At 61.1% G+C, this 52311-nt stretch carries 65 protein-coding genes, 1 tRNA gene and 1 other RNA gene (2 of these 67 cut by a window edge); 33 read left to right on the forward strand and 34 right to left on the reverse strand.

What is annotated here, in order from left to right:
- Positions 1–813, forward strand: the 3' portion of a protein-coding gene (locus tag SynTAK9802_RS05630) for a class I SAM-dependent methyltransferase (RefSeq protein WP_255487881.1). It extends 360 nt beyond the left edge of the window; 813 of the gene's 1173 nt are visible here — the last part of the coding sequence; the start codon falls outside the window, past its left edge; its stop codon occupies positions 811–813.
- On the opposite strand, the gene aroB is transcribed toward SynTAK9802_RS05630, so the two are convergent.
- A complete protein-coding gene (gene aroB, locus SynTAK9802_RS05635) occupies positions 785–1900 on the reverse strand; it encodes a 3-dehydroquinate synthase (RefSeq protein WP_186497724.1) in 1116 nt (371 codons plus the stop codon). The two genes, SynTAK9802_RS05630 and aroB, sit on opposite strands and share 29 nt — an antisense overlap.
- Positions 1901–1961: 61 nt before the next feature.
- Here aroB and SynTAK9802_RS05640 point away from each other — a divergent pair, with 61 nt between their 5' ends.
- From SynTAK9802_RS05640 to ssrS, 3 genes are all read left to right on the forward strand, one after another.
- Positions 1962–2834: a carbohydrate ABC transporter permease gene (locus SynTAK9802_RS05640; RefSeq protein WP_186498054.1), complete on the forward strand. Its 873-nt coding sequence runs from the start codon at positions 1962–1964 to the stop codon at positions 2832–2834.
- A 52-nt stretch (positions 2835–2886) separates the two neighbouring features.
- A complete protein-coding gene (locus SynTAK9802_RS05645; RefSeq protein WP_186497725.1) occupies positions 2887–4047 on the forward strand; it encodes a 5-(carboxyamino)imidazole ribonucleotide synthase in 1161 nt (386 codons plus the stop codon).
- 7 nt (positions 4048–4054) lie between these two features.
- A non-coding RNA gene (gene ssrS / locus SynTAK9802_RS05650) (6S RNA) lies at positions 4055–4238 on the forward strand.
- A 331-nt stretch (positions 4239–4569) separates the two neighbouring features.
- On the opposite strand, the gene SynTAK9802_RS05655 is transcribed toward ssrS, so the two are convergent.
- A complete protein-coding gene (locus SynTAK9802_RS05655; RefSeq protein WP_186497727.1) occupies positions 4570–4782 on the reverse strand; it encodes a hypothetical protein in 213 nt (70 codons plus the stop codon).
- 127 nt (positions 4783–4909) lie between these two features.
- Between SynTAK9802_RS05655 and SynTAK9802_RS05660 the strand changes: the two genes are divergently transcribed.
- Together SynTAK9802_RS05660 and SynTAK9802_RS05665 are read left to right on the forward strand one after the other, a co-directional pair.
- Complete coding sequence (locus SynTAK9802_RS05660) at positions 4910–5062, forward strand: hypothetical protein (RefSeq protein ID WP_186497729.1); 153 nt, start codon at positions 4910–4912, stop codon at positions 5060–5062.
- A 184-nt stretch (positions 5063–5246) separates the two neighbouring features.
- Entirely contained in the window at positions 5247–5471 is a 225-nt protein-coding gene (locus SynTAK9802_RS05665; RefSeq protein WP_186497731.1) for a hypothetical protein, read from the forward strand.
- Here the strand turns inward: SynTAK9802_RS05665 and SynTAK9802_RS05670 are convergent.
- Positions 5459–5734 carry a DUF2103 domain-containing protein gene (locus SynTAK9802_RS05670; RefSeq protein WP_006851066.1) on the reverse strand — a complete coding sequence of 92 codons (276 nt, stop codon included), beginning with the start codon at positions 5732–5734 and terminating at the stop codon, positions 5459–5461. The genes SynTAK9802_RS05665 and SynTAK9802_RS05670 overlap by 13 nt on opposite strands.
- 74 nt (positions 5735–5808) lie before the next feature.
- Between SynTAK9802_RS05670 and SynTAK9802_RS05675 the strand changes: the two genes are divergently transcribed.
- Positions 5809–6036, forward strand: coding sequence for a hypothetical protein (locus SynTAK9802_RS05675; RefSeq protein WP_186497732.1), 228 nt, complete (start codon positions 5809–5811; stop codon positions 6034–6036).
- Position 6037: 1 nt separating this feature from the next.
- Here SynTAK9802_RS05675 and clpS read toward each other — a convergent pair whose 3' ends face one another.
- The gene (clpS, locus tag SynTAK9802_RS05680; protein ID WP_115132689.1) at positions 6038–6334 is read right to left on the reverse strand and encodes an ATP-dependent Clp protease adapter ClpS; all 297 of its coding nucleotides are present in this window, start codon (positions 6332–6334) and stop codon (positions 6038–6040) included.
- 72 nt (positions 6335–6406) lie between these two features.
- On the opposite strand from clpS, the gene petN reads away from it, so the two are divergent.
- The 5 genes from petN to SynTAK9802_RS05705 all read left to right on the forward strand — a co-directional run bounded on the left by petN (position 6407) and on the right by SynTAK9802_RS05705 (position 7976).
- Entirely contained in the window at positions 6407–6508 is a 102-nt protein-coding gene (gene petN / locus SynTAK9802_RS05685) for a cytochrome b6-f complex subunit PetN (RefSeq protein WP_011364412.1), read from the forward strand.
- 8 nt (positions 6509–6516) lie between these two features.
- Positions 6517–6666, forward strand: a complete 150-nt coding sequence (locus tag SynTAK9802_RS05690; protein ID WP_186497733.1) for a hypothetical protein — start codon at positions 6517–6519, stop codon at positions 6664–6666.
- A 68-nt stretch (positions 6667–6734) separates the two neighbouring features.
- Positions 6735–6887 carry a hypothetical protein gene (locus SynTAK9802_RS05695; RefSeq protein WP_186497734.1) on the forward strand — a complete coding sequence of 51 codons (153 nt, stop codon included), beginning with the start codon at positions 6735–6737 and terminating at the stop codon, positions 6885–6887.
- A 354-nt stretch (positions 6888–7241) separates the two neighbouring features.
- A complete protein-coding gene (locus SynTAK9802_RS05700; protein ID WP_186497735.1) occupies positions 7242–7712 on the forward strand; it encodes a hypothetical protein in 471 nt (156 codons plus the stop codon).
- Between the two features lie 27 nt (positions 7713–7739).
- Positions 7740–7976 carry a hypothetical protein gene (locus SynTAK9802_RS05705; protein ID WP_186497736.1) on the forward strand — a complete coding sequence of 79 codons (237 nt, stop codon included), beginning with the start codon at positions 7740–7742 and terminating at the stop codon, positions 7974–7976.
- Here the strand turns inward: SynTAK9802_RS05705 and psb29 are convergent.
- The gene (gene psb29 / locus SynTAK9802_RS05710; protein WP_186497738.1) at positions 7958–8605 is read right to left on the reverse strand and encodes a photosystem II biogenesis protein Psp29; all 648 of its coding nucleotides are present in this window, start codon (positions 8603–8605) and stop codon (positions 7958–7960) included. The genes SynTAK9802_RS05705 and psb29 overlap by 19 nt on opposite strands.
- Before the next feature lie 81 nt (positions 8606–8686).
- Here psb29 and clpP point away from each other — a divergent pair, with 81 nt between their 5' ends.
- Complete coding sequence (clpP, locus tag SynTAK9802_RS05715; protein WP_114989260.1) at positions 8687–9280, forward strand: ATP-dependent Clp endopeptidase proteolytic subunit ClpP; 594 nt, start codon at positions 8687–8689, stop codon at positions 9278–9280.
- Positions 9277–9432: a DUF2256 domain-containing protein gene (locus tag SynTAK9802_RS05720; protein ID WP_114989259.1), complete on the forward strand. Its 156-nt coding sequence runs from the start codon at positions 9277–9279 to the stop codon at positions 9430–9432. Before clpP ends, SynTAK9802_RS05720 begins: the two co-directional genes overlap by 4 nt.
- 51 nt (positions 9433–9483) lie before the next feature.
- On the opposite strand, the gene ftsH is transcribed toward SynTAK9802_RS05720, so the two are convergent.
- Genes ftsH through pyk form a run of 3 tightly spaced genes read right to left on the reverse strand, consistent with a single transcriptional unit; the run spans position 9484 to position 14155 of the window.
- On the reverse strand, positions 9484–11403 hold the full coding sequence (ftsH, locus tag SynTAK9802_RS05725) for an ATP-dependent zinc metalloprotease FtsH (RefSeq protein WP_186497740.1): 1920 nt from the start codon (positions 11401–11403) through the stop codon (positions 9484–9486).
- Positions 11404–11460: 57 nt separating this feature from the next.
- Entirely contained in the window at positions 11461–12690 is a 1230-nt protein-coding gene (locus SynTAK9802_RS05730; RefSeq protein ID WP_186497742.1) for an ABC transporter permease, read from the reverse strand.
- A gap of 13 nt (positions 12691–12703) precedes the next feature.
- Positions 12704–14155, reverse strand: coding sequence for a pyruvate kinase (gene pyk / locus SynTAK9802_RS05735; RefSeq protein ID WP_115009116.1), 1452 nt, complete (start codon positions 14153–14155; stop codon positions 12704–12706).
- A 56-nt stretch (positions 14156–14211) separates the two neighbouring features.
- Between pyk and SynTAK9802_RS05740 the strand changes: the two genes are divergently transcribed.
- The gene (locus SynTAK9802_RS05740; RefSeq protein WP_006850816.1) at positions 14212–14541 is read left to right on the forward strand and encodes a nucleoside triphosphate pyrophosphohydrolase family protein; all 330 of its coding nucleotides are present in this window, start codon (positions 14212–14214) and stop codon (positions 14539–14541) included.
- Between the two features lie 7 nt (positions 14542–14548).
- Entirely contained in the window at positions 14549–15022 is a 474-nt protein-coding gene (locus SynTAK9802_RS05745; protein WP_186498056.1) for a hypothetical protein, read from the forward strand.
- Positions 15023–15036: 14 nt separating this feature from the next.
- Here SynTAK9802_RS05745 and SynTAK9802_RS05750 read toward each other — a convergent pair whose 3' ends face one another.
- Genes SynTAK9802_RS05750 through ilvA form a run of 3 tightly spaced genes read right to left on the reverse strand, consistent with a single transcriptional unit; the run spans position 15037 to position 17424 of the window.
- Positions 15037–15333, reverse strand: coding sequence for a YggT family protein (locus SynTAK9802_RS05750; protein ID WP_186497744.1), 297 nt, complete (start codon positions 15331–15333; stop codon positions 15037–15039).
- 24 nt (positions 15334–15357) lie between these two features.
- On the reverse strand, positions 15358–15855 hold the full coding sequence (scpB, locus tag SynTAK9802_RS05755) for an SMC-Scp complex subunit ScpB (RefSeq protein ID WP_186497746.1): 498 nt from the start codon (positions 15853–15855) through the stop codon (positions 15358–15360).
- Between the two features lie 39 nt (positions 15856–15894).
- Positions 15895–17424: a threonine ammonia-lyase, biosynthetic gene (ilvA, locus tag SynTAK9802_RS05760; RefSeq protein WP_186497747.1), complete on the reverse strand. Its 1530-nt coding sequence runs from the start codon at positions 17422–17424 to the stop codon at positions 15895–15897.
- Positions 17425–17504: 80 nt separating this feature from the next.
- Here ilvA and dxs point away from each other — a divergent pair, with 80 nt between their 5' ends.
- Both dxs and SynTAK9802_RS05770 read left to right on the forward strand, forming a co-directional pair.
- Complete coding sequence (gene dxs, locus SynTAK9802_RS05765) at positions 17505–19436, forward strand: 1-deoxy-D-xylulose-5-phosphate synthase (protein WP_186497748.1); 1932 nt, start codon at positions 17505–17507, stop codon at positions 19434–19436.
- 13 nt (positions 19437–19449) lie between these two features.
- Positions 19450–20637 carry an NAD(P)/FAD-dependent oxidoreductase gene (locus SynTAK9802_RS05770; RefSeq protein WP_186498057.1) on the forward strand — a complete coding sequence of 396 codons (1188 nt, stop codon included), beginning with the start codon at positions 19450–19452 and terminating at the stop codon, positions 20635–20637.
- A 51-nt stretch (positions 20638–20688) separates the two neighbouring features.
- Here SynTAK9802_RS05770 and psaK read toward each other — a convergent pair whose 3' ends face one another.
- From psaK to SynTAK9802_RS05785, 3 genes are all read right to left on the reverse strand, one after another.
- Positions 20689–20946: a photosystem I reaction center subunit PsaK gene (gene psaK / locus SynTAK9802_RS05775; RefSeq protein ID WP_041434789.1), complete on the reverse strand. Its 258-nt coding sequence runs from the start codon at positions 20944–20946 to the stop codon at positions 20689–20691.
- A gap of 68 nt (positions 20947–21014) precedes the next feature.
- Positions 21015–21302, reverse strand: coding sequence for a DUF3593 domain-containing protein (locus tag SynTAK9802_RS05780; RefSeq protein ID WP_115082329.1), 288 nt, complete (start codon positions 21300–21302; stop codon positions 21015–21017).
- On the reverse strand, positions 21299–21592 hold the full coding sequence (locus tag SynTAK9802_RS05785; RefSeq protein ID WP_114989249.1) for a DUF2499 domain-containing protein: 294 nt from the start codon (positions 21590–21592) through the stop codon (positions 21299–21301). The genes SynTAK9802_RS05780 and SynTAK9802_RS05785 overlap by 4 nt, the downstream gene beginning before the upstream one ends.
- A gap of 27 nt (positions 21593–21619) precedes the next feature.
- Between SynTAK9802_RS05785 and csaB the strand changes: the two genes are divergently transcribed.
- Complete coding sequence (csaB, locus tag SynTAK9802_RS05790) at positions 21620–22729, forward strand: polysaccharide pyruvyl transferase CsaB (RefSeq protein WP_255487883.1); 1110 nt, start codon at positions 21620–21622, stop codon at positions 22727–22729.
- Here the strand turns inward: csaB and SynTAK9802_RS05795 are convergent.
- From SynTAK9802_RS05795 to SynTAK9802_RS05850, 12 genes are all read right to left on the reverse strand, one after another.
- Positions 22686–23678: an ABC transporter ATP-binding protein gene (locus SynTAK9802_RS05795; protein ID WP_186497750.1), complete on the reverse strand. Its 993-nt coding sequence runs from the start codon at positions 23676–23678 to the stop codon at positions 22686–22688. The genes csaB and SynTAK9802_RS05795 overlap by 44 nt on opposite strands.
- A complete protein-coding gene (locus SynTAK9802_RS05800) occupies positions 23675–24490 on the reverse strand; it encodes a carbohydrate ABC transporter permease (RefSeq protein ID WP_186497752.1) in 816 nt (271 codons plus the stop codon). Before SynTAK9802_RS05800 ends, SynTAK9802_RS05795 begins: the two co-directional genes overlap by 4 nt.
- A gap of 26 nt (positions 24491–24516) precedes the next feature.
- On the reverse strand, positions 24517–25383 hold the full coding sequence (locus SynTAK9802_RS05805; RefSeq protein WP_114989247.1) for a carbohydrate ABC transporter permease: 867 nt from the start codon (positions 25381–25383) through the stop codon (positions 24517–24519).
- Positions 25380–26645, reverse strand: a complete 1266-nt coding sequence (locus SynTAK9802_RS05810) for an ABC transporter substrate-binding protein (protein ID WP_186497754.1) — start codon at positions 26643–26645, stop codon at positions 25380–25382. Before SynTAK9802_RS05810 ends, SynTAK9802_RS05805 begins: the two co-directional genes overlap by 4 nt.
- Positions 26642–28132 carry a glucosylglycerol-phosphate synthase gene (ggpS, locus tag SynTAK9802_RS05815; protein WP_186497756.1) on the reverse strand — a complete coding sequence of 497 codons (1491 nt, stop codon included), beginning with the start codon at positions 28130–28132 and terminating at the stop codon, positions 26642–26644. Before ggpS ends, SynTAK9802_RS05810 begins: the two co-directional genes overlap by 4 nt.
- Positions 28133–28184: 52 nt before the next feature.
- Entirely contained in the window at positions 28185–28745 is a 561-nt protein-coding gene (locus SynTAK9802_RS05820) for a peroxiredoxin (protein WP_186497758.1), read from the reverse strand.
- A gap of 12 nt (positions 28746–28757) precedes the next feature.
- Complete coding sequence (gene rpmB / locus SynTAK9802_RS05825; protein ID WP_186497760.1) at positions 28758–28994, reverse strand: 50S ribosomal protein L28; 237 nt, start codon at positions 28992–28994, stop codon at positions 28758–28760.
- Between the two features lie 79 nt (positions 28995–29073).
- Complete coding sequence (gene htpG / locus SynTAK9802_RS05830; protein WP_186497762.1) at positions 29074–30978, reverse strand: molecular chaperone HtpG; 1905 nt, start codon at positions 30976–30978, stop codon at positions 29074–29076.
- A gap of 104 nt (positions 30979–31082) precedes the next feature.
- On the reverse strand, positions 31083–31307 hold the full coding sequence (locus SynTAK9802_RS05835) for a ferredoxin family protein (protein ID WP_186497764.1): 225 nt from the start codon (positions 31305–31307) through the stop codon (positions 31083–31085).
- A 25-nt stretch (positions 31308–31332) separates the two neighbouring features.
- Positions 31333–32511 carry an ATP phosphoribosyltransferase regulatory subunit gene (locus SynTAK9802_RS05840; protein ID WP_186497766.1) on the reverse strand — a complete coding sequence of 393 codons (1179 nt, stop codon included), beginning with the start codon at positions 32509–32511 and terminating at the stop codon, positions 31333–31335.
- 22 nt (positions 32512–32533) lie between these two features.
- A complete protein-coding gene (locus SynTAK9802_RS05845; RefSeq protein ID WP_186497768.1) occupies positions 32534–33421 on the reverse strand; it encodes an inositol monophosphatase family protein in 888 nt (295 codons plus the stop codon).
- A 2-nt stretch (positions 33422–33423) separates the two neighbouring features.
- Positions 33424–33792: a 2Fe-2S iron-sulfur cluster-binding protein gene (locus tag SynTAK9802_RS05850; RefSeq protein WP_114989241.1), complete on the reverse strand. Its 369-nt coding sequence runs from the start codon at positions 33790–33792 to the stop codon at positions 33424–33426.
- A gap of 53 nt (positions 33793–33845) precedes the next feature.
- Here SynTAK9802_RS05850 and SynTAK9802_RS05855 point away from each other — a divergent pair.
- Positions 33846–33932 (forward strand) — tRNA-Ser (locus tag SynTAK9802_RS05855).
- 88 nt (positions 33933–34020) lie between these two features.
- Here SynTAK9802_RS05855 and pstB read toward each other — a convergent pair.
- From pstB to pstC, 3 genes are read right to left on the reverse strand one after another with little or no spacing between them, the layout of a single operon-like run.
- The gene (gene pstB, locus SynTAK9802_RS05860; RefSeq protein WP_186497770.1) at positions 34021–34842 is read right to left on the reverse strand and encodes a phosphate ABC transporter ATP-binding protein PstB; all 822 of its coding nucleotides are present in this window, start codon (positions 34840–34842) and stop codon (positions 34021–34023) included.
- A gap of 20 nt (positions 34843–34862) precedes the next feature.
- A complete protein-coding gene (gene pstA / locus SynTAK9802_RS05865; protein ID WP_186497772.1) occupies positions 34863–35780 on the reverse strand; it encodes a phosphate ABC transporter permease PstA in 918 nt (305 codons plus the stop codon).
- Position 35781: 1 nt separating this feature from the next.
- A complete protein-coding gene (gene pstC / locus SynTAK9802_RS05870; protein WP_186497774.1) occupies positions 35782–36729 on the reverse strand; it encodes a phosphate ABC transporter permease subunit PstC in 948 nt (315 codons plus the stop codon).
- Positions 36730–36853: 124 nt separating this feature from the next.
- On the opposite strand from pstC, the gene dnaK reads away from it, so the two are divergent.
- From dnaK to murQ, 4 genes are read left to right on the forward strand one after another with little or no spacing between them, the layout of a single operon-like run.
- Complete coding sequence (gene dnaK, locus SynTAK9802_RS05875) at positions 36854–38845, forward strand: molecular chaperone DnaK (RefSeq protein WP_186497776.1); 1992 nt, start codon at positions 36854–36856, stop codon at positions 38843–38845.
- Entirely contained in the window at positions 38829–39725 is an 897-nt protein-coding gene (locus SynTAK9802_RS05880; protein ID WP_186497778.1) for a DnaJ domain-containing protein, read from the forward strand. Before dnaK ends, SynTAK9802_RS05880 begins: the two co-directional genes overlap by 17 nt.
- 43 nt (positions 39726–39768) lie before the next feature.
- Positions 39769–40242, forward strand: a complete 474-nt coding sequence (locus tag SynTAK9802_RS05885) for a DUF3110 domain-containing protein (protein WP_186497780.1) — start codon at positions 39769–39771, stop codon at positions 40240–40242.
- 3 nt (positions 40243–40245) lie between these two features.
- A complete protein-coding gene (murQ, locus tag SynTAK9802_RS05890) occupies positions 40246–41196 on the forward strand; it encodes an N-acetylmuramic acid 6-phosphate etherase (protein ID WP_186497782.1) in 951 nt (316 codons plus the stop codon).
- Here the strand turns inward: murQ and mtnP are convergent.
- Complete coding sequence (mtnP, locus tag SynTAK9802_RS05895; protein ID WP_370586385.1) at positions 41178–42128, reverse strand: S-methyl-5'-thioadenosine phosphorylase; 951 nt, start codon at positions 42126–42128, stop codon at positions 41178–41180. The two genes, murQ and mtnP, sit on opposite strands and share 19 nt — an antisense overlap.
- Between mtnP and SynTAK9802_RS05900 the strand changes: the two genes are divergently transcribed.
- Positions 42127–42570, forward strand: coding sequence for a peptidylprolyl isomerase (locus SynTAK9802_RS05900; protein ID WP_186497785.1), 444 nt, complete (start codon positions 42127–42129; stop codon positions 42568–42570). The two genes, mtnP and SynTAK9802_RS05900, sit on opposite strands and share 2 nt — an antisense overlap.
- On the opposite strand, the gene ribBA is transcribed toward SynTAK9802_RS05900, so the two are convergent.
- Positions 42571–44166 carry a bifunctional 3,4-dihydroxy-2-butanone-4-phosphate synthase/GTP cyclohydrolase II gene (gene ribBA, locus SynTAK9802_RS05905; RefSeq protein WP_186498059.1) on the reverse strand — a complete coding sequence of 532 codons (1596 nt, stop codon included), beginning with the start codon at positions 44164–44166 and terminating at the stop codon, positions 42571–42573. It abuts the gene before it with no gap.
- A gap of 137 nt (positions 44167–44303) precedes the next feature.
- Between ribBA and argC the strand changes: the two genes are divergently transcribed.
- Positions 44304–45377: an N-acetyl-gamma-glutamyl-phosphate reductase gene (gene argC, locus SynTAK9802_RS05910; protein WP_186497786.1), complete on the forward strand. Its 1074-nt coding sequence runs from the start codon at positions 44304–44306 to the stop codon at positions 45375–45377.
- Here argC and purN read toward each other — a convergent pair.
- Positions 45368–45928: a phosphoribosylglycinamide formyltransferase gene (gene purN, locus SynTAK9802_RS05915; protein ID WP_222929017.1), complete on the reverse strand. Its 561-nt coding sequence runs from the start codon at positions 45926–45928 to the stop codon at positions 45368–45370. The genes argC and purN overlap by 10 nt on opposite strands.
- Before the next feature lie 72 nt (positions 45929–46000).
- Between purN and SynTAK9802_RS05920 the strand changes: the two genes are divergently transcribed.
- Genes SynTAK9802_RS05920 through SynTAK9802_RS05935 form a run of 4 tightly spaced genes read left to right on the forward strand, consistent with a single transcriptional unit; the run spans position 46001 to position 49196 of the window.
- Complete coding sequence (locus SynTAK9802_RS05920; protein ID WP_186497788.1) at positions 46001–46351, forward strand: DUF1257 domain-containing protein; 351 nt, start codon at positions 46001–46003, stop codon at positions 46349–46351.
- A gap of 1 nt (position 46352) precedes the next feature.
- Complete coding sequence (locus tag SynTAK9802_RS05925; protein WP_186497789.1) at positions 46353–48050, forward strand: M61 family metallopeptidase; 1698 nt, start codon at positions 46353–46355, stop codon at positions 48048–48050.
- Positions 48032–48919, forward strand: coding sequence for an N-acetylmuramoyl-L-alanine amidase (locus tag SynTAK9802_RS05930; RefSeq protein ID WP_186497790.1), 888 nt, complete (start codon positions 48032–48034; stop codon positions 48917–48919). Before SynTAK9802_RS05925 ends, SynTAK9802_RS05930 begins: the two co-directional genes overlap by 19 nt.
- 37 nt (positions 48920–48956) lie before the next feature.
- Positions 48957–49196, forward strand: coding sequence for a TIGR03643 family protein (locus SynTAK9802_RS05935; protein WP_186497791.1), 240 nt, complete (start codon positions 48957–48959; stop codon positions 49194–49196).
- A gap of 62 nt (positions 49197–49258) precedes the next feature.
- Here SynTAK9802_RS05935 and SynTAK9802_RS05940 read toward each other — a convergent pair whose 3' ends face one another.
- Positions 49259–49510, reverse strand: coding sequence for a hypothetical protein (locus SynTAK9802_RS05940; protein WP_255487885.1), 252 nt, complete (start codon positions 49508–49510; stop codon positions 49259–49261).
- Positions 49511–49674: 164 nt separating this feature from the next.
- On the opposite strand from SynTAK9802_RS05940, the gene SynTAK9802_RS05945 reads away from it, so the two are divergent.
- From SynTAK9802_RS05945 to SynTAK9802_RS05955, 3 genes are all read left to right on the forward strand, one after another.
- Complete coding sequence (locus SynTAK9802_RS05945) at positions 49675–49893, forward strand: hypothetical protein (protein ID WP_186497792.1); 219 nt, start codon at positions 49675–49677, stop codon at positions 49891–49893.
- Between the two features lie 71 nt (positions 49894–49964).
- Positions 49965–50852, forward strand: coding sequence for a Coq4 family protein (locus SynTAK9802_RS05950; RefSeq protein WP_255487886.1), 888 nt, complete (start codon positions 49965–49967; stop codon positions 50850–50852).
- A gap of 950 nt (positions 50853–51802) precedes the next feature.
- Positions 51803–52096 (forward strand): hypothetical protein, encoded by a 294-nt coding sequence (locus SynTAK9802_RS05955; RefSeq protein WP_186497794.1) that lies wholly within the window; start codon positions 51803–51805, stop codon positions 52094–52096.
- A gap of 138 nt (positions 52097–52234) precedes the next feature.
- Here SynTAK9802_RS05955 and SynTAK9802_RS05960 read toward each other — a convergent pair whose 3' ends face one another.
- Positions 52235–52311 carry the end of a helicase DnaB gene (locus SynTAK9802_RS05960; protein ID WP_186497796.1) on the reverse strand. 694 nt of this gene lie beyond the right edge of the window, so the window shows 77 of its 771 coding nt (coding positions 695–771); its start codon lies off the right edge, out of view; the stop codon is at positions 52235–52237.

Below are 52311 nucleotides of genomic sequence, written 5' to 3' on the forward strand. Positions count from 1 at the left end.
GTGGAGGCCAATCCCGGCATGCGGCGGCGGCAACAGGCTCTGCTGCAGGAGGCGGATGATCTGCCGCTGCGCTGGTGTTCCCTGGACGCGTTGGGCAGCGCTCCGGTTCATGGGGTTGTGATTGCCCATGAGTTGCTGGATGCCCTCCCGGTGGAGCGCTTGATCTGGCGGCAGGGATCCCTCCAGCAGCAATGGGTGGAGCTCAACCAAAACGGTGGCCTGCGAACAACGCATCGTCCTCTTTCCGATGGTTTGCACCAGGAGATCAGGCGTGTGTGCAGCCAAGGCGGCATTCAGTTGCCGCCACCCGATGCCGAAGAGGGGTGGACCACGGAGTGGAACAGTGCACTGCCCGACTGGTTTGCTGCTGCTGCGGCCGCCGTGGATGCGGGCGTGCTGCTGGTGATTGATTACGCCCTGGAGGCCCAGCGTTATTTCACAGCTCGGCGCTCCGACGGCACCTTGATGGCTGTCTGTGCTCAGCAGGCGGGCCTGTCGCCCTTGGATCAGCCCGGCGAGCAGGACCTTACGGCCCACCTCTGTATTGAGCTTGTGGATGAGGCGGCTCAGCGCAACGGCTGGATGGTGGGTGATCAGGCGAAGCAGGGCGAGGCCCTGCTGGCCTTGGGGCTTGCAGAGCGTCTGCATGGGCTGCAGCAGCTACCGGGCCAACAGCTGGCGGAAGCCCTGCAACGGCGTGAAGCCCTGCTTCGCCTGGTGGACCCCGCGGGGCTCGGTGCGTTCCGCTGGCTCACCTACCGGCGCGGGTTGCCGGAAGATGGCTTCAGCCTTTCAGGCGCTCAAGGCAGCTGAGGATCTCGTCCCGACTGACGTCATCGCGAATCTCAACGGTTCCGATGCTGGTGGGCATCACGAAGCGCAGGCGACCGTCGCGCACCTTTTTGTCCCCCTGCAAGCTGTCCAGAACCGCATCGGCGGCGAGATCGGGCCAGGCGGTGGGCAGTCCGGCGCTGTCGATCAGTCGACGTTGGCGCTCAGCATCCTCGCGACTCCAGCTGCCCCGCAGCACGCCAAGTTCACCCACGGCCACCATGCCAATGGCAACCGCCTCGCCATGCAGCCAGGTGCCATAGCCGCAGAGGGTCTCCACCACATGGCCGAAGGTATGCCCGTAATTGAGGATCGCGCGTAATCCACCCTCCTTTTCATCGGCGGCCACCACCCGGGCCTTGGCCGCGGCCGATCGCTGCAGGATCGAGCTCAGGCGTTCCGATCCAAGCCCAGCGGGCGTGCTCGGGTCGGGGCAGGCCTCCAGTTCCTCGAACAGCGCCGTGTCACCGAGGATTCCGTATTTGATCACCTCAGCCATGCCGGCTCGGAACTCGCGTTCGGGCAGGGTGTTCAGGGTGGAGGGATCGATCAACACCAGCCGCGGCTGGTGAAAGGCGCCGATCAGGTTTTTGCCGCGGGGATGGTTGACCCCGGTCTTGCCACCGATCGACGCGTCCACCATGGCCAGCAGGGTTGTGGGCACCTGCACCACCTGGATGCCCCGCAGCCAGGTGGCTGCCGCAAAGCCGGTCATGTCTCCCACAACGCCGCCGCCGAGGGCCACCATCAAGGAGCTGCGTTCGAGCTTGGCGTTGTAAGCCGCATCGTGGATCTCCGCCACTGTGGCGGGTGTCTTCTGGGTTTCGCCGGCGTCAATCACCAACAACTCCACGCTGAAACCTGCCGCTCTGAGGCTGTTCAGGCAGGCGTCGCCATAGGGGCTGGCCACATCCGGATTGCTGACCACCAGCACACGCCGACCCGCCTGCACTCCAGCGTCCAGCATCTGCTGACCAAGCCTGGCCAGGCCGCCGTCTCCAATCACCACGTCGTAGGGGTTGCGCTCCAGCGCAACGCGGATGTGATGCAACGGGGTGATTGTGGTCATGAAACCGTTGGAACCCACCTACTCTCTCAACAGTGTCGCTGGTCCTGTGCGCGAAAGATCAGTGCGCAACTCCCTTTCGGCCTGGGCGTTCCTGTTGCCGGCTGTGGTGCTGATCAGTTTGTCGGTGCTGGTGCCGGCCCTGATGGCTCTGGTGATGAGTTTCACCGCCACGGGGCTGGATGTCAGTGAACCCCTGCGTTTTGTTGGTTTGGCCAACCTGGAGCGCCTGCTGTCGGATCCGATGGCGCAGCAGGTGCTGGTCACCACCTTCCTTTATCTGGTTGGTGTGGTGCCTCCCATCGTTTTGGGGGCGCTGGCGCTGGCGGTGCTGGTGAACCAGGGGCTGCCCGGTCGGTCTTTTCTGCGGGGCGCCTTTTACACCCCGGTGCTGGTGTCGATCGTTGTTGCAGCCATCGCCTTTCGCTGGCTCTATGCCGAGAACGGACTGATCAATGGATGGTTGAGTGCCCTGCTCGGTGATGCCTTCAGCCCGATTGGTTTTCTCACCACGCCGCAGCTGGCCCTGCCCGCCGTGATGTTGGTGACCCTCTGGAAGGGGCTTGGCTATTACATGGTGATTTTTCTGGCGGGTCTGCAGGGCATTCCCCAGGAGCTCTATGAGGCTGCGGAGCTGGATGGCAGCGAGGGCTGGAGAAAGCATCTCGACATCACCCTGCCCTTGATGAGTCCCTACGTGACCTTGGTCGCTGTGGTGTCGTCGATCGCGGCCACGAAGGTGTTCGAGGAAGTGTTCCTGATGACCCAGGGAGGTCCTGCGGATGCCACCCGAACCATCGTTTATTACGTGTACGACCAGGCCTTTGCCGAATTGGAGATCAGCTACGCCTGCACCCTGGGCCTGGCGCTGTTCCTGTTGGTGTTGCTGTTCACCATGATCCGGTTGGCCTTTGCCGGCGATCGCCCCCTGATCTGACGCTGTCAGCGACCCTGCAAACTGGCAAGCTGCGGACATCAGCTCGGACACGATGATCGGCGTTGTTGGAGGTGGTCAGCTGGCACGGATGCTTGTGCAGGCCGCCGCGCAACGCGATGTTCCCATCGCTGTTCAAACGTCCGATGCAGCTGATCCCGCGGCTGGTTTGGCCTCGCGTCTCGTGGCAGCGAATCCCCGGGATGTGGCAGGAACCCGGGAGCTGGTGGTGGGTTGTGACGGCATCACCTTCGAGAATGAGTGGGTCAATATCGATGCCCTTCTGCCGCTGGAGCAGCAGGGGGTTCGTTTCCAGCCATCGCTGGCTGCGCTTTCGCCCCTGGTCGACAAGTTGTCCCAGCGCCAGCTGCTCGACGATCTGGCGATCCCGAGCCCGCCCTGGTGTCCGCTCAGTTTGATTTCACCGGCCCAGCCCGCGCTTCCTCAGGACTGGACCTTTCCGGTGATGGCCAAGGCATCCCGTGGTGGTTACGACGGCAAGGGCACGGTGGTGTTGCGCGACATCGATGGCCTGGCGCAGTTGTTGCGGGCGGTCCCTGCCGACGACTGGCTGTTGGAATCCTGGGTGGACTACGAGCTGGAGTTGGCTCTCGTGGTCAGCCGCGATCAGCGCGGCCGGATCCGTCATTTTCCGCTGGTGCAAACCCACCAACATCAACAAGTCTGTGACTGGGTTCTGGCCCCTGCTCCCGTGGATCCTTCGGTGGCTGCGCTGGCTTACAACGTGGCGGCCTCTCTGATAACGAAGCTCGGCTATGTGGGGGTGCTGGCTCTGGAGTTTTTCTATGGGCCCGCGGGCCTGCAGGTGAATGAAATTGCCCCACGCACCCACAATTCCGGGCATTTCTCGATCGAGGCCTGCACCAGCAGTCAGTTCGATCAGCAGCTCTGCATCGCGGCTGGTCTTCCCGTGCCCGATCCCGAGCTCAAAAGCCGTGGTGCCTTGATGGTCAACCTGCTCGGCCTCGACCCCGAGCGTCACCCTCCTTTGGATCAGCGGCTTGAGGCCCTGGAGGCCATGCCGGGGCTTCACCTGCACTGGTACTGCAAGTCACCGGAAACACCGGGCCGCAAGTTGGGGCACGTGACGCTTCTGCTTGAGGGTGACACGCTCCTCAAGCGGCGCGATGAGGCTGAGTCAGCACTTGCCGCCATTCACCGGATCTGGCCCCTCGAGAGCGAGAGTCAGGACTAGGGTTGGAAGCGAACTGCTGTGTTGGTGACGGCCTTTTTCTAGTGCTCTGATCTGACTCTCTTTCGACTTGGGGAGACTGTCGTGACGGTGACGTAAACCGGCCATGCAGCCGGAAACGAAACCCCACTTTGTCGCCCCTTCTGGTTCTTCCAGGTCGACCACTGGGGCTCGCACGGCATGGCGGTTCACCCCCTTCGCTTGATCAATGTGGTGGGTGCCTTGGACGTCGCCAAGCCATCACACAATCAATATCTCCAAGTTTCTGCCTCAATATTCTGAAAGTTTGTTTTTTGGACTTGGTTTACCAGATGACTTTTTTGTCTTCTATCTAGGTTCTGCTTTAAAACATTTCAGCTTTGTTAATGGGGCAGGCCCCTCATCAGCCAAGACTCGACCACAAAAAACAGAAGGAAGAATGAGCCGATGCCGATTACTAGTAGTTTCCCATTCATGCTGAAATTTTTCGCTCTTATTACACTCTAGATACGTTCGTCTGGGTTGGAGTGGAGATTTTTGGTGGAGCTAGTTTTCGGAGTGGTTGAACTCCTGGAGCGCGTATTGGGCGAGGCATTTGTTTTTATCGGTGTCGGTCAGCAAGATGGTGGTCACGCTCTGATGCCAGTTTCGACGGTTGATCAATTCGTTGAATTCGGTCAAAGCGTCTTCGAGGTCGTCGAAACTGCCCATGCTCTCCATCGTTTGTTGCCCTTGTTTGACGGCAATTTCGAGGGCCATGGATCGATCGCTGCAGCCCTCAAGGCTACCCCTGTGCTGTTGTGTAGTCGATGATGCTTACGGCTGTGTGAACAAAGCTTGTCAGCGCTTTTCCTGTCCTTAGCGTTTGTTTGGTTGCAGTGCTGAGATGCGTGATCCACGCCTGGACGAACTGATCCAAATGGAAACCTGGGATTGGTGGAAAGCTCAGGTCTTTTATTTGCGCGAAAAGAAAAATTATGCTGGTGCGGAGGCGCTGTTCATGGAATTCAAGATTCCTGCATCTGACTCCAAGGATTGATGCCGCTGGTTGATGTTACTTGTTGAAACCACTTCTTGATGCCACTGTGCATGGATTAAGGGAACCCACTTCGTTCTTCCATTGAGTTGGTTGGCTGTCGGTGTTGTTGAGAATCACTTTTCCGCATCGCTTCATTGTTCATCATTCCGTGCTGGTTTCTTTCTTTTCATCTGTTTTCGGCCTGGTGGCAAGCGCACTGCTTGTGGGTTGTTTCGGCAGCCCCGCGGCTGACGCTGTCACCTTTTTGCCGGATGACGCAGAAGTCGCATGCCGGGCCATCCTTTCCCAATGTTTCCGCCGATCCGATTGGGCTGAACTCTGTGCCCGAGACCCCAGCGTTGCCGATGGTCATCCTCAGGCCTGTCGTGCTGCTGGATTTGAGTCAGGCAATCGCCTTCAGGGGCGGTGATGCAGGACGGCCTGTTCCAGGTCTGGCCGACTCATCGAGGTCACCACAAAGACTTCCTGGGCGGATGTCCCCTTGCGGGCCACCAGCTTGTATCCCCCTGTGATCGGGGTGGACACTCTCAGCTGCAGTTCAGGACTGCGGCCACGCACCCGGCTGATCACGGCAGGGGTGATCGTCTGGATCTCCGTCTCGTGGGACAGGGCCTTCAGCCATGGGATCAAGCCGTCCACATAGGTGCTGTGGGTGATGACGACCCGGCCCAAAGCTGAATGAAAACCCGAGAACTGGTGAAAGTTAACCACTTTGGCTATGCCAGAGAGAGCGCTCCGGGGCTGTGATGCTGAAATCAGTAGATGCTCTCCGCCACGTGATCAGCGGTCCGCTGCACGATGCCTGCGGCCCTCAGGCCCGCATGCTCACCGCTGAGGTGCACGGAACGGAGGTTCGGGGCCTGGCTTTGTGCCCTGGCCGGGTGGTGCGTTTCGTGATGGACGAGCAGCTGCAGCGTTTGCAGGTGGCTGATCTGCTGCGCCTCACCAAAGCCAGCCGTAAGCCGGCGGCCTGACTCAGCAGCGTTCCAGAGGGGCCATCGTTAAGCCCTCGGCCTGAAGCTGCTGGTGGTACAGCTCGGCCTGCTCCAGGGGACCGCACCAAACTTCAGCCGCACCCTGCCCATCAATCCTGTTGGCGAGGTTCCATGCCTTGTCCTCACTCATGCCGGGAATGATCTTGCGCAGGCAATCCACCACGTGCTGGAAGGTGTTCACATCGTCGTCCAGAACGATCACGCGAGCCTGGGGGTAGCGCTGTGTTGTTCCCTGACGCTCCAGCACTGCTGATGAACCTGGGCTGGAGCTGGTCATGACAGATGCCTTCGGGCGGACGAAAAGGTTCCGAACCCTAGGTAGGATCCCGACAGTCAAGTGGTCAAGCGCATGTTGTTCACTCTGGGTTGGGCGTCCTTGGCCGCCATGTTCAGTTTCTCCATCGCCATGGTCGTCTGGGGACGCAATGGTGACGGCACCCTGAACTTCTGATCGAATCTGTGCTTCAAGACGCACCACTTCTCAGCCAGTCCCTGGCGGTCACGGCAGCTGTGCTTCTTGTCTTCGTCAGCGTTGCCGTGATCTATCTCTCAACGATCGAATGGAGAGACCGTCGGCGCCGTCAAGGTTCAACCAAGTCGTCGTCCTGATTGCGTCCGTCCGACGTCAACTTGGATTTCATCCCTGCACAGCTCTTCTCCTGGGGTTGTGCTTTTTTTTGCCCGTCCTGCTGCTGGGCACCTCCAGCCTGAAGACGCCTTCCCTGAATCGCCGTGGAACAGCAGAGCTGTTTGAGAACAGTCGGCGGGCACGGTTGGTTCAGAGTTTTGAGGCGGACCCCGCTGCACCGGTGCCGAAGCTCTGGCAGTAGCGGCTTGGTTCTTCGGAAGCTCCTGATCGCTGGGCCCGTCATGGTCGCGGCACCTGGTGGCTGATCTGGCTGGACGACGGTGAACCCCTTCTGGCTCTTCCGTCCGCACCGCATTCGTCTGCTCTGGATCTGCTGTTCGCTGATGAACTGCACCGCAGCAGTTTTGATCAACTTCCGTCGCTGAAACGACGGGAGCCCTCGGCTCTGGAACAGCGCTGCTTGCGGCTGCTGACCAGTGGATCGGCCGTTCAGTGGCAACCCTCAGGCTTGGCTTCGATCAGCGGTTCCCTTTTTCCCGCCTTGGCGAGCGTGTCGCATGGCTGTCTGCGTGTTGGGCTCCGGGGCGATCGTCTGATGGCTGAAGGGCCTGTGGCCTCCAGCCCTTTCGCGGCCCTGCAGGTTCACCACCCGGAACACCAAACCAATTTCGTTCGCTTTGATCCGCCGTCGGCCTTCCTGGAGCTCAACAGCCTTTCCCTGCAGCCGCTGCTGGGATCCTTGTTCAACAATTCACTGTTCGGGCATCATCTCGACAGCCGCTACGGATTGCCGAAGCAGTTGCGCGACGTTCTGCTCAACGCACCTGTTCTTGTGCGGCTGGATGCGCTGGAGGGTGGTCGTTTCCAGGCTGCGATTCAAGTCAGGTTGATGCTGGCTGCTGGTGAAATCGACATGACCAAGAGAAGTCTTGATGCCGTTGCCACCGTCTTGTTGAAGCGCGGGTTTCAACGGGTTGAACGTCCCCTGTTGTCTCCCGATGGTCGGCCCTCAAACCATGTGTCCATTGTTTGGTTGGATCCCCATGGTCATCCGCAAGGTGGATGATCACTGGGTCCTGCACTCCGAGGTCAGGTGGAGTTGCTACTGGCCCTGGGGGATGCCCCGAACCTCCGCAGCAATCCACTGAAACGGATGGGCCAACAGCAGCTTCGCCTTCGCGCACGACCGGATCAATTGGCTCGGTTGGGTTGGCTCGCACCGGGCTGGCCGCGGGTGGTTGGCAAGGCACCTCAACTGGAGCTTGAGATGACGGCACTGCCGAAGCAGCAACAGCCCGGATGGCTTCGGCTTCAGCTGGACGTGCGTTGAGCCTGCTCTTCCAAGCGACGTTCCTTCTTGCGCTTCTCGGCAGCGATCGTTTCTTCCACCAGTTCAACGGCCTGATCCATCCGTTCACTGTTGGAGCCAAAAAGCGTCAGATCTTTCTCAACGCGATCGGTGGCCAAACCAAGGCCCTCAGCAAGTTCCTTGCTCTGTTTGACGATGGCCTCGGTGTCCGTACCGGTGGCATCCGTTGCAGCCGCCTTGAGCAGGCTCATCAGTCCAACGGCCATCAAACGCGAGTAGTGGCTGCCCTCGTTGAGGCTCTGGGATGACAGCAAGCTCTTGAGGCTTTCGAGATCCTTCCCTTTGGCCTGGTCCACCAGCGACGCGTTGGTTTTGCGCAGCTTCGCTGCGTCGAAGCCATTGCTGCTGCACAGGGCACTGAACAGTGCCTCGGTCTGCGCTTCAGGCCGGTAGCCCTTGGTGAAGGTGTCGAACACCGTGCAGAGCCCAACGCTGAACAGCCCGTTGGCTTCAAACCGACTTTGATGGCTCAGCAGATGCAGCTCCACCAGCAGCTCATCAGCAAGGCGGCGGTACAGCGGCGCAATGACGTGGGGAAAGGCCTGATGAAACGCGCGTTTGCTGTCGGCGATGGTCTGACTTGCGGCCAACGTGCAGTCCAGGAATGAATGGCCGAAACCCTAGCGCCGCAGACATCGCCGTTAGGATTGCGCGACCCTGCTGATGCTCAGATGATCCCCATTGTGATTGAGGAGTCCGGCCGGGGAGAAAGGGCCTTTGACATTTATTCCCGGCTTCTGCGCGAGCGAATCATCTTCCTTGGTGAGGCTGTCACCAGTGACTCCGCCAACCGGATCGTGGCCCAGATGTTGTTCCTCGAAGCTGAGGATCCCGAGAAAGATATTTACCTCTACATCAACTCTCCCGGCGGTTCGGTTTACGACGGCCTCGGCATCTTCGACACGATGCAGCACATCAAACCGGATGTGCACACGGTGTGTGTCGGCCTTGCCGCAAGCATGGGAGCTTTCCTGCTCTGTGCCGGCACCAAGGGCAAGCGCAGCAGCCTGCAGCACTCCCGGATCATGATTCACCAGCCCTTGGGTGGTGCCCAGGGCCAAGCCAGCGACATACGCATTCAGGCGGACGAAATCCTTTTCCTCAAGGATCGCCTCAACAAGGAACTGTCCGATCGCACCGGCCAACCCCTTGATCGGATCCAGCAGGACACCGACCGTGACTTTTTCATGTCACCCACCGAAGCGGTGAACTACGGCTTGATTGATTCGGTGATCGACAAGCGTCCCGTTCAGGCTGTTGCTTGAAGAAGGGAAGTTCTAAAAACAACCGTCCCAGCAAGATCTGTCCGGTCTGCGAGCGCCCCTTTGAGTGGCGCAAAGCCTGGAGAAATTGCTGGGATGAGGTTGTGTACTGCTCCGAGCGTTGTCGACGACGCAAGAACAAATCCAATCCATAAAAAAGGCCCCCGTTTCAACAAGGCGGGGGCTTTTTATTGCTGGACCCAGAATCAGTCGAGGGTGACGACAGTGCGGTCTTTCTCAGGAACAGCGGTGAATTCGGCCAGAACAGCCTTGAACTCATCACCATCCATGGTTTCCTTTTCGATCAGCAGTTCCACCAGGCGATCCATGGCTTCGCGGTTGGCAGCCACGATCTCCACGGTCTCGTCATAACAGCGCTTCACCATGTTGCGCACTTGAACATCGATCTGTTGGGAGATCGATTCCGACACGTCACTGCGCGACATCAGGTCGCGCCCCAGGAACACTTCCTGACTGCCGCCCTCGAGGGCTACAGGGCCGAGATCACTCATGCCGAGTCGGGTCACCATGTTGCGGGCCATCGACGCCACCTGTTGGATGTCGCCACCGGCTCCGGTGGTGACTTCCTGGTGTCCGAACACCACGTCCTCTGCGGCACGACCACCCAGGGCTCCCATGATGCGTGCCTTGAGCTGGGCACGGGTGACCAGGGTTTGCTCCTCATCCGGGGAGAACCAGGTCAGGCCTTGGGCCTGGCCACGGGGAATCAAGGTGACCTTCTGAACAGGGTCGTGGTCTTTGACCAATGTGCCGATCAGGGCATGACCGACTTCGTGATAAGCGATCAGACGCTTGCTGCGACCGTCGGTGAGGGGACGACCCTCCATGCCGGCGATGATCCGATCCACAGCGTCGTCGATCTCGCTCAAGCCGATGGCTTCCTTGCGGCGGCGGGCGGTGAGGATGGCCGCCTCGTTCATCAGGTTGGCCAGGTCCGCACCGGTGAAACCAGGGGTGCGGCGGGCGATGCTTTCGAGGGACAGCTCCTCTTCGAGCTTCTTGTTGCGGCAGTGCACATCGAGGATGGCCAGGCGACCCTTGATGTCGGGGGCGTCCACGGTGACCTGACGGTCAAAACGGCCGGGACGCATCAGAGCTGAGTCCAGAACGTCGGGGCGGTTGGTGGCGGCAATGATGATGATGCCGCTGTTGCCTTCGAAGCCATCCATCTCCGTCAGGAGCTGGTTGAGCGTCTGTTCGCGTTCGTCGTTGCCTCCACCGATGCCGGCACCGCGCTGGCGGCCGACGGCATCAATTTCGTCGATGAAGATCAAGCAGGGGCTGTTTTCCTTGGCCTTCTTGAACAGATCGCGGACGCGGCTGGCACCCACGCCAACGAACATCTCAACGAACTCAGAACCAGAAAGGGAGAAGAAGGGGACGCCCGCTTCACCGGCAATGGCCTTGGCCAGAAGGGTTTTGCCGGTGCCGGGAGGGCCGACCAGCAGAAGGCCGCGGGGAATCTGAGCACCAACGGAGGTGAATCGCTCGGGCTGTTTCAGGAAGGTGACCACTTCCTGGAGTTCCTGCTTGGCCTCGGTGACGCCGGCCACGTCATCAAACATGACGCCGGTCTCCGCTTCCATCATGAAGCGGGCTTTGCTCTTGCCGAACTGCATGGCCTGGCCAGGGCCGCCAGGCATGTTGCTGTTGCGGCGGGCCAGGAAGATCAGGGCACCGATCAGCAGCAGCGGGAAGGCCAGATTGCCCAGCACGCCGAGGGCCGGAGGTGCTGTGCGGGGCGGATGAATATCAAAGCTGATGCCTTCGGTCTTCAGCGTGTTGATTAGCTCAGGAGCCAGACCAGGAAGGTCAACGCGCAGGCGTTGAACGCGGTTGTCGAGGTCGGGATCGACGGCTTCGATCACAGCGTTGCGGCCACCGTCGTAAATATCAACGGCTGTAACGCGACCGGCCTCGACGTAATCGAGGAAGCGGCCGTAGCTCATTCTTGCCACCGCAGCATTGCGGGGAGCGACGGTGGTGCCATTGCTGTCCTGGCTGAGGCCGTTGATGCCTCCGTTGCTCACCACCTGCCAGCCGATCAGCAACACGACGCCGATTGGCAAAAGCCAGAGGGCAAGAAGGCGCCAGCGCTGATTCATGAGCTGAAGGAATTCGTTAACGAGTGTAAAGGAGTTGGACCGATTTCTGAGGCCTGTTCAAAGGCTTCTAAGGGCAACAATCGGGTCGAGCTTTGCGGCGCGTCGGGCGGGAACAACTCCGAAGAACAGCCCGATGGATCCTGAGAGTCCAACGGTGACCACCACCATCGTTGCGCCGATCGTCGCTGGCAGGGGCGTGACCGCCGCCACGAGGCTCACTGTTCCAAGACCCGCCAGCGTGCCGATGGCGCCGCCAAGGCTGGCAAGCACCAGGGATTCCACCAGAAACTGCTGCAGAACATCACCGCTGCGGGCCCCCAGGGCTTTGCGCAGACCGATCTCCTCGGTGCGTTCGCTGACGGACACCAACATGATGTTCATGATCCCGATGCCTCCCACCAGCAGGGAGATCCCACCAATGGCCCCAAGCATCAGGGTGAGTCCTCCGGTGATGGTGCCCACGATGGTGAGAGCGTCCTTCTGCGATCGCACCACGAAATCGTCGTCCCGGAGAATCCGGTGCCGCTGCCTCAGCAGGTTGTTGATCTGAAAGCTGGCTGCGTTGATGCTGTTTTCATCCCTGGCTTCAACACTGATGGAGTTGAGGCTGACGCCATAAATCGGATCCCGACCGGTGATCCGGTTCACCATCGTGGTGATGGGGATGTAGGTGTTTTCGTCCTGGTTGCTGCCGAACACGGCCCCCTTGGGGGCCATCACACCGACCACCTCAAAGCTTTGATTGCCGATGCGCACCTGCTGGCCAATCGCTGAGCCAGTGGGAAACAACTTGGTGCGCAGATCCGAGCCGAGCACGGCGATGGCTTTCGCACCGGCCACGTCCTTGGCGTTGATGAAACGGCCCTTGGCCACTTCGAATCCGCGCACAGGGGGGAACTCCGATGTCGCGCCGAAGACCGCACCCGTGGAGCTGCGGGCTCCGGCCTGTACCACCTGATTGGTGTTGATCACGGGCGCCACGCGCTTGACGCTGGGAACCTGGGTGGCGATGGCTTCAGCATCCTCCAGTACGAGCGTTTTCGGTCGCGTGACCCCTTGGCGTCTGGCGTTTGTGTTGCCCGGAACCACAAACAACACATTGGCGCCGAGGTTGTTCAACTGGCCTTCAGCCAGCAATTGCGCTCCCCGTCCAACCCCAACAAGGGTGATCACCGAGGCGTTGCCGATCACGATGCCCACCATCGTGAGCAGGCTGCGCAGGCGGTTGCTGCGCAGGGTGGACAGGGCCATCCGCACCGTTTCCGTTGCGGGCATGCGCCGGTTCATGGTGTGGCGTCGCTCAGATCAGTGTCGCTTCAGCTTCGTTGCCAACGATGCTCACCTTGACCAGATCTGTGGATCCGGAAACGCCGGTGTGGGTACCTGCGGACTGCACCACGAGATCACCCTCCTTCAGCAGATCGAGCTCCTTGGCTTTGACCATCGCCGCCTGGAAGGTCTGCGTGGTGCGTTCGCCCTGGGGAATCACCAGCGGTGTCACGCCCCAAACCAGTTGCAAACGACAGGCAACCGTGCGATCAGGAGTGATGGCAAGGATCGGTGCCGCAGGCCGGAACTTGCTCACGTTGCGAGCTGTGGCCCCGCTTCGCGTGAGGGGAAGAATCGCGGAGGCATTGAGCTGGCTGGCGATGGTGCTGACCGCACCGCTCAAGGCGTTGGGAATGGTGCTGGGCAGGTGGCTGTCGATCGAGCGTTGGGGATAGTCCTTCTCGATCCTGCGAGCAATGGTGGCCATGGTTTGAACGGCCTCCACGGGGAAATCCCCCACCGCGGTCTCGTTGGAGAGCATCACGGCATCGGTGCCATCCAGGATGGCGTTGGCCACGTCGCTGACTTCGGCTCTGGTGGGCCGGGGGCTGGAGGCCATGGAATCCAGCATCTGGGTGGCCGTGATGATCGGGATGCCCAGGCTGTTGGCCTTGCGGATAAGTTCCTTCTGCAGCAACGGCACTTCCTCGGCCGGCATCTCCACGCCAAGGTCACCGCGGGCCACCATCACGCCGTCACAGAGCGGCAGGATCGAATCGATCTGATCGATGGCCTCAAACTTTTCGATCTTCGCCACCACAGGGGTCTCGTGGCCCTGTTCGCGGATCAGTCCGCGGATCTCCTCCATGTCGGAGGGATTGCGCACGAAGCTGAGGGCCACCCAGTCCACCCCCTGGCTGAGTCCGAAGGCCAAGTCGGTCTTGTCCTTGTCCGTGAGGGCGCGAACGGACAACTGAACGTCCGGGAAGTTGACGCCCTTGTTGTTGGAGAGAACACCGCCCACGGTGACGGTGCAATGCAGGGTCTGCTGCGCTTTGTCGACGGTGTCGACCTTCATCTCGACGCGGCCGTCGTCCAGCAGGATCCGGCTTCCTGCGGTGACTTCGTCCGCCAGCTTGTCGTAGGTGACCGTTGCGATCGTCTTGTCGCAGCTCACCGGCCTTGAGGTGAGCGTGAACGGATCACCGTTGGCCAGGGTGATCGGACCCTCAGCGAACCGCCCGAGCCGGATCTTCGGGCCCTGAAGGTCCTGAAGGATGCCGATGGTCTGCCCCAATTCCTCAGACACCTGACGAATCGTGGCGATGCGAGCGGCGTGTTCGCTGTGGTCCCCGTGGGAAAAGTTCAGCCTGAAGGTGGTGGCACCAGCCTTCACCAGCTCTTTGATCCGCTCCGGGCTCTCGGTGGCAGGGCCGATGGTGGCCACGATCTTGGTCCGTCGGTTCAGGTCGAACTGGCCCATATCGCGGCTGAAAATCCCCGCGGAAACTACCATCCGGGCGTTTCCCAACCGGCCCCATGGAGATGAATTCCTATCAGGACGCCGCCCGAAAGACGGCTGCCTACCCGGATGTGGGCCGTAATCCCATCTATCCGACCCTCGGTTTGACCGGTGAAGCCGGCGAGGTGGCCGACAAGGTGAAAAAGGTGATTCGCGACCGTGGCGGTGTGTTTGATGCCGACACCCGCGAAGCGATCAAGTTGGAGCTGGGGGATGTGCTCTGGTACGTGGCTCAGCTGGCCAGCGAACTGGGTTATGACCTGAATGAGGTGGCTGACGCCAACCTGCAGAAACTGTCGAGCCGGGCTGCCCGTGGGCGCATCGGAGGCAGTGGTGACCAACGTTGATCTCCTGATGCTCCGTCGACTTGTTCCCGTGTTGTTCTGCCTGCCCCTGCTGCTGGGGCTGGCGCTCCCCTGTGACGCCGCTGAACTGCAGCTCAGTGAGGTTCGCCTGGATCCCTGCGGAGAGCTGGATGCCGGCAATCAACCTGAATTAAGCCGCCCTGTTGGTGCCAGCTGTTATGTGCTGACGGGAGACGTTGAGAACCGCAGCAAGAACAGCGTCATCGACACCGATGTGTATGCACGGATCCTGGATGCCAGTGGTGAACCGGTTCTTCCCAACAGAACCCGGGTGGGATCCATCGGGGATGTGAACCCTGGTCACTCCCCGTTCGCCCTGCGAATCTCAGTGCCGGCCGGAACCCCAGGGCCGTTTGTGGTCAAAAATCCCCGTGCCCGTGGATTCAATGCTCCAGTCCGCAGCCGCGTTGATGTTGACGAGGATGACTTGCTGCCGTTGGAACGGGGCATTAACCAGCAGTGATCACCCAGACGTGATCACCAGCTGGAGCCCGACATGTAGAAGGCGCTGATCGACTGCCCCACCAGGCTCTGCAACAGGTTCAGGGCCAGGAAGGCCAGGATGGCGGAGAGGTCAATGCCCCCCAGCGGTGGGATCAAACCCCTGAAGGCGTTCAGGTAAGGGTCGGTGATCGCACTCACGCTGCTGAGCACCGGATTGCTCCAGTCCAGATTCGGGAACCAGCTCAGCAGAACCCGCACGATCAGCACCAAGGAATAGATCTGCAGGGTCTGGGACAGCACCTGCAGCAAGGTGACCGGTAGAGATTCCATGACGGGAGCTGATCTGCTCCGACTTTATGCAGCTTCCGTCAGATCGGTTGCCCCAAGATCAGGAAGCACGGAGAAGGTGCGGTGAAATTTTTCGGTGAGGGTGAGCCAATAGGACCGCCCCTCGCTCTGACGACGCCGTTCGATGAAGTCCTGCGCCAGCAGTTCCTTGATGTGGTCGTAGGCCCCCGAGCCCCGCAGATCCACAAGATCCGATTGAAGAATGCGTTTCTTCAGGGCAATGGTGGCGAGGGTTCGAAGGGTTGCTGTGGAGAGGTTCACCGGCAGCAGGTCTTTGACCAGATCGCCCATGCCCGGGCGCAGCTGCAGCCCGTAGCGACCGCTCTGTTCAACGACCTCCAGGGCACTGTCCCGCTGGGCGTAGGAGGCCGTCAGGGCGACGAGGGCTTCTTCAACGCTTCGTCGGTCGGAGTCGGCCAGCTCGGCCAGTTCACCGATGCTGACGGGCCGACCCTTGAGATAAAGAATCGCCTCGAGCCGGGTGGGCAGGGATGGAGACGTCATCACAACCCCTCGAGAGCACTCAAGTTACCGCCCTGAAACTCAGAGGAACAGGCCATAGGCCGGGTTGTTGGTTTCATCCCAGTGGCGATAGCCCAGGGCATTGAGGAATTCGGTCCAGCCCTGCATGTCCTGTTCCGGCACCAGCACGCCAACAACGATGCGCCCAACGTCAGCGCCATGGTTTCTGTAGTGGAAGATGCTGATGCTCCAGCCGGGGTGGAGAGCATCCACGAAGCTCATCAAGGCACCCGGGCGTTCGGGAAATTCGAAGCGATACAGCAGCTCTTTGCATTCGCCGGCACAGGCCGTGCGGGCTGAAGACGGCAGACGGCCGCCCACCATGTGGCGCAGGTGAACCTTGGCAAATTCGTTGTCGCTGAGATCGAGGCAGGGGAAGCCGCCACGCTCCAGCTGGCTCAGCAGGGAGGCACGGTCGTTGTCATCGCTCACCTGCACACCGATGAAGATCTGCGCCGAGGCGCCATCAGTCATGCGGTAGCTGAATTCCGTGAGGCTTCGCTCCCGCAGCAGTTCGCAAAGCCGCCTCAGGCTGCCGGGTGATTCGGGAATCTCCACGGCCAGCATTGCTTCGCGCTCTTCCCCGAGCTCAGCCCGTTCGGCGATGAAGCGCAGCCGGTCGAAATTCATGTTGGCCCCGCAGGCCACCGCCACCAGATTGCGCCCCGCCAGCTGGCGCTCGGCCACGTCCTGTTTGAGTCCTGCCACCGCCAAAGCACCGGCGGGCTCAAGGATCGAACGGGTGTCTTCAAAAACGTCCTTGATCGCGGCACAGATGGCATCGGTGTCGACCCGCACCATGCGATCGACGAACTGCTTGGCCAGCGCAAAGGTGTGTTCCCCCACCTTTCTCACGGCGACGCCATCGGCAAACAGCCCCACCTGTTCCAGTTCCACCCGCTGCCCTCGCTCGAGGGAGCGACTCAGGGCATCGGCATCCACCGGCTCCACTCCGATCACCTCCGTTTCCGGCCACAGCCGTTTCACGTAGGCGGCGATGCCCGCGATCAGGCCACCGCCACCCACGGCCACATAGATCGCATTGGGTGGCTGCTCGGCCTGGCGCATGATCTCCATGCCAATCGTTCCCTGGCCTGCGATCACTTCCGGATCGTCGAAGGGGTGAATAAAGGTGAGCCCCTCGGCCTTGCAGCGTCGCTGCGCTTCCGCGGAGCACTCGTCGTAGGTCTCGCCATGGAGGACCACGTCACCACCCAGGGCCCGCACGGCCCGCACTTTCACCTCGGGTGTGGTGCTTGGCATCACGATCACGGCCCGACAGCCAAGGCGCTGGGCACTCAGGGCGACGCCCTGGGCATGGTTCCCGGCACTGGAGGCAATCACACCGCGCTTGAGCTCGTCTCTGCTGAGCTGCGCCATGCGGTTGTAGGCGCCGCGCAGCTTGAACGAGAACACCGGCTGGAGATCCTCACGCTTCAGCCAGACCGTGTTGCTCAGCCGGCGGCTCAGATTGGGTGCGGGATCCAAAGGGGTTTCCCGCGCCACGTCGTAGACGCGGGCACGCAGGATCCGCTGCAGGTAGTCGGTCATCTCACCATTCTTCCAAGGGTTCGATCCAGACAGGATCCGGGTTGGTTCCCGTAGATTGCACGTATTGGAGTTGGCAGTGCATGCATCTCGGAGATCTGAAGCATCCGAATGAACTGCACGGACTCAGCCCGGCCCAGCTTGAGGACGTGGCTCGGCAGATTCGTGAGCGGCATCTGCAGGTGGTGTCCACCAGCGGTGGCCACCTGGGGCCTGGCCTGGGGGTTGTGGAGCTGACCCTGGCGCTGTACCAGACGCTGGATCTCGACCATGACCGTGTGATCTGGGATGTGGGCCATCAGGCCTACCCCCACAAATTGATCACCGGCCGGTTCAACGATTTCGACTCCCTGCGCCAGCAGCACGGGGTGGCGGGTTACCTCAAGCGCACAGAGAGCGATTTCGACCACTTCGGAGCGGGTCATGCCAGCACCTCCATCTCAGCGGCGCTGGGCATGGCCATGGCGCGGGACAACCGGGGTGAGTCGTTCAAATGCGTTGCCGTCATCGGTGATGGAGCCCTGACAGGCGGCATGGCTCTGGAGGCCATCAACCACGCCGGACACCTTCCCAACACGCCGCTCCTTGTGGTGCTGAACGACAACGACATGTCGATCTCTCCGCCGGTTGGTGCGCTCTCGAACGTGCTGAACCGTGCGCGGCTCAGCCCACCGATGCAGTTCCTCTCAGGGAGTGTTGAGGAAAGCGTTCGGCATCTGCCTTTTATGGGTGGTGAGATTCCTGCGGAACTCAACCGCCTCAAGGGCAGCATGCGTCGCCTCGCGGTTCCCAAGGTGGGTGCCGTGTTTGAGGAACTTGGCTTCACCTACATGGGGCCGATCGACGGCCACGACATCGGTGAAATGGTGCGCACCTTCCAGGCAGCTCATCGTGAGGGTGGCCCTGTGCTGGTGCATGTGGTCACCAAAAAGGGCAAGGGCTATCCCTACGCCGAGGCCGATCAGGTGGGCTACCACGCCCAATCAGCTTTTGATCTCGGCACCGGCAAGGCGATTCCGTCGTCCAAACCCAAGCCCCCCAGCTATAGCAAGGTGTTTGGGCAGACCCTGGTCAAGCTCTGTGAGCAGAACAGTCGGGTGATCGGCATCACTGCGGCGATGGCCACTGGTACCGGTCTCGATCTGCTTCAGAAGGCCGTTCCGGACCAGTACGTGGACGTGGGCATCGCTGAGCAACATGCCGTCACCCTGGCGGCAGGCATGGCCTGCGAGGGTTTGCGTCCTGTCGTTGCCATCTACAGCACCTTCCTTCAGCGCGCCTACGACCAGTTGATCCACGACGTGGGCATCCAGAAGCTGCCGGTCACCTTCGTGCTCGATCGTGCCGGCATTGTTGGTGCCGACGGGCCGACCCACCAAGGTCAGTACGACATCAGCTACATGCGGGCCATTCCCAACTTCACGGTGATGGCACCGAAGGATGAGGCTGAGCTGCAGCGCATGCTGGTGACCTGCCTGCAGCACGACGGGCCCACGGCGCTGCGGATTCCGCGGGGCTCCGGAGAAGGCGTGCCCTTGATGGAAGAGGGTTGGGAATCGCTGCCGATCGGCCGCGGTGAACTGCTGCGGGAAGGCGACGATCTGATGATCGTGGCCTACGGCTCGATGGTGTCTCCGGCCCTCGCCACAGCAACGCTTCTGGAGGAAGCCGGTCTCTCCACTACCGTGATCAACGCCCGCTTCCTGAGGCCCCTGGATCAGGCGCTGATCCATCCCCTGGCACGTCGCATCCCCCGCGTGGTCACCATGGAAGAGGGAGCCCTGCCTGGTGGTTTTGGCGCAGCGGTTCTGGAGTCGTTGATCGATCAGGACATCAACGTGTCGATGTTGCGCATCGGCATCCCCGACCAGTTGGTTGATCACGCCACGCCGCAGCAGAGCAAGGAAGCTCTCGGCCTCACTCCTGCCCAGATGGCTGAACGCATCCTTGAGCGCTTCAGCAACACCTCTGGTGATCTGCCAGCAACCGCTTCGATCAAGGCCCTCCAGGCCTGAAGCTGAGGGCTTGGTGTCCGTTCTGATCGTTGGCGCGGGACCGTCCGGTGCCCGTCTGGCGATTCAACTGGCGCGGTCGGGTGCTGAGGTGACCCTGGTGGATCGCCTGGCTAATCCCCATCGCCATGCCTATTCCAGTGGCGCCCTGCCTCTGGAGGCTGTTCGTCGCTTGGGTCTTCCGGATGACGCCATTGCCGCCACCTGGCAGGGCTGGCAGCTGCACGATCCCTCGGGTCTGGTTCATCAGTGGTGGTCGTCCGGCGATCTGGGAGTGGTCCTCGACTTCGGCCGGCTTCGGTCCTGGCTCTGGGAGGAAGCGCGCCGCCATGGGGTCGAGTTGATCCAGGGCTGCCGGGCCGCGCTGAGCACGCTCACGGCCGATCAAGCCAGCGTGCGGTTGCAAACACGTGATGGGCGTTCGTCATTGCGCTCAACGCGCTGGCTGATTGATGCCACCGGTGCACGCCGAGATCTGCTGCAGCAGGCCGGCCTCAGTGCCAATCCCGAGGATCCTCTGCTGCAGGGCATCGGCGTTGAGTGGTTGCTGCAGGCCGATGACCGTCAGGCGGCTGCCTGGCGGGATCGGATCAGTTTCTTTCTGGGCACCGCCTGGATCCCCCATGGATACGGCTGGATCTTTCCCATGCAGGGGCAACGGCTGAAGGTGGGGGTCTGTCACCTCCCACCGGCGGATCGTCCGAGTCCCGGCAGCCTGGCTGGACCCCTTCAGCGCTTGATTCAACGCTGCGGCTTGAGCGCCTGCCCGGTGCTGGATCGCCATGGCGGGCCGGTGTCGAGCAGCATCGCCCGCTCCGAACCTTTGGTGGCCGGTGCCCTGCTGGCGGTGGGGGATGCGGCCAGTTCCGCCAATCTGCTTGGGGGAGAAGGGATACGCCATGCGATGGACAGCGCCGATCGACTGGCCGAACTGCTGATCGCTGAAGGGATGTCTGGGGACTCCACGGCCATTGCTCTTCGCTACCAAGAGCAACTCAAGGCCCAACGGAGTTGGCGTTGGTTGGTGTCGGGCCGGCTGGCGCGGCGCACCTGGTGGGGCCTCGACAATCCAAGGGCGGACCGACGTCTGGAACGTTTGATCCATGGGCTGTCTGCGACCGCAGAAGCCCCCGCTCTTTCAGAGCTGTTGTTCAACTACAACTTCGAGCGTTACGGCCTGCGTCTGCTGCCGTATCTGCTCTGAGCCAAGGGTTGTTTCAGGGAGGAGACTGGCTCCTCCCTCAAGGGGTGTGCTTCAGAGCACGCCGCGGGCGGCCAGACCCTGGATGGCGCCAATGCCAATGATGTGGCCGAGGCTGGTGGTGCCGAGCAGGGCTGCATGACCCATGCCGCCGAAGAAGGAAGCGTTGGGGAGTGCGGCGCCAACGTTGGGGTGCTTGATCGTGGCCTTGCCGACCATGATGGCAACCACATTGCAGAGGATCATCACCAGGGCGACCTTGGGAGACCAGGACACGGAGGCGGGAGCGATCGCGAAAAGGTGGGTCAGCATTCGAGCCAATGAGCGACACTTCATCTTCCGGCGCTAGCGACGCCTTGCCTGCCTCTCTTAAGAGTTGTTCACCCTTTTTTGGGGGTTGGGTACAACAAACCGATCACCAAAACCGTGTTGCTGAGGGTGAGAAAGGCTTCTGCCCCACCGTGCAACCAGTCAATCTCCACCAATTCCGCTGAGCAGCAGCGCAGGGCGGCAATGGCAGCACCAATCGTGACGGCCACAAACAGCAGGGTGAGCTGAAAGCCCCGCTCCGCCATCAACGGAAGCGCCTCACTTTTCCGCAGCCAGTGCAGAAACAGGAGATAGGGGATCAGCGAGGCGGCGAACAGCGGTGCGGGATCGAAGTTCATGGAGCACTGGCTCCGTCCACCTGCCGGCGACGTTGGAGCTGCCAGGCCGCCATGGCAAGGGTGCAGTTGCCGATCACGGTGAACAGGGCCTGAAGGGTGACCAGCCCCCGCAGCGCTTCGCTGTTGTCAAACAGATGCCAGGTGCAGGCAGCCATGGCACTGACCAGGGCCGGAAGCATGGCCCAGGCCAGGCCCTGCAGCCCACGCCGATGCATCAACACGATCGCCACGCACCACTCCACCACGGAGGCGACATGGATCCACCAGGTTCCGAGCGACAACGCGTGCATGCCCTGAATCCTAGGAATCGGTTGATAATGCCCGGAGTGAACAGGCTGCTGCCCGTGGTCCGCCCCACTGCGCCTGTATTGCTGCTTTGCGGCTACTACGGAGAGCACAACCTCGGCGACGATGCCCTGCTGCAGGTGCTGGTGTCGTCTCTTCCCGAGCCGCAGCAGCTGTTGATCACAGCCCGCGATCCAGCTCCCGTTCTGGCCTTGGCTCCGTCGGCGCACACGGTGAACCGCCGTTCTTTGCGGCGCTGTCTACGTGCGGCCCTGAGGGCTGATGTTCTGGTGCTTGGTGGCGGGAGCCTGCTGCAGGACAGCACCAGCTTCAGCAGCCTCGTTTATTACCTGCTGCTGATGACGGTTGCCCGCCTCGGTGGCGCCGAGGTGGTTCTCTGGGGGCAGGGCCTTGGACCCTTGCGGCGTCGGATCAGTCGCCTCTTGGTTCGCACGGTGTTGCCCCTTTGCAAGGCAGCGAGTTGGAGGGATCAGCGCTCCTTTGATTGGGCCCAGCGTTGGGCCCCCAAGCTGCCGATGGTGCTCGCCGCCGATCCGGTCTGGCAGATGCCGGCGCGCCCTTGGCTTGGTGGCGACGCCATCGTGCTCAGCTGGCGTCCCACACCTTTGCTGGATTCCGCAGGCTGGCGTTGCTTGACCGATGCTCTGGATCGGCTCAGTGCCCACTTGGATGCGCCTGTGATCTGGCTGGCCTTCCATCACCACCAGGACGCACCCCTGTTGCAGCACCTGAGTGATCAAGGTCTGCTGCCGGCGCGATTGAAAGCACGCAGCTCAACCCTGGTGCCCCAGTCCCTGGAGGCTGTGTCCGATCTGGTACAGCGGGCGCGCCTGGTGCTGCCGATGCGGTTGCATGCCCTGATCCTGGCTCGGCTGGCCAACAGCCCCATGGCTGCCCTCAGCTACGACCCGAAGGTGGAGGCTGCAGCGGCCATGGCCACGGTGCCATGCATCCCCTTGCGCTCGCTTCCCTCTGTGGATGATCTGCTGACGCTTTGGCGGTCCGAGGTGGACCGTCCAGCCGATCCTGATCAGACCGAAGCCCTGCGCCGCCAGGCGTCAGCGCACAGCGAGCTTCTCAATCGGATGGCAGCCGATTTGACGGCAGACGACGGCCGCTGACGGCATCGAAGCGATGCTCACAAGCGCTGGGCCAACTGATGCGTGGCTCAGCCTCGATGGCTGTTTCTCCGGGGCAGACCAGCCGCAGGTCGCCGCGATCGCAGCGCACCAGAAGCATCTGGTTGGCTCCGAACCATTCACGGCTGAGGATCGTGCAGGGTGAGCCCGCGGGATCGAGCCTTAGATCGTCCGGTCGGATGCCGGTGATCACTCCGTCTCTGGATGGCAGCAGATTCATCTGCGGGCGGCCGATGAACTGGGCGACGTAGGTGCTGGCCGGTTGCAGGTACAGCTCGCGGGGTGTTCCGATCTGTTCAATCCTTCCCTCGCGCATCACAGCGATGCGATCCGCCAGCGCCATCGCCTCCTGCTGGTCATGGGTGACGTAAACCACAGGTTGCTCACCGCCGATCATCAGGCGGCGCAATTGAGGTCGCAGGTCCTCACGCAACTGGGCATCCAGATTGCTCATCGGCTCATCGAGCAGATAAACGAGGGGGTCCCGCAACAGGGCTCGGGCCAGGGCGACGCGCTGGCGCTGGCCGCCGGATAGTTGTGACGGCCGTTGCCGGGCTTGCCCGCTGAGCTGCAACACCTCCAGGACGCCGCGGATCCTTTCATCGCGGGCGGCGGCGCTGCCGCCCCGCATGCGCAGCCCCAGTTCGAGGTTGTCCCACACATTCAGATGCGGGAACAGGGCATAGCTTTGAAACACCATCCCCACCCGGCGACGTTCAGCGGGCACGTCGACCATCTCCGCACCATTGATGCGAATCGACCCTTGATCGGGGTGATCGAGCCCGGCGATCAGACGCAGGGCCGTGCTTTTCCCACAGCCGCTGGCTCCAAGCAGAGCGACGCATTCGCCGTTGGCCACATCGAGGTCGAGCTGGTGGAGAACCTGTCGCTCGCCAAAGCGCTTGTTGATGGCCCGAAGTTGCAGTGTCATCCCTTGATGGCTCCGTTGGTGAGTCCACTGACGATCTGGCGCTGAAACACCAGCACCAGCACCAGAAGAGGAATGGCACCGAGCACGGTGGCTGCCGCGTAGGTGCCGTAGGGGACGGAATAGGTGGATGATCCCGCAATTCGGGCCATCGCCACCGGCAATGTGAGCAGATCGCTGCGGCTCAGCCAGGTGAGCGCCACGGGATATTCGTTCCAGGCGAACAGGAACACCAGGATTGCTGTGCTGGCGGAGGCCGGGGCAATCAAGGGGAGCAGCACCCAGCGCAGCCGCTGCCACAACGACAATCCCTCCAGCTTTGCTGCGTCTTCGAGGTCGTTGGGCAGGGCTTCAAAGGCCGCTGTGAGCAGCAGCAGGGCCAGAGGCATCGACAAAGCGCTGTAGGGAATGGCGATGGCGATCAGGTTGTTGCCGAGGGAAAAGGTGCGGGCCAGTTCGAGCAGCGCCAGAAACAGCAGCACATAAGGGAAAAGAGCGGCGCCCACCACGGCAGTGCGGAGGATTCCTTTCAACCGCTGAGGCAGCTTTGCCAGTCCGTAGGCGGCGGGGATGGCCAGCATCAAGGTGAGCAGTGTGGTGAGGGAAGCCACCAAGCTGCTGTTGAGCAGGTAACGCCAGAAGGGCGGATCGGTGCTGAGCAGATCCCGGTAGTTGTTGAGCGTCCAACGGCTCCAGAAGCTCAGTTGCTCACTGACCAGAGCATCTGCGGTGGTGAAGGAACTCAGCAGCTGCCACAGCATCGGAGCGAGGGACCAGATCAGCAGCAGAGCAATCCAGAGGGAACGTCGTTTCATCGGTCCACGTGTCATCGATCCATGGGTCATCGGTCCAGGGAGCTCAACAGACCGAAGCTCCTCAGCAGCAACGTGCCCGCAAGAATCAGCGCGGTCAGCAACAGGAATCCCGCGAGCATCACTGTGGCGCTGTAGCCGAAATCGAGGAAACGCATGCCGTTGAGGTAGGCATAGAGGGCGATGCTTTCGGTGCTGCCGGCGGGACCGCCTCCGGTGAGCACCTGAACCAGATCGAACACCCCGAAAGCCTGGGCCAGACGGAACAGAAGGCTCAGCAGGATGTAGGGGAGCAGCAGCGGCAGGGTGACCCTGCGAAGCGCCTGAAGCGGCGTTCCCCCTTCCAGGCGAAAGGCGCTGTAAAGGTCGTCGGGAATGCTCTGGAGTCCCGCCAGAAGAATCAGCGTGATGAAGGGAGTTGTTTTCCAGACATCCGCAAAGACGGTCACCAGCCAGGTGATCGATGGGGTGGACAGCAGATCCAGGGAGTTGAGGCCAAGGCTTCGTGCCAGTACCTCAATCGGGCCGTAGGGGGTGTTGAAGATCCAGCGCCAGCCCAGGGCCATCATTGTTGTGGGCAGGGCCCAGGGCAGCAGGGTCAGGGCGCGAACAGCTCCCCTGCCGCGCCAGCGTTGATGCAGCAGCAGCGCAATGGCCAGGGCCAACAGCAACTCCAAACCCACTGAGATCAGGGCGAATCGCGCGGTTTGTCCGGCATCCAGCCAGAAGCGCTGATCAGCCGCCAGTCGCCACCAATTAGCACCGCCGTTGGCCACCGGTTCAAGGCCGGTGAGAACGGAATCAGCGTGGAAGCTCAGCCAGGCGTAGCGAAGCATCGGCCAGCCGAACACCACCGCGATCAACAGCAGCGCAGGTGCAGCCAGGAGCATCGTCATGGCGTGGCTCCCGCAGCCCGCAACAGAGTCTGGCTCCGCTGCTGACTGGTGGCCATGGCCTCGTCGGCGGATCCGGCAGCTGTGAACAAGCCGTTGAGTTCCCGCTGCACCACATCGCTCAGCTGGGCATACAGCGGGGTTGGCGGTCGAACCACCGCATGGTTCAAGGCCACCAGCAGGTCCGGCAGCACGGGAGAGGCCTTCAGCATCTCGGGGTCGTTGAACAGATCCGCCTGGATTGGGGTGTAGCCGTTGTTGAGAAAACGCTGCCGCTGGGCGTCTTCGCTGGTGAGGTAGCGAATCGCTTCCACCGCTGCTTCCTTGTGCTGCGATTGGCGCATCAGGCTCAGCCCCCAGCTGCCGAGGGTGGCTCCGGGGCGTTCACCCGGTTGCGCCACCATCAGGCTGATGCCGACGTTGCCCTTCACCGCGCTGTCGTCCTTCTGCAGTTCAGCCCATGCGTAGGGCCAGTTGCGCATCAGAGCCGCATCACCGGCCTTAAAGGCCTGAAGCGACTCCGACTCGGCGTAATTGGTCACGGCGTAGGGGCTGACGCCTTCGCTGATCAGACCGTTCAACCAGGCTGCTGCCGCCGTTGCCTCAGGCGTATCGAGCTCCATGGCGTTGGTTGTGGTGTCCATCCAGTCACCGCCGAAGCCCTGCAGCACTTCAAGGAAGTCGCAGCTCAATCCTTCGTACTGACGCCCCTGCCAGACAAAACCGTTGGCAACGGCTTGGCTTTCAACCAGGCGTCCGGCCACCTCCACCAGCGCATCGGGCGTTGTTGGTGGCTGCTCCATCAGATCCGTGCGCCAGTAGAGCAGTCCCACATCGGCCACCAGCGGCCAGCGGTAGAGATGGCCGTCGTAGTCATTGCCCAGCCGTGCACCTTGCACCAGCTGCTCCTGGTCGCCCTGACCAAACCAGGGATCCAGGGCTTCCAGCCAGCCGGCGGCGGCATATTTCGGCAACCAGGTGACATCCATCAACAGCGCGTCGAACGGCGCATCACCGAGCAGAAGACTGCTGATCGCCAGGTCTGAAATCGATTCCGTGTTCAACGGACCGCGAATCACCTTGAGATGAATTCGGCCGCGATGCTGGCGGTTGAAGGCTTTCACCAGATCCGCACTGGCATCGGTGAACGAGGAGGGCATGAGGATGCTCACCTCCTCCGCGCGCGAGGAGGCTGACCCAACCAGAACACCCAGGGCCATCACCAGCGCCAAGGTGCCGACTGCGAGCCAGCGGCGCAGTTTCATTGCGGGGTGGAGGGCGTCAAGCCAGACATCTGTTCCTCGGCCCAGTCGCTCACCGTGTAGCTCTCCACGGCATCGGTCATGCGGCTCATGCGGTCGCGCTGCTCGTCTTCATCCATTTCCAGTGCCGATTCGATGGCTTCATCCATGCGGCGATTGGAATAGGGATTGGTGAGCACGGCGCCATCCAGCACGACCGAGGCTCCGGTGAATTCCGAGAGCACAAGAACGCCGCCACGGTTGCGTCGAGCAGCGGCGTACTCCTTGGCCACCAGATTCAGGCCATCCCGCAGCGGAGTGATCCAGCAGACATCGGCATGGCAGAACCAGGCGATCATTTCGTCGTAGGGGATCCGGCGGGTGGAAAAGCGGATGGGCACCCAATCGATCTGGCTGAAGCGGCCGTTGATGCGTCCGGCCATCTCCTCGATTGAGCGTTGGGTGTCTTCGTAGATCTTCATTCCACTGGCAGCGGCCACACAGGCCAGCATCAGCACCACCTGGCCGTGCAGATCCTTGCGTCGTTCCAACAGCCGTTCAAACGCCAGCAGCAACTCTTCGTTGCCCTTGGTGTAATCCACCCGACTGGCAGAGAGGATCAGTTTTCGACCTTTTTTGGTGTCTTGAACGATCAATTCGCCATGACTTTCAACCGACGGGCTCCAGCACAATTCCTGAATCAGATCCGGTGAGGTACCCACCGGAGAGCTGAGCAGCTGAATGGTGCGACCGTTGTGCTCGAGGTGACTGGTGACCGTGCCTTCCGAAAGGGCGGTTCCGACCTCAATGAATTTCTTGTCCACTGGCACTTTGGGCCCACGTTTGGCCCCCACCAGGGTTGTGGCGGCACGGGCAAAGTTTTCGGTGTAGCGGGGAATATGGAAGCCGACGACATCACAACACAGCAGACTTTCCAGGATCTGCTCGCGCCAGGGAAGGATGGCGAAAACATCATTCCCCGGGAAAGGAGTGTGATGGAAAAAGGCAATTTTCAGGTCTGGACGTTCGGCTCGGATGTATCCGGGAGCCAGCCAAAGGTTGTAATCATGCACCCACACCGTTGCACCTTCGGCGGCTTCAGCGCATGCCGCCTTGGCGAAACGTTTGTTGACCTCTTCAAAGATCTTCCAGTTCGCGTTGTTGACATTGAAATAGGTTGGAAACGTATGAAGAATTGGCCAGAAGCATTCTTTGGATGTGATGTGATAAAAACTGGAGATCTGTTCATCTTCCAGTGGTATTCGGCACAGAGTGAACGGCGAAGGATTATCCATCTCAAACCGTTCAGTACCTTCATTCGACTGATCGTCGACCCGTCTCCAAGCAATCCAAGTGCCTTTTTCGCAGCTACGGAAGAGGTTGCGAAGGGTTGGAATAATTCCGTTAGGGCTTTTCTGATCGACCCATATTCTTTTCCCGTTCTTGTCTTTTGATTCGTCGAACGGCGTGCGGTGGTAGAGGATTACAAATGAACTCTGACCCGCACCCATTTATTCGAACAACGCTTCGTTCGGTCCACCATTCAGCAAAAGCCCTTTTTTGTCAAACGGCGGCTTTGGTCTGAAAAGACACCAACGAATCCAGCACCTCGCGGGCGTGACCGTTGGGTCGAACCGCCACCCAGCGTTCACGCAAGACCCCGTCCGGATCGATCAGAAAGGTGTGGCGCAGCGAGTACGGCGCCATCCACGACCCGTAGGCCTTGCTCACGGTCCCGTCGGGATCGGACAGCAGGGGGAAGCTCAATCCTTCGCTCTCACAGAAGGATTCATGGTCGTCAACGCTGTCGGCGCTGATGCCGATCACTTCCGCACCGGCCTGAAGGAAGTCGTTGTGAAGGCTTTCGAAGCCCCGGGCTTCGATCGTGCATCCGCCGGTGAAATCTCTTGGATAGAAGTAAACCGCGAGCCAGCGGCCGCTCAGATCACGGCTGCTCCATTGCTTCCGATCGGGTTCGGACTGGCTGGATCCGGGCAGATCGAAATCGGGCACGGTTGTACCCGTTTCCAGAACAACACCCCCGAGGGCCGAGGCCCGCGAGGGTGTGAGCATCAAAGCTGCGAAGAAAAGGCCGGACTTGACTAGTAATTCCCGCCGATTCACCCGTTCAAGATCTTAGAACTTGGCCAGGTTAATGCCCAGAGACTTGGCGTAGGCGCCCAGGCCTTTTTTCTGGATGGTTTTGAGGGCGCGGGTGGTGACACGCAGCTTCACCCAGCGGTTGCCTTCCGCCCACCAGAGGCGACGCTGCTGCAGGTTGGCCTGCTGCAGCTTCTTGGTGCGGATGTGGGAATGGCTCACGGCCATGCCGTTGTTGGCGCGAGTACCGGTGAGCTGACACACCCGTGACATGACGATGTCCTTCTACTGAGAGGTTGTTTGGAGCTGAAAAGCCAGTTCCAAACAACCAATTTAGCAAAAGGTCTTCAGGTCAAAGTCCTCTCTGCATCAAGGCACCCATCAATTCAGCGCTGCGGGTCTGGAAACCGGCCAGCTCATTGGGCTCCAGACCCCCGACGCCCAGGCGCGCCATGTCATACAGATGGCGGGCCACATCCTCGGCCAGGCTTGCGGTCGGCGATGTTTCCGCCGCTCCCACCAGCACGCCACCGGCACGCAACTTCAGCATCCCCTCCACAAGGGGGTGGCGCCGGTTCACCAGCAGAACGTGATGCTCGGGAAGGCCCGGCAGGCGTTGTTCCATCAAGGCGCCCATGTCGTTCAGCCGGCGCATCTGTTCCGGCAGAAGAATCATGGCCGGCGGTGCCCCCTCGGCTTTCAGGGCCTGCACCTGAACGGTCACCTTGTCGTTGGCCAGGGCCGCTTTGATCAGATCACGCAGTCGGTCTGACTCCGTGGTGCCGTCCTGATCGGTGAGTTCGGCATCGTTGTCCTTCAGGCTTTCGTCCAGTTCCGAGTCGACGCGCTGGAAGGTGAGTTCCCCATGGCGATGTTCCAGCCAGGGGATGAACTGGGTGTCGATCACCGTCTCCAGCTTCAGCACTTCCGCGTCCTGGGAGGTCCAGAGGTTGAGCGCACCGGCCTGGGCAACGTCATCGGTGCTGTAGAGCACACGCTTGTTCTGATCCGCGGCCAATCGGCTGCGGTACCCCTCCAGGGTGGTGAAGGCACGGCCATCGCAGGCGATCGGGTCAGCGTCGTCCCCTTCCCCTGCTGCAGCAGTGGTGGCGAACAGGATCAGTTCAGACACCTGTTCGGCGAACTTCTCGTCCTCCATGGCGCCGATCTTCACGAAGGGTGCCAGGGCATCCCAGGCTTCGGCGTAACCCTTGGGATCCTCCTTTTTCAGGTTCCGCAGCCGGTCGGACACTTTCTTGGCGACGAAGTTGCCGATGGAGCGAACGCGTCGGTCGGTTTGCAGAGCACTGCGGCTCACGTTCAGGGGGATATCGGGGGAATCGATCACCCCCCGCAGGGGCAACAGGTAGCGCGGAACGACCTCCTTGATCGAATCGCTGACGAACACCTGGTTGCAGTACAGCTTGATTTCCCCCTTCTCCCAGTCGGCACGTCCGGTCTGCTTGGGGAAGAAAAGAATGCCCTGGAGGTTGTAGGGATAGTCGGTGTTGAGGTGAACCCAGAGCAGGGGATCGCCCTGGAAGGGATAGAGGTAGTGGTACAGGTCGATGTAGTCCTGATCACTCAGATCTCTGGCGCTTTTGCGCCAGGGGGCATCCATCTTGTTGATGGTTTCCCCTTCCAGCTGCACCGGCACTGCCATGAAGTCGCAGTAGGTGTTGATCAGGGTGCGGATCCGAGCCGGTTCGAGATATTCGAGCTCGTCCTCCATCAGATGAAGGATCACGTCCGTGCCGGGCTGGTCTTTCTCGGCGGCAGTGAGGCTGAAGTTCGGAGAACCATCACAGCTCCAGCGCACGGCATCAGCCTCGGGCCGGGCTGAACGGGTCAGCAGCTCAACCCGCTCGGCCACCATGAAGCTGGAATAGAAGCCCAGGCCAAAGTGGCCAATGATGGCGTCGTTTTCCTGCTTGTACTTCTCCAGGAAATCCTCGGCGCTGGAGAAGGCCACCTGGTTGATGTAGCGCTTCACCTCATCGGCGGTCATGCCGATGCCGTTGTCGCTGATGGTGAGCGTTTTGGCTTCGCGATCCACACTGATCCGAATCGCCCCGTCATCCCCTTCACTGCAATCGCCGGCCATCGCCGCCATGCGGCGCTTGCTGATGGCGTCGACGCCATTGCTCACCAGCTCCCGCAGAAACACCTCATGGCCGGAATAAACGGCCTTCTTGATGATCGGGAAAATGTTTTCGGTGTGGATCTGAATCTGACCCTGTTCCTCCAGCACCGCCATTCCTTTGCTGCGAAAAACCAGACATTAGAGACAGGTTTTACCCGGGCTCAACGGCTGTTTCAGGGGGTTCCCCGTACCTTCGTGCCTACGTCCCTTGGCCCAGATCAGGGCGTCTTCTGTAGGTCGGGGCGCTCTTCAGCAACGATGGCCCCCTCAACGGGACACACCTGCAGGCATATACCGCAATCGATGCAGGTGTCGAAATTGATCCAGTAGAAGTCAGTGCCCTTCTTGTTCTTTCCTTTGCCTTGGTCGATACAGGTCACAGGGCAGGCATCAACGCAATCAGCGATTCCTTCGCAAACGTCAGTGACGATGGAATGAGCCATGGAGGTCCTGCTGCACAGCGGGATCCTAAGGATCGACCCAATCCAGCTGCAGACCACCCTGGGCCTTCGCCTGCTGCTCAGCCTCCTGCTTGGACGCCAGGGGTTCCAGGGCCATCACGGCGGTGCGTCCCTGCTCGTGCCAGCCGCGCTGACGCTCCATCGCGGATTCCAGATTCGAAGCCGTCGAAAAAGCAACGAGAACATCGGACTGCTCCTGTTCGGCAGCATCCAGGTCTGAAATCAGTTCGCGGATCGGATCGATCGCGAGGCTGAACCCAGCGCCAAAAGCCCGGTCATCTGTTGCGCCGCAACGGCGAACCAGATCGTCGTAGCGGCCGCCGCGGGCAATCACCACCGGTGAACTGCGGCCATCACAGACCAGCTGGAACACCAGGCCGGTGTAGAGCTCGAAATGGGGTTGAAAGGTTGGATCCAGCTGGATCGTCACCGCCTGAGCCTGAGCTGCCGAGGCGAGATGGGCACAGAGGCGCCGCAGCTCATCGAAGACCGGCTGTTCCCCGCAGAGACTGCCGAGCTGCGTCAGCACCTGGTCGGGGGTGCCACGGCAGTCCAGCAGGGAGAGCAGCCTGGTCTTCTCAGCGTCGGCCAGATCGAAGCCCTCGATGGCCAACCGGTCGAAATCGATCAATGCCGTGCGGATCTGATCACGCAACGCACCGCTGAACGGACGGAGCACCAGATCCATCAGAGCGGTGTGCCCCAGCAAAAGCCTTGGTTTTTGGCTGGCCTGCAGCCCCAGGGTCTGAACGGAGGCCATCAGCAGGCTGAGCAGCTCCATCTCCGCCTCGCTGCCACTGACGCCGAACAGTTCAACGCCGCTCTGAAGGTTTTCCTCAATGCACTGACCACCCTCATCGGCGGAACGGGTGCGGAACACCGTGCCAGAGGCCCAGAGCCGCAGCGGTCTCTGGCGATCTGCAAATCGGGTGCAGGCGGCTCTGGCGATGGATGCCGTCATCTCCGGGCGCAGCCCGAGGGGGTCATCAGCCACTAGACGAACAATGTCTGAGCTGTCGATGGCACCGCCGGCCATCAGGGTGGCCAGGCGTTCCACCCTGGGTGGCGAGACCTCGTCGTAGCCCCAGAGGCGGTAAACCGACGCCAGACGTTCCGTCAGCTGTCGGTTGGTCTCCACCTGACGTGGATTCAGATCCTTTGCGCCAGCTGCAGGTTGCAGCGCCATCTCACGTCCTCTCGGCCACGCCTCAGGATCCCATGGCCGTGACCTCGGGCGCTCCGAAGGCGGCTCCAGGCAGTGGTTGCACCTGAGACAGCCCCTCGGTGATCGCCGCATGCAGGCTGGCGCCAGCGGCAACGACCCGGCCACTGGAGAGGTCGAAGGGTCGATTGCCATAGCCGGTGACGGTTCCACCGGCCAGATCCACCAACGCCACGCCAGCGGCCAGATCCCAGGGAGACAGGCCCCGTTCCCAATAGCCGTCCTGGCGGCCAGCGGCCACGAAAGCCAGGTCCACCGCTGCAGCACCGCCCCGGCGCACGCCGTGGGTGCGATGGGTGAACCAGCAGAACTCGGCGTAGTTGTTGTCGAGTCGGGTGTGCCGGTCGTAGGCAAACCCGGTGACCAACAGGGAGTCTTCGAGCCGATCACAACTGCTCACCTGCAGTGGTCTGTCGTTGCAGAACGCTCCGACCCCCGGTGCCCCCCAGTACATCTCCTTGAGAAAGGGCACAGCGATGGCCCCGAGGATGGGCTGCTGGCCCAGGGTGAGGCCGATCGAGGTGGCAAAAAAGGGGTAGCCGTGGGCGAAGTTTGTGGTCCCATCGAGGGGGTCAACACACCACCTCAGGCCGTCCTGCTGACCGGCTGCCCCGCTTTCCTCCGCCAGCACAGCAATCTCAGGGGTTTGCTCCGCCAGCAGCTCCAAGACGATGCGTTCGGCAGCAAGGTCGGCATTGGTGACCAGGTCGCCGATGCGGCCTTTGCTTTCGATGGACGACAGGCGCCCGTAGTGGCGCATCAGTTCCTGGCCACCGGCATCGGCCGCTGAGCGGGCCACGCCGACAAGACGCTCCAGATCGCTTGGGGTGAGACCGGCTTCGTGGGCGGCACGGGTGCAGATCGATTTCGGCATGTTCACTCCTCCTCGAGGGGAATACGAGCAGTGACGCGCCCTTTGCCGAAGTGGCGACCGAACTGGAGCTCGTACACCTCATCCTCATCCTGGGTTTCAGCCTCCAGGGGCCCGATGGCGCGGGCCACGCAGAGCAATCCGTAGCCCTTGTCCCTCAGCTCCCGCGACAGACCCATGGCTTCGCGCTGGTCGAGGTTGCCGCTCTGCACGCGAACGGCGCACTCCGTGCAGCATCCGTTTCTGCAGGAGAAAGGAAGTGGGTCACCCTGCTCTTCGAAGCTGTGAAGGATGTAGTCCCCCTCAGGCACGTCATGGGTGATGGTGCGACCCTCTTGGCGCCAGTGAATCGTGATCCTGTGGCTGGGACGCATGAAGGTCTGCTGGCAGTGCCCTGCTACATTCTCATCTGCCCCATTTAGCCGGTGGAGAGCTGGCCGAGTGGTCGAAGGCGCAGCACTGGAAATGCTGTATAGGGGCAACTCTATCGAGGGTTCGAATCCCTCGCTCTCCGCTTCTCCGGTCCGTCAGGACCGGATTTTTTTTCGCCCATCTCGGGGCTTAAGGCCCAATCACGGCCTTGCCTGGGGCCGGCTCGGCGATCAGCCGAAACGACCGGAGACGTAGTCCTGGGTGGCCTGCTGTTGGGGGGCGTTGAAGATCTTGTCAGTCTCGTTGAATTCCACGAGGTAACCCACCTTTCCGGTTCCGCCTTCAACGGCCTCTGCGTTGTAGAAGGCGGTCATGTCGCTGACGCGAACGGCCTGCTGCATGTTGTGGGTGACGATCACGATGGTGAAGCTCTTCTTGAGCTCATGCATCGTCTCCTCGATCTTCAACGTTGAGATGGGATCAAGGGCTGAGCAGGGCTCATCCATGAGGATGACCTCTGGCTGAATCGCGATCGTGCGCGCGATGCAGAGGCGCTGTTGCTGTCCGCCGGAGAGCGAATACCCGCTTTCATTCAGCTTGTCTTTGCACTCATCCCAAACCGCCGCCTGGCGGAGGGAACGCTCAACAAGCTCATCCATGTCTCCGGTGTAGCCATTGATGCGAGCGCCGAAGGCGATGTTTTCGTAGATGCTTTTCGGGAATGGGTTGGGTTGTTGGAACACCATTCCGATTCGGCGACGCACCTCCACGGGATCAATCCTGGGCCCGTAGAGGTCTACACCTCCAAACAAGATGCTTCCCTTCAGTGAGCAGCTTTCGATCAGATCGTTCATCCGATTCAATGAACGAAGCACCGTGGACTTTCCACATCCGGATGGGCCAATGAAGGCTGTCACCTTGCCGCGGGGAATCTCGCAGTAGACGTTTTTGACGGCTTCGAAATTGCCGTAGCTGATTGTGACGTTCTGCAGGGAAAGGGCGACGTCTGCGTTGTGGGACTCAGTGGCTTGGGGCTGTTGAAGAGTCGTCATTGTTTTATGTAGAAGAAGGTTTATTTGGCAGCAAATCGCGCCAGCCAGCGAGAGAACAGGTTCAGGGCCAGGATCATCACCACGAGCACAAACGATGCGGCCCACGCCAGCTCGTTGTGAAATTCGTAGGGCATGATCGCGAAGTTGTAGATCATCACCGAGAGGGTCGCGATAGGGGCGAAGATCCCTTCGGGCGTAAGCAGATCCGACCAGAACGGTGAGAACAGAGCGGTGAAGATCAAGGGAGCTGTTTCCCCTGCTGCTCGGGCGATGCCCAGCACAACCCCTGTGGCTATCGGGGTTAATGCGGCCGGCAGGGTGATGCGAACAACGGTGACGAACCGGGATGCCCCCACGCCGAGGGCGCCACGCCGGAGATCGTCGGGCACCAGCTTCAGACCTTCATCGGTGGTTTTGATCACTGTGGGAAGCATCAGCACCGCCAGTGCCATGCCGCCGGCCACTGCGCTGTAGGCGTTTCCGAACAAAATTCGACTAGTAACGATCGTGCCGTAGATGAAAACGCCGGCAATGATCGATGGCACCCCGGCCAGCACATTGGTGCCGAAGCGGATGAACTGGGCGAACCATCCCGAACGGGAGTATTCAGCCAGAAAAATGCCGCCGCCGACGCCCACTGGAACGGCGATCAGTGCAGCGATGGCCGTCACCACCAGCGTTCCAACGATTGCATTGGCGATGCCGCCGTCTTCGAGGCCTGGCGGTGGTGGAAGTTGCGTCAGCAGGGCCAGGCTGATCTTGCTGCCCCCCTGCACGAGCACGTACCCCAGCACAAGGATCAGGGGCAGAACAGCAATCGCGGCAAACAGGGCTGCCAGAAACGAGAGCGCCCTGCTGCTGATGTTTCTGCGTTGAAAGGGTTTGTAGCTGAGGTCAGAAGCTGACTCGGCTTTGTTGTGGGTGAGCGTCTGTGTCATGTCAGTACTTCAGGCTCAGACGCTTCACGATCCACTGGGCAAAAATATTCACGCACAGGGTGAGAACAATCAGCACGAACGCTGCGTACATCAGTGATGACACCTGGGAGCCATCCGCCTCACCAAATTGATTGGCCAGCATCGCTGCGATGGTGTTGCCAGGGGCCAGCAGCGAAACGCTGAAGTTGTTGGAATTTCCGATGATCATGGTCACGGCCATGGTTTCGCCCATGGCCCGGCCCAAGGCCAACATCACACCACCAATGATTCCGGAAATCGCTGCCGGGAGAATCACATTGATGATGGCTCCCCAGCGGGTTGTGCCCACCCCATAGGCCGCCTGGCGCAGTTGCGGCGGAACCTGATTCAGGCAATCACGGGAGATCGCCGTGATGATCGGCAGGATCATCACCACCAGGATCAACACTGCGGGAATGGTGCCAGGACCCATCGGTGGGGTGCTGAACAGAGGAAACCAATTGAACAGCTGATAAAGAAGTTCCAGCCCAGGCCTGATGAACGGTTCCATCACAAAAATGGCCCAGAGGCCAAGCACCACCGATGGAATCGCCGCGAGCAGTTCCACCATCAGGCCGATCACGTCCCTGATCCGCTTGGGAATGATGTTTTCGGTGATGAAAATGGCTGTGCCAACACCGAGGGGCACCGCGATCATCAACGCGAGTAGTGACGTGATCAAGGTGCCGTAGATCGCGGCTCCGGCCCCGTACTGATCGTCCACGGGATTCCAGTCTGAGGTGACCAGAAATTGCCATCCGTAGCGGGCAATGGAATCCAGGCTCCCCTGGAAAACCACCACGAGGATTGAGAACAGAACGATCGCCACAACGGAGGCCATGGCGATGGCGAGATTTCTGAAACTGATGTCCACCAGCTTTTCCGCTGGTGGACGGCTTCGGAGCAAGTAACGACTGTCCGGGTCGGACATGCATCCAATGGCGCGCCCTTACAACGTATGACCCGAACCGTCTGGGGGCATTAACAACCGCTTAAGGGAGGGACTGGAGCCGGTTTGAACCTGCCGTTAGCGTAGGGATCAAGTTTTCAGGGATATGGGGCGGATCGTCGGAATCGATCTGGGGACCACCAATTCGGTTGTCGCTGTGCTGGAGGCAGGTCGTCCCCACGTGATCGCCAATGCCGAGGGCGGCCGAACTACCCCATCCGTTGTCGGATACACCAAGGATCAGGAACTGTTGGTGGGTCAGCTGGCCCGGCGCCAGCTGGTACTCAGCCCCCGCAACACCTTCTCGAACCTGAAGCGGTTCGTCGGCCGGGACTGGGACGAACTGGAGGACAGCAGCCTCTCGGTTCCCTACACGGTGCGTGCCAACGACCAGGGGCAGGTCCGGGTGCCGTGTCCGGTGACCGAGCGGGAATACGCGCCCGAAGAACTGGTGGCCAGCATCATTCGCAAGCTTGTCGATGACGCGTCCACTTATTTGGGTGAACCGGTGGAAGCGGCGGTGGTGACCGTGCCCGCTTACTTCAACGACGCACAGCGCCAGGCCACCCGTGACGCCGGACGGCTGGCGGGCATCTCGGTGGAGCGCATCCTCAATGAGCCCACCGCAGCTGCTCTGGCCTATGGCTTTGACCGCAGCGCCGTCAAACGGGTTCTGGTCTTCGACCTTGGTGGAGGCACCTTTGACGTGTCGCTGCTGCGCATCGCTAACGGCGTTTTTGACGTCAAGGCGACGAACGGCGACACGCAACTCGGCGGCAATGATTTCGATCAACGCATCGTCAACTGGCTTGCCGATGCCTTTGAAGAGGAGCACAAGGTTGATCTGCGCCGCGATCGCCAGGCCCTGCAGCGGTTGACGGAAGCGGCTGAGAAGGCGAAGCAGGAACTTTCCGGCGTGCTGAGCACCCCGATTTCGCTTCCCTTCATTGCCACCGGCAGCGATGGTCCGCTGCACATCGAAACCCGCCTGGACCGCGCCACCTTCGAAGGGCTCTGCCCCGATCTGCTGGATCGTCTGCTGAGTCCTGTCCAGGCAGCGCTGCGCGACTCAGGCTGGTCGGCTGACGACATCGATGACGTTGTGCTGGTGGGTGGTGCCACGCGGATGCCGATGGTTCAGCAATTGGTGCGCACCCTCGTGCCGATCGATCCCTGCCAATCGGTGAATCCCGATGAGGTGGTGGCCATCGGTGCTGCTGTACAGGCCGGAATCCTCACCGGTGAACTCAGGGATCTGCTGCTCAACGACGTCACCCCCCTGTCGTTGGGACTGGAGACCATCGGCGGATTGATGAAGGTGCTGATTCCCCGCAACACACCGATCCCCGTGCGTCAGTCCGATGTGTTCAGCACCTCGGAAGCCAATCAGTCGTCCGTGGAAATCCACGTTTGGCAAGGCGAGCGCCAGATGGCGACGGATAACAAATCCCTCGGACGTTTCCGGCTCTCCGGGATCCCACCGGCTCCGCGGGGGGTGCCCCAGGTGCAGGTGGCCTTCGACATCGATGCCAATGGCCTGCTGCAGGTCAGTGCCACCGACCGCACCACCGGCCGCAAGCAGTCAGTGTCGATTCAGGGCGGCTCGAACCTCAATGAGGAGGATGTGACCGCTCTGCTGGCGGAAGCGGAGGCGAGGGCTGACGAGGACAGGCGCAAACGCAATCAGATCGAGCGCCGCAACCGGGCTCAGACCTTGCTTGCCCAGGCGGAACGGCGGCTGCGGGATGCCTCCCTCGAGCTGGGTCCCTATGGCGCTGAACGGCAGCAACGGGCCGTTGAAATGGCCATGCGTGACGTGCAGGACTGCCTCGCCAATGACGACCTCCAGGAGCTTGATCTCTGCGTGAGTGGTCTCGAGGAGGCGTTGTTCGGGCTGAACCGCCGGCTGTCGGCGGAACGTCAGGCCGATGGCAGCCCGCTTCAGGGAATCCGCAACACCCTGGGCTCCCTCAAGGATGAGCTGTTTGCCGATGACTGGGACGACGACCCCTGGGGTCCCCCCAGCCGTCCGGGTGACCGTGGCCGTGGTTTAAGCCGGCGTGAACCTGCACCTTGGGACGATGACATCTACCGCTGAGCCTGATTACTGGTCTCTGCTGGGGGTTGATTCCGACTGCACGGATCAGCAACTGAAACGGGCCTTTCGCCGGGAGGCGCGCCGCTGGCACCCTGATCTCAACAGCAACGATCCCGTTGCTGAGGAGCGCTTCAAGCTGGTCAATGAGGCCTATGCGGTGCTCAGCGATCCCCGTCGCCGTGAGGCCTGGCAGGGAGGGGGTGGTTCCCGTGCGGATGTTGTCGATCCCTTTGCCCAGGGCTTCCCTGATTTTGAGGATTACCTCGATGTGATCTTCGTCGCTGGAACAGGACGTTCCTCCGTTGAGGTTGAGGACGAGCCCGATCCCCCCTTCCGAAGTCCGGTGTCTGCACCGCCGCCGCCGCCGCCGGTTCGTGCCGTGGAAGATCTCGAGTCGGTGGTTCATCTCACCCCGGATCAGGCTCTTCAGGGAACCGTGGTGGAACTGACGCTCGATGACGGCACCGTGATCGAGCTGAACACGCCCCCCTTTGCTGGGGATGGCTGGCGTCTGCGGCTTGAAGGCGTTGCCCCCGGCGGCCGTGATCATTTCCTGCAGCTCCGGGTCGTGACCGACGACGGCCTGCGGATCGACGGTTTGCGGGTGCTCTACAAGCTGATGCTGTTCCCACCGGATGCAGCCCTCGGTTGCGCCGTGGATGTGCCGACCCTGGATGGCCCTGTGACGCTGCAGGTTCCTCCAGGTTCATCCAGTGGACGTTTGCTGCGGCTGCGGGGGCGCGGGCTGCACCTGGATGACGAGCGGGGTGACCAGTTGGTGGAGATCGTTGTGGTGATTCCGTCCGATCTGGGTGATGCGGAACGGGCCCTTTACCGACGTCTTCAGGAACTGGCGAGCGAATCCGAGCAGGGTGGTTGACGATGGGTGAGACTCCGGTCCGGTTGATCTGACGGTTTTTCCGATGCGCGTCCACGTCCTGCTCTTTGATGCCGGTACGGATAGCGAAGGCATCCACTCGCTTGAAATCGCCGGACGAACCGTGGTTCTGCTGTTTGAGAACCCCGACGATGCCGAGCGTTATGCCGGTCTTCTGGAGGCCCAGGACTTTCCGGTTCCGACGGTGGAGGCCCTCGATCGGGAAGATGTGGATCTGTTCTGCCGTGAGGCCGGCTACGAGGCAAGGCTGATCGAGTCGGGCTTTGTGCCCAGCAATGACGAGGAGCGTCTGTTCATGGCGCCGCCCCAGAGCAACCGCGATGTGAGCAACTGGAAGGACGACGCGGTTGAGAACATCGGGGTTTCTGACGAGGCTGTTTCTGACGGCGGGGTGGCAGAGCAGCAGGGCGTTGAGCCCGTGCGCCAGGGACTGGAGACCGAACCGGAATCGAATCCTGAACTGGATGAGCTGCGTCGGCGCCTGGAGGGTCTGCTCTGAGCCATGGCCGTATTCGACCCCGATCTGCAGCCCTCCAGCGACCGCGGCCACCTGCTCACCGAGCAGAGCAACCGGCGCAGTTCACGCCTGGATCAGCTCGACACCCTGGCGCTGGTGGAGTTGTTTGCAGACGAGGATCGTCGCCCCCAGGAAGCTGTTGCCGCTGTGGCTCCGGCGCTAGCCCAGGCGGTTGATTCTGTTGCTGAGCGCCTCCGTGCCGGCGGCCGGCTCTTCTACCTGGGTGCTGGCACCTCCGGACGGCTGGGTGTGTTGGATGCCGCGGAATGTCCGCCCACCTTCTGCAGTGATCCCCAGCAGGTGCAAGGTGTTCTCGCCGGTGGCTCCGCCGCGTTGCTGCGCAGCTCGGAAGGGCTTGAGGACATTGAGGCCGCCGGACGTGCCGATCTCGAGGAGCGGGGCTTCTGTGCCAAGGACTGCCTGGTGGGCATCGCCGCAGGCGGCACCACCCCCTATGTGCGCGGTGGGCTGGCGTTTGCCAAAAGCATCGGAGCTCTTGCCATCGCCATGGCCTGTGTCCCAACGGAGCAGGCGCCCCTGCCCTGCGACATCGACATCCGCCTGCTCACGGGCCCTGAGCTGCTGACGGGATCAACCCGGATGAAGGCTGGAACCGCCACAAAACTGGCCTTGAACACCCTCTCCACCGCTGTGATGGTGAAGCTGGGAAAGGTCTACGGCAACCGCATGGTGGATGTGGCCGCCAGCAACAGCAAACTGGTGGACCGTTCCCTGCGGATCCTGCGGGATCTTGCCGGTGTGGAGCGTGAGCGGGGGCTGACGCTGCTGGAGGAGGCCGGCGGATCGGTGAAACTCGCCCTGTTGATGGCCGCTGCAGCCTTGTCGGTGGACCAGGCCAAGGCTCTTCTGCAGCAGCACAACCAACAGTTGCGGCTGGCCTTGGCCGCCTGCTGCGCTCAGCTGGCGGAAGCCTGATCGAACGGTCCCCAGTAGGGGGCGGTGAACAGATCAAGGTTGGACCGGGTCTGTTCCGGGACTTGATCTTTGGGGGTGATCAGGGCGTTGGCGAGGGCTGTGTGGGCCGGCGAGGAGGGAGGGTCCTGTTTGAGCCGCTGCATCAATCCACTCAGGATCGGTTCGGTGGCTGAGGCATTGGCCTGAAGGTTGCCGATCACCATCTCCACCGAGACAGCGTCGTGATCCTCATGCCAGCAGTCGAAGTCGGTGACCATGCTAAGGGAGGCATAGGCCAGTTCGGCTTCCCGGGCCAGACGGGCTTCGGTGTGATTGGTCATCCCGATCACCGAACAATCCCAGGAGCGGTAGAGCTTGCTTTCGGCCCGGGTGGAGAAAGCGGGGCCCTCCATGCAGAGATAGGTGCCACCCCGGTGCAGCCGTCGACCCTCCGGCAAACCCTGTTCGGCGGCATCGGCCAACAGGGCACTCAAATTGGGGCAGAAGGGGTCCGCAAGGCTGACGTGGGCCACGCAGCCGTCGCCGAAGAAACTGGCGGGCCGGTCACGGGTGCGGTCGATGAACTGATCGGGCACGACCATGTCGCGCGGCTGCAGATGCTCCTGCAGGGACCCCACCGCCGAGAGCGAGATCAGCCAGCGCACCCCCAGTGAACGCATCGCCCAGACGTTGGCCCGGTAGGGCACTTCACTGGGAAGCAGATGGTGATGGCGGCCGTGGCGGGCCAGGAAGACGGTTTCGACGCCCTCGAGCTCACCCAGGCGCAGTTGGTCGGATGGTGCTCCGAAGGGTGTGTCGACCGTGCGTTCCTCCACCTGCCGCAAGCCGGGGATCGAATAGAGGCCGCTGCCGCCGATCACACCGACGCGGGCTTGGGAGAGGTCGGGCATGGTCGGCGTCTCTTTACACTCCAATTTTGCTCGCGCCACCATGACCAAGGCCTTGATGGACACTGAAGCAGGCCTGATCGAGCTCGTGCTGTTCGAAGCCGATGCCCCGAACACCGTCGCCAACTTCGTGAAGCTGGCCAAGGATGGCTTTTACGACGGTCTGGCCTTTCACCGCGTCATCCCCGGCTTCATGGCCCAGGGGGGATGCCCCAACAGCCGTGAAGGCGCCCGCGGCATGGCCGGTACCGGCGGCCCCGGCTACCAGATCGATTGCGAGATCAACCAGCAGAAGCACCAGGCCGGCACCCTGGCTATGGCCCATGCCGGTCGCAACACCGGCGGCTCGCAGTTCTACATCTGCCATGAGGCCCAGCCTCACCTCGATGGCGTGCACACCGTGTTCGGCCACACCGGCAACATGGACGTGGTGCTGAAGCTGGCCAACGGCTCCAAGATCAACAAAGTGACGATCCAGGAAGGCTGATCAGCTCCGGGTCCAATGCAGCAGTGACGGGCCGCTTTCGAGCAGCCCGTCACTGCCCAGGTTGATCAACTCATTGAGTTGATGTTCCACCCGTTCCAGGGTCTGGGGCGGGTGCAACGCCATCCGCTCCGTGGGAACGCGCATCAGACCCACCCGCTCGGTGGCCGCCAGGGCCGCCAGGCTCTTGAGCAGGGGGGCTGCATCGGCGCCGTCGGGAATCAGTTTCCAGACGAATTGCGGTCGATCCCAGAGCGCTAACAAGCGGGGTTCGTGCAGGGCCTCAAGGCTGAAGCCATGGCGCTGGGCGATGGCTTCCACTTCCTGGCGAATGGTGGGCCAGCTTTCGGGGCCCACGTTCACCGCCAGAGCCAGCACCACGCAGGGACTCTCGGATTCGAACAGATGTCCGAGCTTCTCCCGCTTGGCCGCCAGGTAGTCGGCGTTGTGGGCACCGGGGTCCATCACCAGAGGCACCCGCTCCTCCACCTGCAGGCCATAGCCGCCAAGGCCGGCGATCTTGCGGGGGTTGTTGGTGAGCAACCGCAGCCGATGGATGCCGAGGTCGGAGAGGATCTGTGCGCCAACGCCGTAGTTGCGCAGATCCGCCGGGAAGCCAAGCCGCTCGTTGGCTTCAACGGTGTCGAGCCCGGCTTCCTGGAGGCTGTAGGCCTTCAATTTGTTGATCAGGCCGATGCCCCGCCCTTCCTGGCGCAAGTAAACGACCACACCCTCGCCCTCCGCTTCGATCTGACGCAGGGCCGCCTCGAGCTGGGGCCGGCAGTCGCAGCGCAGTGAGCCGAAGGCATCGCCGGTGAGGCATTCGGAATGCATGCGCACCAGCACAGGTTCGCTCAGGGCATTGGGCTCACCCTTGATCAGGGCCACGTGTTCTGAGCCATCCAGTTCGTTGCGGTAGCCCACCGCCTGAAAGCTGCCGAAGCGGCTGGGCATCTGGGCCTGGGCCATGCGGCGAACGAAGCGCTCGTTCTCCAGCCGGTAGCGGATCAGGTCAGCAATGCTGATTAGCTTCAGCCCCCAGCGATCGGCGTAGCTGCGCAGCTCGGGCAAGCGGGCCATCGAGCCATCGCTGTTCTGGATTTCACAGATCACTCCGGAGGGGCTCAGGCCCGCCAGCTGAGCCAGATCCACGGCGGCTTCGGTGTGACCGGCCCGTTTGAGCACGCCGCCGGGACGGGCGCGTAGGGGAAAGATGTGCCCAGGGCGGCGCAGTTCTGCTGGCCGTGTGGCTGGGTTGAGGGCCACCTGAATCGTGGCGGCGCGGTCTTCGGCGGAGATGCCGGTGGTCACGCCATGTTCGATGCCGGCATCGATGCTCACGGTGAATGCCGTTTCGTTGGCATCGGTGTTGCGGTCCACCATCAGCGGCAGATCCAGTTCGTCCAGCCTCTGCCCCTCCATGGCCAGACAGATCAGGCCCCGTGCCTCGGTGGCCATGAAGTTGATCGCTTCCGGGGTGGCGAACTGGGCCGCGCAGATCAGATCGCCTTCGTTCTCCCGTTGTTCGTCGTCCACCACGACAACGCATTCCCCATTGCGGATCGCCGCCAGGGCGTCGCTGATGGCATCAAACGCGATCGGTTCGTTCGCGGGGTCAAGGGAACTGGGGTTCAGGAGCCTGGTCGCCGGGAGATGACTTCATTATTGATCTCTGTACGATCAACCGTTGGCTAGTTGGTTCAATGGCAGGCAGGACAACGTCGGCGGTTGAAGCGATGGCAACGGTGAAGGGCGGACGGGTTGCTGTGATCGGCGCCTCCGGCTACGGCGGCCTGCAGACCATCCGTCTGCTTCAGGGCCACCCCGGCCTGTCTGTGAGTTTTCTTGGCGGTGAACGCAGTGCTGGCCAACGCTGGAGCTCCATCTGCTCCTTCCTGCCCCTGCCGGATGACCCAACGGTGGAATCAGCGGATCCGGATCGGATTGCGGCCTGTTCCGATTTTGCTGTTCTGAGCCTCCCCAACGGCCTGGCCTGTCAGCTGGCACCGCAACTGCTGGAGCGGGGTGTGCGGGTGGTGGACCTCTCCGCCGACTTCCGCTACCGCTCCCTGGAGCAGTGGCTGCAGGTGTATGCCAAGGAGGCCGGCTCCCTCAACCGTCAGGACGCTGAACTCTGCAGCGGTGCCGTCTACGGCCTGCCGGAATGGAACGGCCCTGCCATCGCTGACGCCAAGCTTGTTGCTGCTCCGGGTTGCTTCCCCACCGCCAGCCTGCTGCCCCTGCTGCCGTTCCTCAAGCAGGGCCTGATCGAGACCAGCGGCATCATCATTGATGCCAAGACGGGCACCTCCGGCGGAGGACGCGTGCCGAAGGAGGCGATGCTGCTGGCGGAGGCGTCGGAATCCATCGCGCCCTACGGCGTGATCGGCCATCGCCACACCTCTGAGATCGAGCAGATGGCGATGGAGGTGGCTGGCCAGGAGGTGCGGCTTCAGTTCACGCCGAATCTGGTGCCGATGGTGCGCGGACTGCTCTCCACGGTGTACGCCCGCCTGCGCGACCCCGGCCTCACCGCCGAGGATTGCACCACTGTTCTGGAGGCGATCTACCGCCACCACCCCTGCGTTCAGGTTCTGCCGGTGGGCACCTATCCCGCCACCAAGTGGGCGCGCCACACCAACCGCGCCCTGCTGTCGGTTCAGGTGGACACCCGCACCGGCCAGCTGGTGTTGATGAGTGCCATCGACAACCTGATCAAGGGTCAGGCGGGGCAGGGCGTGCAGTGCCTCAACCTGATGGCGGGCCTCGCTCCGGAGACGGGGCTGCCACTGCAGTCGTTCTATCCCTGACGCCAGGTGGGCTTCAGCTCAGCCAGTGCCCTGGGCAGGAGCAGGTGTTCCTGCTCCTGAATCCGTTTGGCGAGCCTGGCGTGGTCATCCCCATCGAGAACAGGAACAGCGGCCTGGGCCAGGATCGGACCGGCATCCAGCTCCTCGGTGACGATGTGCACCGTGCAGCCGGTGACCTTCACCCCGGCCTCCAGGGCCTGCCCGATGGCATCCAAGCCACGGAAGCTGGGCAGCAGTGAGGGGTGGATGTTGATCAGGCGATCGGAATAGCCGCTGACCAGCACCTCGGTGACGATGCGCATCCACCCCGCCATCACCACCAGTTCCACCTGGTCGGCGCGGAACAGGCGCACCAGTTCGCCGTCCAGCTCGCGCCGGTTCTTGATCAGGCGATGGTCAAGCACCGACACCGGAATGCCGAGAACCTCCGCCCGCTGCTGGGCACCACAGCCCGGATTGTTCACCACTAGCCGCTGGATCCGCGCGTTGAGAGTCCCCGCCTGAATGGCCAGGGCCAGGGCCTCGAAGTTGCTGCCGCTTCCGGATGCCATCACCCCCAGCTGCAGCGGGGCCTGGTCAGCTCGATTGTTGTGGCTAGGGTCTGTCAAAGCGGGGTCCGGTCCATGTCCCATCTCTCCATCCTGCCGACTGTCTTCACCGACCTCGAGCGTCTGGTTCAGGCCCTTGGTGATGAGGGCTTCACGGTGGAGCGATCGACCGAATTGCAGGGTTTCGCGGACGACTTCCATGCCGTGGATGTGCTCGCGTTTCAGGGCTTAGCCATGCCCCTGGGCTGGACCCAGCGGGAGGACGGAACAATCGTGATGCATGGCGACATCCAACGCATCAGCCGCCAGCCCGGGCTTGAACAGCGCTTGCAACGGGTGACCCGCCGCTACGCCCTGCTCTACGCCATCGACGAGGTGCGCCTTGGTGGCATGGGTTCCGCTGAGCTGATTCTGCAGACCAACTGACGTGTTCGAACCGGTTCAGATCCGGCTCGATCTGAGCCATCCCGAAACACAGACCATCGCGGTGTCCATCGAGTGGACACCGCAGACCCAACGCCAGACCTTCCAACTGCCGGTGTGGACACCGGGGTCGTACACGGTTCGTGATCACGCCCAGCACCTCCACAGCCTGCAGCTGTTGGCCAATGGTGAGGAGCTTCCGGTGCGTCGGATGGCGCCGCACCAGTGGCTCTGTGATCTGCCGGACCTGAGCCCGCTCACGCTCAACTATCAGCTTGAAGCCCGGGATCTCACCGTCCGCACCGGGTTGCTGGATCCTGATTTCGCATCGCTCTGCCTCGCTGCTGTGGCGATGGACATCGACGGTTGCCGCTGGTCACCACACCATGTTGCCGTCACGGCTCCGGAGCACTGGAGTGTGCATCTGCCGCTGGAGCCCAGCGCTGAGGGCTGGGTTGCTGCCGATTTCGATGCCCTCGTGGACAGCCCGCTGCATGCGGGGCCTTTTCAGGCAGAACCCTTCATGGTGGAGGGCAAGACCCATGAGCTGTTGTTGATCGGAACGCCACCGATGGGTTGGCCGCCGAACTTCATCAGCGACATCGAGAAGGTGTGCAGTGCCACCTGTCGCTTGCTGGGAACCCCTCCCCCGGCGGGGGACCGCTACCAGCTCGTGCTGCAACTGCTCGATCAGGGCTATGGCGGCCTGGAACACGATCACAGTGCTGTGCTGCAGTTCAGTTGGTCGGCTCTGGCCAAGCCCAAGGGGTACCGGCAGCTGTTGCAGCTGATCGGCCATGAATACCTGCACCAGTGGAATGTGCGGCGGCTGCGGCCCGTTGAGCTTCGCCCCTACGACTACGGGCAGGCGGTGATCACCGAAGGCCTCTGGTTTGCTGAGGGAATCACCAGCTACTTCGACCTCAGCCTCCCCCTTTTGGCGGGCTGTTCGGATCGACCGACCCTGCTCAAGGATCTGGGGGAGGAGCTGTCCAGCGTGCTGATGTCACCCGGTTGCTCGATCCAGTCGTTGGCGGCCAGTGCCCGTGAGGCGTGGATCAAGCTGTACAAAGCGACGCCAGCCTCACGGGACAGCCAGATCAGCTACTACCGCCTCGGTGCAGCGGTGGCCTTCTGCCTCGACGTGCGCCTGCGGCAGCGCGGCCACTCCATGGCCGCGATCCTGCGGGAGTTGTGGCAGGGCCCCGGCCGTCAGGCCCGTGGCTACAGCCGTGATCACATCAAGGCGGCAGTGGCTCGATGGGATGGCGATCTTGCCTCGGATCTGGATCAATGGCTTGACCAGCCCGAGGCCGTTCCCCTGCTTGATTGCGTGAAGGCTCTGGGGCTGCGCATTGACCCTGTGCCACTCAAGCATCCCGATCATGGACTCACCCTCAAGGATGCTGAGGGCGCCGCTTTGATTCAGCGGGTGCGGCGTGACAGTCCCGGTCAACAGGCAGGGCTTGTGGTGGGTGATGAGCTGTTGGCGATCAATGGCTACCGTGTGCGTCGCAGCAGTGACCTCGCAGTTCTGCTTGAGAAGCAGAAGTGTGTGCGCGTCACCTATTCACGACGCAGCCTGCTCAAGGAGACCCAGCTCTTCCCTGATGCGGGTGTGGACCATTGGACGTTGGATTGGGATCCTGGGTGCACAACGGAACAACGGCAATTGCGGGATCGATGGTTCGAGATCGTCTAAGCCGTCTCTGCACCGGTGTGTGGAACCGCGTTGAGCAGCACCGTCCGCTCGCCATCAGCGTTGCTGCAGCGGGGACGTTGGCTCTGGGGCTGACCAGTTGGTCGTTGATGGAGCAAAGGAAGCTCTCTTCTGTGGGGATGGAGCGTGGTCGCCAACGGGAGGACAACCCCTCCGCTTCAGTGCCGTTACCACCGAAGTCGCGCTCCTGGCGATCGCCCCTGGCCCGGCAGTGTTCGGGTGTGGACAGGGCGTTGCGGTCGCGTTTGAACCAGCTCGATGCCCGTTCGAGTTCCTGGCGGACCTTCGTGAAGATCGATCCCACCAATTTTGGCGAGCGTTACGACAAGGACGCCTACGGCCGTGTGATCGACGCCACGCCGAGGGTGGTGGTGCTGCACGAAACCGTTTACTCCTTGAGCTCCGCTCTGAACACCTTCATGACACCCCATCCCCGCGATGAGGATCAGGTCAGTTATCACACCCTGGTGGGCCAGGACGGACGCGTTCTGGATCTGGTGGATCCCTTGAGCCGGGCCTATGGCGCAGGTTTTTCAGCCTTTCTGGGGGAGTGGGCGATCACCAACAGGAAGCTCAAGGGTTCCATCAACAACTTTGCTCTGCATCTGAGCTTGGAGACACCACCATCAGGCGCGAGTGCTAACCGTTCCCACGTTGGCTACACCTCCAAGCAATACGACGCGCTGGCCCTGGTGTTATCGGGTTGGATCCGCTCCTTCAATCTCCCTCCAGCGGCGATCACCACCCATCGCCATGTGGATCTGGGCGGAGAACGGGATGATCCCCGCAGTTTTGACTGGTCGAAACTTCAGAGGCGGCTGGCGGCCCTCGGTGACCTCTGCGTGAGTTGATGCGTCGTTAGCGTTCGCATTCCTGTGTACTGCGTCGGTGAAAACGCTCCCCAGCGAGGATCTTGATCGCATTATCGAAATGGCCTGGGAAGACCGAACGCCCTTTGAGGCGATCGAGTTTCAATTCGGACTCTCCGAGCCGCAGGTGATCGCAGTGATGCGGCAAGAGATGAAAGCGTCATCGTTCAAGCTTTGGCGCAAGCGGGTCAGCGGCCGCAAAACCAAACACGCCGCCACCAGCAGCTCCGATCGATTCCGGGCGAGCTGCCACAAGTGAATGGAGCCCGATCGGTTCAGCGCATGACGCCCCGCAGGATCCCTTCAACAAGACCCGCCGGATCATGCCCCGGGGAAAGTCGTGGGTGCGTTGCGGTAAGTCGGGCCTGAGATCAGACCTGCAGCCACTTGCCCCATCACGCCGTCAAAAGGGGCATTGTCATCGGAACGCCGGACCGGAGTGTTGAAGGCCCTGACGCAGCCATAGAAATCCCTGGCGTCTCTGCACTGAGCTGCCACTTCGGCGTCCACCTGAGCAAGCGCTTCTGTTGGAACAATCAGGCCAAATGCCAGCAGGTGAAGGAGTTGTTTCATCGATCTGCCGTGCTGGATCGATGCTTCAAGAGATAGGGGGGCGTCCACATCCCCCATATGGGGGAGAGGCAGAGCTGATCAACTCCCTCACCTGAGGGATCGCACGATCGGTCTGCTGTCATGCCACCTCCCAAATGAGGATGGGAACGAGCTAATCGTCAGCCATGCGAGTTCTGATCGCCATCGCAGCCTTGCTGCTGTCTTCTTCCCGTCCAGCGTTGGCTCAAGCCCCGCTGCCCAAGCTGGGTGGCTGCCCTTACTCGTACCGCTCCTCCGGTGATTACTGCATGCCCAGCAAGAACTCCAAGGATGCCTTCATCCGCACCGGTCACTCCTGCCCCAATAGGTATCGGAAGTCAGGCAAGTACTGCATTGCCAATTAGGCCTTAAAAGCTATTGGCCATAACGAAGCAAGGGTTTCGCTCAATCTCTGTTGAGATCAAGAACCTCGTTGTTGGCTTTGCCGCAGCAGGCCGTCACGGCTGACTCTTCGCGGCTGGTCAATCAGATTCCGCCAACTCAGCGAAGACTCAGAAACAAATCACCCTTTTGGGGGAACAAATCGTTTGAGGTTCCAGCGACATTGATCGCAGGGCTTCATCAACCGATGACTTCAACACCAAAGAATTTCGTACGCTCCTCATTTTCCAAGGGTGTCACCAAACTAGGAATTTCGATCCTTCTTCAGGCAGCAAAACAGCCGGAACGAATTGGGAAATCCGGCCGATATCTTGGGATTCCAGGCAATACTCAGCTCCAGAAAGATGCTATCGATAGAATCCTGGCTACCCCACCAGTTCAGGAGCTGTTAGCCAACAGGCCCTTACCACGATGGCCCGATCTTGAGCAAATGGCTGCCATGCCCAAAGGGAGCCTGGGCTGGTGCACGCAACGCCGTTTGGAGAAACTTGGGATTTCTTTTTTGGTTGATCAAACGCAGATTCCAGAATCTCAAACCGATGAAGAATTCGCAATAACCAGAGATATACGGTTGCATGATATTCACCACACGATTCTTGGTCTTCCGATCACAGTGGCCGGTGAAGCTGCTGCATTGGCATTTTATGCAAGCACTCGATCAGTCCCCACTGATATAGGAATTCTTACTTCATGGATGCTGCGCGGTGCCTATGAACCAAGTGCGCGCAGGCTGATCTGGGATGCCATCGGTTTTGGCATCGCGGTTGGCCAGATCGTCCCTGATCTTTTCTCACCTCGCTGGGAAGAGGGATGGAAAAAGTCGATCACCGATTGGCACGAAGAGCTGGGAATCAGCGATGTCCTGAAAACATCGCCGTTTAAGGATGAGTTCGAAAACATCTATGGGTTGCAACTGAAATAATTGTTTTTTGCCTTGCTATCGATGATCTATTCACTTGCTATGGCCAACCAATCTTTAAAAGCTGACCCACTTACCGCAATCTCTCTCTCATTTGTCATCAGCACTCTGGGCGTTCTTGCCTGACTTGGAGTTAAAGCAATAACCGACGACTTCAGCTGTAGTCGCCCTTGGTTGCGTGACCAAACTCCACTTTTAACGTGCTGCTACAACGGAACCTGCCTTGACACCCCGTTGCCGCATAAGCCTCTAAGAAGTAAAATTGGAAACTTGGATTGATACTTATTTTCCATGTCATTCGCGCTAAGGATGTTCCTGCTGATGGATGATTGGTGATTAGAAAATAGAGCTTTTCTTCTTAATATCTATCTCTCGATAAGACATTCACCCCGTCGCAAGGCGGGGTTTGTTTCTGGCGACCCAGATAGGGGATGAGACCGGCTGAATAAATCCCTCGGTTGAGTGAGGTGATTCCCATCTGGAACCGCGATGGTGAAGAGGTCGAGGAGGGATGACCTCCGCAACAGTTCAAACTGATGATCAATATCAACATCACCTCTAATAGAACCGTCGAGTGTGAGTCTTTCCTGAGGCAAGCAACGACAGGGGTTGTCTGCGCAATGGCTCCTATGGAGATCGTTGCCGGACTCGCCGCATTCAATATTCCTTCTGCTGATGCAAGCAGAAGCACCGCAACTTGCAATGCAGACATCGTTGGCGATGTCATGTCTCGCTCGATGAGGTGATTGAACATGGTTGCATTTCCATTCACTCTGTTTTTTGTCTCCGCTCTCTATGTGGCGGGAGTTCCGGCTTTCGTAAGTTTCATCATAGGTGGATTGTGGGTGATTGGTTCTTACTGCTTTTTTGAAGATCAAATCAAGCCCAAGAGGCGTCCATGATTGAAACACTCATCGGAGTCGACAGGACGACGTTCTACGTCCTCTTCACGAATGCGTTCCACTGGTTCTGATCTGCTTCGCCGTCGTTTATCTGTTCACCGGAAAAATCAATCCATGAAAGATCGAGTGATTCTCTACCTTGCTGGATTCTCTGCTGCAACAATCGCTGGCTTGGGGGTCATGCTGCACCAAGCGATGAATGTTGAAGCCACCACCAGGAATGATGTGAATACTGCAACTACGCATTTCACGTGTTCCATCGTTGAGGACTTCACGAACAAGGGCGAAGTCAAAAGCTGTTGCTGGGATGGAATGTGTGCCCGCTTCCCTGTGCGGCCCTTCTGACGTAGCAGAAGTGGAACAGGAGGAGCGTTGATGTGTTCGTGCCCTATCTATCAACAGAACATTCAGCCTGTCAGTAATAGCGGGGTTTGTTGTTTCTTGTCCGCACCTGATTTGGCTTCTGGATTTCCGATGTAAGTCCTAGACCGTGATGTCGGGATTCGGTTGGCGACCGCCGTAAATCAACCCGTGCAGTTCAGGGTCCTGCATGTAGCCCA

Origin of the sequence: Synechococcus sp. TAK9802 (assembly GCF_014279535.1) — a bacterium.
Lineage (GTDB): Bacteria > Cyanobacteriota > Cyanobacteriia > PCC-6307 > Cyanobiaceae > Parasynechococcus.

What these genes read in the sequence shown, in the direction of transcription:
- SynTAK9802_RS05785 (WP_114989249.1), bottom strand. Translation starts at nt 21,592, where the DNA reads ATGCACGCGTTGTCGCTCGGAACCTGGTGGATCCATGTCGCCTCCGTG.
- clpS (WP_115132689.1), bottom strand. Translation starts at nt 6,334, where the DNA reads ATGACCAGCTCCAGCCCAGGTTCATCAGCAGTGCTGGAGCGTCAGGGA.
- csaB (WP_255487883.1), top strand. Translation starts at nt 21,620, where the DNA reads ATGCCCGGAGTGAACAGGCTGCTGCCCGTGGTCCGCCCCACTGCGCCT.
- SynTAK9802_RS05845 (WP_186497768.1), bottom strand. Translation starts at nt 33,421, where the DNA reads ATGCCGAAATCGATCTGCACCCGTGCCGCCCACGAAGCCGGTCTCACC.
- SynTAK9802_RS05730 (WP_186497742.1), bottom strand. Translation starts at nt 12,690, where the DNA reads ATGAACCGGCGCATGCCCGCAACGGAAACGGTGCGGATGGCCCTGTCC.
- SynTAK9802_RS05675 (WP_186497732.1), top strand. Translation starts at nt 5,809, where the DNA reads ATGCTGAAATCAGTAGATGCTCTCCGCCACGTGATCAGCGGTCCGCTG.
- SynTAK9802_RS05780 (WP_115082329.1), bottom strand. Translation starts at nt 21,302, where the DNA reads ATGAACTTCGATCCCGCACCGCTGTTCGCCGCCTCGCTGATCCCCTAT.
- pstB (WP_186497770.1), bottom strand. Translation starts at nt 34,842, where the DNA reads ATGACGACTCTTCAACAGCCCCAAGCCACTGAGTCCCACAACGCAGAC.
- murQ (WP_186497782.1), top strand. Translation starts at nt 40,246, where the DNA reads ATGGCCGTATTCGACCCCGATCTGCAGCCCTCCAGCGACCGCGGCCAC.
- SynTAK9802_RS05880 (WP_186497778.1), top strand. Translation starts at nt 38,829, where the DNA reads ATGACATCTACCGCTGAGCCTGATTACTGGTCTCTGCTGGGGGTTGAT.
- SynTAK9802_RS05660 (WP_186497729.1), top strand. Translation starts at nt 4,910, where the DNA reads ATGCGTGATCCACGCCTGGACGAACTGATCCAAATGGAAACCTGGGAT.
- SynTAK9802_RS05840 (WP_186497766.1), bottom strand. Translation starts at nt 32,511, where the DNA reads ATGGCGCTGCAACCTGCAGCTGGCGCAAAGGATCTGAATCCACGTCAG.
- clpP (WP_114989260.1), top strand. Translation starts at nt 8,687, where the DNA reads ATGATCCCCATTGTGATTGAGGAGTCCGGCCGGGGAGAAAGGGCCTTT.
- rpmB (WP_186497760.1), bottom strand. Translation starts at nt 28,994, where the DNA reads ATGTCACGGGTGTGTCAGCTCACCGGTACTCGCGCCAACAACGGCATG.
- SynTAK9802_RS05885 (WP_186497780.1), top strand. Translation starts at nt 39,769, where the DNA reads ATGCGCGTCCACGTCCTGCTCTTTGATGCCGGTACGGATAGCGAAGGC.
- SynTAK9802_RS05700 (WP_186497735.1), top strand. Translation starts at nt 7,242, where the DNA reads ATGGCTGAAGGGCCTGTGGCCTCCAGCCCTTTCGCGGCCCTGCAGGTT.
- SynTAK9802_RS05655 (WP_186497727.1), bottom strand. Translation starts at nt 4,782, where the DNA reads ATGGCCCTCGAAATTGCCGTCAAACAAGGGCAACAAACGATGGAGAGC.
- mtnP (WP_370586385.1), bottom strand. Translation starts at nt 42,128, where the DNA reads ATGGTGGCGCGAGCAAAATTGGAGTGTAAAGAGACGCCGACCATGCCC.
- SynTAK9802_RS05750 (WP_186497744.1), bottom strand. Translation starts at nt 15,333, where the DNA reads ATGGAATCTCTACCGGTCACCTTGCTGCAGGTGCTGTCCCAGACCCTG.
- purN (WP_222929017.1), bottom strand. Translation starts at nt 45,928, where the DNA reads ATGGCATCCGGAAGCGGCAGCAACTTCGAGGCCCTGGCCCTGGCCATT.
- SynTAK9802_RS05900 (WP_186497785.1), top strand. Translation starts at nt 42,127, where the DNA reads ATGACCAAGGCCTTGATGGACACTGAAGCAGGCCTGATCGAGCTCGTG.
- SynTAK9802_RS05800 (WP_186497752.1), bottom strand. Translation starts at nt 24,490, where the DNA reads ATGAAACGACGTTCCCTCTGGATTGCTCTGCTGCTGATCTGGTCCCTC.
- htpG (WP_186497762.1), bottom strand. Translation starts at nt 30,978, where the DNA reads ATGGCGGTGCTGGAGGAACAGGGTCAGATTCAGATCCACACCGAAAAC.
- SynTAK9802_RS05805 (WP_114989247.1), bottom strand. Translation starts at nt 25,383, where the DNA reads ATGACGATGCTCCTGGCTGCACCTGCGCTGCTGTTGATCGCGGTGGTG.
- pyk (WP_115009116.1), bottom strand. Translation starts at nt 14,155, where the DNA reads ATGGGCCAGTTCGACCTGAACCGACGGACCAAGATCGTGGCCACCATC.
- scpB (WP_186497746.1), bottom strand. Translation starts at nt 15,855, where the DNA reads ATGACGTCTCCATCCCTGCCCACCCGGCTCGAGGCGATTCTTTATCTC.
- SynTAK9802_RS05810 (WP_186497754.1), bottom strand. Translation starts at nt 26,645, where the DNA reads ATGAAACTGCGCCGCTGGCTCGCAGTCGGCACCTTGGCGCTGGTGATG.
- psaK (WP_041434789.1), bottom strand. Translation starts at nt 20,946, where the DNA reads ATGCTGACCCACCTTTTCGCGATCGCTCCCGCCTCCGTGTCCTGGTCT.
- SynTAK9802_RS05940 (WP_255487885.1), bottom strand. Translation starts at nt 49,510, where the DNA reads ATGAAACAACTCCTTCACCTGCTGGCATTTGGCCTGATTGTTCCAACA.
- SynTAK9802_RS05850 (WP_114989241.1), bottom strand. Translation starts at nt 33,792, where the DNA reads ATGCGTCCCAGCCACAGGATCACGATTCACTGGCGCCAAGAGGGTCGC.
- ftsH (WP_186497740.1), bottom strand. Translation starts at nt 11,403, where the DNA reads ATGAATCAGCGCTGGCGCCTTCTTGCCCTCTGGCTTTTGCCAATCGGC.
- aroB (WP_186497724.1), bottom strand. Translation starts at nt 1,900, where the DNA reads ATGACCACAATCACCCCGTTGCATCACATCCGCGTTGCGCTGGAGCGC.
- dnaK (WP_186497776.1), top strand. Translation starts at nt 36,854, where the DNA reads ATGGGGCGGATCGTCGGAATCGATCTGGGGACCACCAATTCGGTTGTC.
- SynTAK9802_RS05645 (WP_186497725.1), top strand. Translation starts at nt 2,887, where the DNA reads ATGATCGGCGTTGTTGGAGGTGGTCAGCTGGCACGGATGCTTGTGCAG.
- SynTAK9802_RS05920 (WP_186497788.1), top strand. Translation starts at nt 46,001, where the DNA reads ATGTCCCATCTCTCCATCCTGCCGACTGTCTTCACCGACCTCGAGCGT.
- ilvA (WP_186497747.1), bottom strand. Translation starts at nt 17,424, where the DNA reads ATGACCGACTACCTGCAGCGGATCCTGCGTGCCCGCGTCTACGACGTG.
- petN (WP_011364412.1), top strand. Translation starts at nt 6,407, where the DNA reads ATGTTGTTCACTCTGGGTTGGGCGTCCTTGGCCGCCATGTTCAGTTTC.
- SynTAK9802_RS05795 (WP_186497750.1), bottom strand. Translation starts at nt 23,678, where the DNA reads ATGACACTGCAACTTCGGGCCATCAACAAGCGCTTTGGCGAGCGACAG.
- SynTAK9802_RS05745 (WP_186498056.1), top strand. Translation starts at nt 14,549, where the DNA reads ATGCTCCGTCGACTTGTTCCCGTGTTGTTCTGCCTGCCCCTGCTGCTG.
- SynTAK9802_RS05835 (WP_186497764.1), bottom strand. Translation starts at nt 31,307, where the DNA reads ATGGCTCATTCCATCGTCACTGACGTTTGCGAAGGAATCGCTGATTGC.
- ggpS (WP_186497756.1), bottom strand. Translation starts at nt 28,132, where the DNA reads ATGGGTGCGGGTCAGAGTTCATTTGTAATCCTCTACCACCGCACGCCG.
- pstC (WP_186497774.1), bottom strand. Translation starts at nt 36,729, where the DNA reads ATGTCCGACCCGGACAGTCGTTACTTGCTCCGAAGCCGTCCACCAGCG.
- dxs (WP_186497748.1), top strand. Translation starts at nt 17,505, where the DNA reads ATGCATCTCGGAGATCTGAAGCATCCGAATGAACTGCACGGACTCAGC.
- argC (WP_186497786.1), top strand. Translation starts at nt 44,304, where the DNA reads ATGGCAACGGTGAAGGGCGGACGGGTTGCTGTGATCGGCGCCTCCGGC.
- SynTAK9802_RS05740 (WP_006850816.1), top strand. Translation starts at nt 14,212, where the DNA reads ATGGAGATGAATTCCTATCAGGACGCCGCCCGAAAGACGGCTGCCTAC.
- SynTAK9802_RS05930 (WP_186497790.1), top strand. Translation starts at nt 48,032, where the DNA reads ATGGTTCGAGATCGTCTAAGCCGTCTCTGCACCGGTGTGTGGAACCGC.
- SynTAK9802_RS05945 (WP_186497792.1), top strand. Translation starts at nt 49,675, where the DNA reads ATGCGAGTTCTGATCGCCATCGCAGCCTTGCTGCTGTCTTCTTCCCGT.
- pstA (WP_186497772.1), bottom strand. Translation starts at nt 35,780, where the DNA reads ATGACACAGACGCTCACCCACAACAAAGCCGAGTCAGCTTCTGACCTC.
- SynTAK9802_RS05955 (WP_186497794.1), top strand. Translation starts at nt 51,803, where the DNA reads ATGCGTTCCACTGGTTCTGATCTGCTTCGCCGTCGTTTATCTGTTCAC.